General features: G+C 38.6%; 42 protein-coding genes and 1 pseudogene (1 of these 43 only partly in view). 13 read left to right on the top strand and 30 right to left on the bottom strand.

The window, feature by feature from the left end:
• From J7E57_RS06100 to J7E57_RS06075, 6 genes are all read right to left on the bottom strand, one after another.
• Nucleotides 1–247, bottom strand: the start of a protein-coding gene (locus J7E57_RS06100) for an alkaline phosphatase (protein ID WP_215126061.1). The gene continues 1616 nt to the left of window position 1, outside the view; the window shows 247 of its 1863 coding nt (coding positions 1–247); its start codon is at nt 245–247; its stop codon lies beyond the left edge, outside the window.
• Nucleotides 241–1764, bottom strand: coding sequence for a RagB/SusD family nutrient uptake outer membrane protein (locus J7E57_RS06095; RefSeq protein WP_215126060.1), 1524 nt, complete (start codon nt 1762–1764; stop codon nt 241–243). Before J7E57_RS06095 ends, J7E57_RS06100 begins: the two co-directional genes overlap by 7 nt.
• Before the next feature lie 13 nt (nt 1765–1777).
• Nucleotides 1778–4954 (bottom strand): SusC/RagA family TonB-linked outer membrane protein, encoded by a 3177-nt coding sequence (locus tag J7E57_RS06090; RefSeq protein WP_251029816.1) that lies wholly within the window; start codon nt 4952–4954, stop codon nt 1778–1780.
• Nucleotides 4955–5241: 287 nt separating this feature from the next.
• Nucleotides 5242–6186 (bottom strand): FecR family protein, encoded by a 945-nt coding sequence (locus J7E57_RS06085; RefSeq protein WP_215126058.1) that lies wholly within the window; start codon nt 6184–6186, stop codon nt 5242–5244.
• Between the two features lie 63 nt (nt 6187–6249).
• Complete coding sequence (locus J7E57_RS06080) at nt 6250–6813, bottom strand: RNA polymerase sigma factor (protein ID WP_215126057.1); 564 nt, start codon at nt 6811–6813, stop codon at nt 6250–6252.
• A gap of 488 nt (nt 6814–7301) precedes the next feature.
• Entirely contained in the window at nt 7302–8306 is a 1005-nt protein-coding gene (locus tag J7E57_RS06075; RefSeq protein WP_215126056.1) for an LLM class flavin-dependent oxidoreductase, read from the bottom strand.
• 454 nt (nt 8307–8760) lie between these two features.
• On the opposite strand from J7E57_RS06075, the gene J7E57_RS06070 reads away from it, so the two are divergent.
• The 3 genes from J7E57_RS06070 (at nt 8761) to J7E57_RS06060 (ending at nt 11245) form a co-directional block, all read left to right on the top strand.
• On the top strand, nt 8761–9486 hold the full coding sequence (locus tag J7E57_RS06070) for a LytR/AlgR family response regulator transcription factor (protein ID WP_215126055.1): 726 nt from the start codon (nt 8761–8763) through the stop codon (nt 9484–9486).
• 232 nt (nt 9487–9718) lie between these two features.
• Nucleotides 9719–10858: a sensor histidine kinase gene (locus tag J7E57_RS06065; protein WP_215126054.1), complete on the top strand. Its 1140-nt coding sequence runs from the start codon at nt 9719–9721 to the stop codon at nt 10856–10858.
• Between the two features lie 177 nt (nt 10859–11035).
• Nucleotides 11036–11245, top strand: a complete 210-nt coding sequence (locus J7E57_RS06060; protein WP_215126053.1) for a cold shock domain-containing protein — start codon at nt 11036–11038, stop codon at nt 11243–11245.
• Nucleotides 11246–11756: 511 nt separating this feature from the next.
• Here J7E57_RS06060 and J7E57_RS06055 read toward each other — a convergent pair.
• On the bottom strand, nt 11757–12245 hold the full coding sequence (locus J7E57_RS06055) for a hypothetical protein (RefSeq protein ID WP_215126052.1): 489 nt from the start codon (nt 12243–12245) through the stop codon (nt 11757–11759).
• 263 nt (nt 12246–12508) lie between these two features.
• On the opposite strand from J7E57_RS06055, the gene J7E57_RS06050 reads away from it, so the two are divergent.
• A complete protein-coding gene (locus J7E57_RS06050) occupies nt 12509–13135 on the top strand; it encodes a hypothetical protein (protein ID WP_215126051.1) in 627 nt (208 codons plus the stop codon).
• Between the two features lie 40 nt (nt 13136–13175).
• On the opposite strand, the gene J7E57_RS06045 is transcribed toward J7E57_RS06050, so the two are convergent.
• Nucleotides 13176–14063, bottom strand: coding sequence for a sugar phosphate isomerase/epimerase family protein (locus J7E57_RS06045; protein WP_215126050.1), 888 nt, complete (start codon nt 14061–14063; stop codon nt 13176–13178).
• A 443-nt stretch (nt 14064–14506) separates the two neighbouring features.
• Nucleotides 14507–15877, bottom strand: coding sequence for a YeiH family protein (locus J7E57_RS06040; protein WP_215126049.1), 1371 nt, complete (start codon nt 15875–15877; stop codon nt 14507–14509).
• 315 nt (nt 15878–16192) lie between these two features.
• Between J7E57_RS06040 and J7E57_RS06035 the strand changes: the two genes are divergently transcribed.
• On the top strand, nt 16193–16588 hold the full coding sequence (locus tag J7E57_RS06035) for a DoxX family protein (RefSeq protein ID WP_215126048.1): 396 nt from the start codon (nt 16193–16195) through the stop codon (nt 16586–16588).
• 1343 nt (nt 16589–17931) lie between these two features.
• Here J7E57_RS06035 and J7E57_RS06030 read toward each other — a convergent pair.
• The 4 genes from J7E57_RS06030 to J7E57_RS06015 all read right to left on the bottom strand — a co-directional run bounded on the left by J7E57_RS06030 (nt 17932) and on the right by J7E57_RS06015 (nt 20877).
• Nucleotides 17932–18105 carry a hypothetical protein gene (locus J7E57_RS06030; protein ID WP_215126047.1) on the bottom strand — a complete coding sequence of 58 codons (174 nt, stop codon included), beginning with the start codon at nt 18103–18105 and terminating at the stop codon, nt 17932–17934.
• A gap of 14 nt (nt 18106–18119) precedes the next feature.
• Entirely contained in the window at nt 18120–18902 is a 783-nt protein-coding gene (locus J7E57_RS06025; protein ID WP_215126046.1) for a DUF1223 domain-containing protein, read from the bottom strand.
• 213 nt (nt 18903–19115) lie between these two features.
• Nucleotides 19116–19877, bottom strand: a complete 762-nt coding sequence (locus J7E57_RS06020) for a LytR/AlgR family response regulator transcription factor (RefSeq protein ID WP_215126045.1) — start codon at nt 19875–19877, stop codon at nt 19116–19118.
• Nucleotides 19858–20877, bottom strand: coding sequence for a sensor histidine kinase (locus J7E57_RS06015; protein ID WP_215126044.1), 1020 nt, complete (start codon nt 20875–20877; stop codon nt 19858–19860). The genes J7E57_RS06020 and J7E57_RS06015 overlap by 20 nt, the downstream gene beginning before the upstream one ends.
• Nucleotides 20878–21349: 472 nt before the next feature.
• Here J7E57_RS06015 and J7E57_RS06010 point away from each other — a divergent pair, with 472 nt between their 5' ends.
• Together J7E57_RS06010 and J7E57_RS06005 are read left to right on the top strand one after the other, a co-directional pair.
• Complete coding sequence (locus tag J7E57_RS06010; RefSeq protein WP_215126043.1) at nt 21350–22399, top strand: alpha/beta fold hydrolase; 1050 nt, start codon at nt 21350–21352, stop codon at nt 22397–22399.
• A gap of 55 nt (nt 22400–22454) precedes the next feature.
• Nucleotides 22455–22913, top strand: a complete 459-nt coding sequence (locus J7E57_RS06005) for an organic hydroperoxide resistance protein (protein WP_215126042.1) — start codon at nt 22455–22457, stop codon at nt 22911–22913.
• A 74-nt stretch (nt 22914–22987) separates the two neighbouring features.
• Here J7E57_RS06005 and J7E57_RS06000 read toward each other — a convergent pair whose 3' ends face one another.
• A complete protein-coding gene (locus J7E57_RS06000; RefSeq protein ID WP_215126041.1) occupies nt 22988–23455 on the bottom strand; it encodes an Lrp/AsnC family transcriptional regulator in 468 nt (155 codons plus the stop codon).
• Between the two features lie 586 nt (nt 23456–24041).
• On the opposite strand from J7E57_RS06000, the gene J7E57_RS05995 reads away from it, so the two are divergent.
• The 4 genes from J7E57_RS05995 to J7E57_RS05980 are packed head-to-tail and all read left to right on the top strand — an operon-like array spanning nt 24042 to nt 29132.
• The gene (locus tag J7E57_RS05995) at nt 24042–26555 is read left to right on the top strand and encodes an XrtN system VIT domain-containing protein (protein ID WP_215126040.1); all 2514 of its coding nucleotides are present in this window, start codon (nt 24042–24044) and stop codon (nt 26553–26555) included.
• On the top strand, nt 26549–27886 hold the full coding sequence (xrtN, locus tag J7E57_RS05990; protein ID WP_215126039.1) for an exosortase N: 1338 nt from the start codon (nt 26549–26551) through the stop codon (nt 27884–27886). Before J7E57_RS05995 ends, xrtN begins: the two co-directional genes overlap by 7 nt.
• Nucleotides 27883–28389, top strand: a complete 507-nt coding sequence (locus J7E57_RS05985; RefSeq protein ID WP_215126038.1) for a hypothetical protein — start codon at nt 27883–27885, stop codon at nt 28387–28389. Before xrtN ends, J7E57_RS05985 begins: the two co-directional genes overlap by 4 nt.
• Complete coding sequence (locus J7E57_RS05980; protein ID WP_251029815.1) at nt 28377–29132, top strand: oxygenase MpaB family protein; 756 nt, start codon at nt 28377–28379, stop codon at nt 29130–29132. The genes J7E57_RS05985 and J7E57_RS05980 overlap by 13 nt, the downstream gene beginning before the upstream one ends.
• Before the next feature lie 382 nt (nt 29133–29514).
• Here the strand turns inward: J7E57_RS05980 and J7E57_RS05975 are convergent, their stop codons facing one another.
• The 10 genes from J7E57_RS05975 to J7E57_RS05930 all read right to left on the bottom strand — a co-directional run bounded on the left by J7E57_RS05975 (nt 29515) and on the right by J7E57_RS05930 (nt 49243).
• Nucleotides 29515–31242, bottom strand: a complete 1728-nt coding sequence (locus J7E57_RS05975) for a RagB/SusD family nutrient uptake outer membrane protein (protein WP_215126037.1) — start codon at nt 31240–31242, stop codon at nt 29515–29517.
• A gap of 23 nt (nt 31243–31265) precedes the next feature.
• Entirely contained in the window at nt 31266–34499 is a 3234-nt protein-coding gene (locus J7E57_RS05970; protein WP_215126036.1) for a SusC/RagA family TonB-linked outer membrane protein, read from the bottom strand.
• A gap of 29 nt (nt 34500–34528) precedes the next feature.
• On the bottom strand, nt 34529–35962 hold the full coding sequence (locus tag J7E57_RS05965; protein ID WP_215126035.1) for a fasciclin domain-containing protein: 1434 nt from the start codon (nt 35960–35962) through the stop codon (nt 34529–34531).
• Nucleotides 35963–35994: 32 nt separating this feature from the next.
• Nucleotides 35995–37809 carry a fasciclin domain-containing protein gene (locus J7E57_RS05960; protein ID WP_215126034.1) on the bottom strand — a complete coding sequence of 605 codons (1815 nt, stop codon included), beginning with the start codon at nt 37807–37809 and terminating at the stop codon, nt 35995–35997.
• Between the two features lie 10 nt (nt 37810–37819).
• Complete coding sequence (locus tag J7E57_RS05955) at nt 37820–39286, bottom strand: RagB/SusD family nutrient uptake outer membrane protein (RefSeq protein ID WP_251029814.1); 1467 nt, start codon at nt 39284–39286, stop codon at nt 37820–37822.
• A gap of 10 nt (nt 39287–39296) precedes the next feature.
• Nucleotides 39297–42569 carry a SusC/RagA family TonB-linked outer membrane protein gene (locus tag J7E57_RS05950; RefSeq protein WP_215126033.1) on the bottom strand — a complete coding sequence of 1091 codons (3273 nt, stop codon included), beginning with the start codon at nt 42567–42569 and terminating at the stop codon, nt 39297–39299.
• 6 nt (nt 42570–42575) lie between these two features.
• The gene (locus tag J7E57_RS05945) at nt 42576–44801 is read right to left on the bottom strand and encodes a fasciclin domain-containing protein (RefSeq protein WP_215126032.1); all 2226 of its coding nucleotides are present in this window, start codon (nt 44799–44801) and stop codon (nt 42576–42578) included.
• A 438-nt stretch (nt 44802–45239) separates the two neighbouring features.
• Nucleotides 45240–46595, bottom strand: coding sequence for a hypothetical protein (locus tag J7E57_RS05940; RefSeq protein WP_215126031.1), 1356 nt, complete (start codon nt 46593–46595; stop codon nt 45240–45242).
• 27 nt (nt 46596–46622) lie between these two features.
• Nucleotides 46623–48005, bottom strand: a complete 1383-nt coding sequence (locus tag J7E57_RS05935; RefSeq protein WP_215126030.1) for a glycoside hydrolase family 105 protein — start codon at nt 48003–48005, stop codon at nt 46623–46625.
• Nucleotides 48006–48202: 197 nt separating this feature from the next.
• On the bottom strand, nt 48203–49243 hold the full coding sequence (locus J7E57_RS05930; protein ID WP_215126029.1) for an adenylate/guanylate cyclase domain-containing protein: 1041 nt from the start codon (nt 49241–49243) through the stop codon (nt 48203–48205).
• A gap of 328 nt (nt 49244–49571) precedes the next feature.
• Between J7E57_RS05930 and J7E57_RS05925 the strand changes: the two genes are divergently transcribed.
• A complete protein-coding gene (locus J7E57_RS05925; RefSeq protein WP_215126028.1) occupies nt 49572–50180 on the top strand; it encodes a GIN domain-containing protein in 609 nt (202 codons plus the stop codon).
• A 427-nt stretch (nt 50181–50607) separates the two neighbouring features.
• On the opposite strand, the gene J7E57_RS05920 is transcribed toward J7E57_RS05925, so the two are convergent.
• The 3 genes and pseudogenes from J7E57_RS05920 to J7E57_RS05905 form a co-directional block, all read right to left on the bottom strand.
• On the bottom strand, nt 50608–52242 hold the full coding sequence (locus J7E57_RS05920; protein ID WP_215126027.1) for an ABC-F family ATP-binding cassette domain-containing protein: 1635 nt from the start codon (nt 52240–52242) through the stop codon (nt 50608–50610).
• Between the two features lie 151 nt (nt 52243–52393).
• On the bottom strand, nt 52394–53239 hold the full coding sequence (locus J7E57_RS05915; RefSeq protein ID WP_215126026.1) for a FimB/Mfa2 family fimbrial subunit: 846 nt from the start codon (nt 53237–53239) through the stop codon (nt 52394–52396).
• 355 nt (nt 53240–53594) lie between these two features.
• Nucleotides 53595–54478 (bottom strand): annotated as a pseudogene (locus J7E57_RS05905) (bestrophin family protein).
• Between the two features lie 460 nt (nt 54479–54938).
• Between J7E57_RS05905 and J7E57_RS05900 the strand changes: the two are divergent.
• Nucleotides 54939–55394 (top strand): hypothetical protein, encoded by a 456-nt coding sequence (locus J7E57_RS05900; protein WP_215126023.1) that lies wholly within the window; start codon nt 54939–54941, stop codon nt 55392–55394.
• A 104-nt stretch (nt 55395–55498) separates the two neighbouring features.
• Here J7E57_RS05900 and J7E57_RS05895 read toward each other — a convergent pair whose 3' ends face one another.
• The 3 genes from J7E57_RS05895 to J7E57_RS05885 form a co-directional block, all read right to left on the bottom strand.
• A complete protein-coding gene (locus tag J7E57_RS05895; protein ID WP_215126022.1) occupies nt 55499–55765 on the bottom strand; it encodes a helix-turn-helix domain-containing protein in 267 nt (88 codons plus the stop codon).
• A gap of 289 nt (nt 55766–56054) precedes the next feature.
• A complete protein-coding gene (locus tag J7E57_RS05890; protein WP_215126021.1) occupies nt 56055–57203 on the bottom strand; it encodes a hypothetical protein in 1149 nt (382 codons plus the stop codon).
• A gap of 38 nt (nt 57204–57241) precedes the next feature.
• Complete coding sequence (locus tag J7E57_RS05885; protein ID WP_215126020.1) at nt 57242–57388, bottom strand: hypothetical protein; 147 nt, start codon at nt 57386–57388, stop codon at nt 57242–57244.
• Between the last annotated feature and the right edge of the window lie 283 nt (nt 57389–57671).

Genomic DNA, 57671 nt, shown 5'->3' with positions numbered 1-57671 from the left:
ATTTTTTCAATGTTTTGCCTGAGGTGATTTCGCTGCTTTTGTGGGCAACAAACAATTCTCCGTTACGGTAAAACACATCTGCCTCTATAGATCCCATGCCAGCATAATAGGCCTCCAACAAAGGAATCTGCTGCTTATAATCATTATGGCTGTGTCCATTAGCGGCATTCAGTTTCTGCTGAGCAGAAACTGAATGTACACCTAAACCCAATAATAAAAAGAGGATCAGTTTATTCGGTTTTACCATCCTGGATTTTGTTTAATTACACCTGCACTGTTATCAATTTCTCTCTGTGGTACGGCCCAAACATCATGTACCTGTGGATTGAAAGTTCTTGCAGGCCAAATTACGCTCCCATCAAAATCGTGTAATGGTTTGGCATAAGTTACCTGAGCATCACCCCATCTTACTAAATCGCGGTGACGGTCGGCCCATTCTCCTGCAAGTTCGTTACGGCGTTCGCGTTTAAGGTCGTCGATAGTCATTCCTGTTTTGGCACCTAAACCTGCGCGTAACCTGATTTTGTTCAGTTCGGCATCGCCTGCCCCTGCACCGCTAAGGTTAATTGCGGCTTCAGCTTTGACCAGTAACACTTCAGCATAACGCATTAAAGGCACATTTAAATCTGTTGTGCCATTATCCCCGTTCGGATTAACATGCACTGGAATTGGATTTGCATATGAAAACGGCTCCATATATTTTTTAAACTGGTAGTTTGAAGTCGCTCCTCCATCTTTGGTAAAGCTGCGCTCAGCACCGAAGAACATAAATTTATCGCCAGGTTTTAAAATGGTGGCTTCACGGCGCTGATCGCCAGTTTCGTAAGAATCGTAAAGCTCTTTGGTTGGCAGGTAATAACCCCATCCGTTATAAATTCCCCAGGCTTTATTGGTTAACATTACGCCAGGGAGCTTGCTGCCCCAACCTGTTCCACCACCACTTGGTGTACACACCACCGACCAAATGTATTCTTTTGACCAGTTGTTGGCTGCTTTAAATACATCTGCAAAACCGGTGTTCACTAAATCGTGCTGACCTGAAGTGATGACCATATCAGCATATTTAGCAGCATTAGCATAATCTTTTTTGTACAGGTACACTTTAGAGAGGTATGCCCAGGCAGCCGTTTTATGTGCTTTACCGTAATCTGCTGGTTTCATTGCCGAAAACAGGGGAAGGTTATCGGCTGCTTTTAATAAAAGTGAAATAATATAATCGTAGTTTTCATTTACATTTTTTGCACGGGCAATAGGCTGAGAGGGATCGCTTTCTGGCGTTACGATCGGTACTCCTGCTTTATCGTTACCGTAATTGGCGGCCAACTGGAAGTAAACCAGTCCGGCGTTAAAATAAGCATCACCAATAATCTGTTTTTTCAAGGTCTCATCCATTGCGATGGCCGGCACATTGTTAATAATATCGTTAGCCCGTTTGATAATGGCATAACGCATACTCCACTGGGTTTCGGTATAACCTCCGCCAACATAGGTACGGTTAAAATTTTTGATATTATCGGCCTCTGGCTTGTTACGTCCGGTAACCATATCATCGCTGGCATTGATAAACCAGAACATCCCACGACCATAAAAGTCTTCTGCATTGTAATTTTCATACATGCCAGCTTCTGCTTTTATGGCATCTTCTTTGGTTTTCCAGAAATTTTGTGCCGATGGAGATCCTTCAGGTACAATATCAAGCTCTTTTGTACATGAAGAGAAAAAAGCAAGGGCGGCAAATGCCATATATTTTAAATTCGTTTTCATTGTTGTTTTGTGATTATAGATTTACGCTTAAACCAAGGATAAAGCTTCTGGCCTGAGGATAACGACCAACATCCACTCCATTGTTGTCCATTCCGATTTCGGGATCAAAGCCTGAGTATTTGGTAATGGTAAAAAGATTGTTTGCCGTAGCATAAACCCTTACCGCACCTGTTTTTAATTTATTGGCGATTGATTTTGGTAAACTGTAACCCAGGGTAACGTTACGGATGCGCAGGTAAGAACCATCTTCGATATAAAAATCGGAAGCATTAAAGTTCCCATTGGCATCACTTGTTGAAACAATCGGCACTTTACCACCGGGATTCTCTGGCGACCAGGCATCTAGGATACCCACCAGTTTATTGTAAGATGGCCCACTAGCACTATAAGTAGTACGCTTTACCGCATTAAACAATTTATTCCCCTGTACGCCTTGCGCAAAAATATTAAAGTCGAAATTTTTATAGCTTGCGTTAAAGCTTAATCCATATGAGAAATCAGGATAAGCACTTCCTGCAAAATAACGGTCTTTGCTATCAATTGATCCATCACCATTGATATCTACAAATTTAAAATCACCTGCTTTCGCATTCGGTTGAATCTTAGTCCCCTTGGTATTTTTATAATTATCAGCTTCTGCCTGGCTCTGAAAAATGCCGTCGGTTTTTAACACGTAGTAACTGTACAAAGGTTGGCCAACCCGAATGGTAAGCGGCGCAAGTTCATTCCGAAAGTTGGTACCCACAGCAATGTTTTCCAATCCCGGTGCCAGTTCCTGTACTTTGTTGTTAATTTTGGTTAAAGTAGCGTTTACGGTATAAGTAAATGCTGCATTTTTATCGCTATTATAAGTTAAACCCAGTTCTATACCTTTATCTTTTACAATACCAGCATTTATGGTCTGCGTATTTAAACCTGCTGTCCCTGGTAGCGACCTGGTTAAGATCATCTTATTGGTTTCTTTGATAAAATAATCAGCATTAAGGCTTAATCTGTTGAGAACTGTCATATCAAGACCAAAGTTCGTTTGCTTTGATTCTGCCCATGTTAAATCTTTATTGGCTAAAACATTCTGTACATAACCATTCTGTAAAGTTGGTGTTTGCCCGAAATAACTTTGAGTAGCACTTAACAATGGATTTACAGCAGAGGCATTAAGCGATCCTAAATTACCCAATATGCCGTAACTGCCCCTTAGTTTCAGTTCATTTAACCAGGTTGCATCTTTAAGAAAATCTTCTTTGCTTACCACCCAACCGAGGGAAGCTGACCCGTAGTTTTTCGTTCTGTTATTTTTACTTAACAGCGATGATCCATCACGACGGCCGATTAGCGACAATAAATATTTCTCTTTGTAATTATAATTGGCCCTTAAAAATAATGAAGAAAGTGCCTGTTCATACATCGCGCTAACCGACGGCTGAATAACTGTTGCGTTAACCAGGTATCTGTATTGAGGCGATTCGTCGTCAAAACCTGCTCCTGAAGCTGACAAGCTGTTGCTTTTAGTTTTCTGGAAAGAATAACCACCGGTAAGATCTAGTTGGTGATTACCAAAGGTTGCTTTATAACTTAAAACCTGCTCAGCAAGAAAATCATTGGCACGGCTGCTGCTTTCCTGTAAACTATTGCTCAATACTGGTTTTCCTACCTCTGGCCTTTTTGGCGTAAAGCTTTTAAATGCAGCATCGGTTTTAGTGATGCTTAAGTTAGATCTGAAAGTTAAGCCCTTTGCTAATTTAATATTGGCATAAGGATTAACCACAAGCATATTTACAGGATTGTTTATATCAATACGTTGCAAATCGGCAACTGGATTAACAATATCACCATAATCGCCAGCATACTGTCCGCCTGGTAAACCAGCAAAACTGCCGTCGGCATTATATGGCGTTCCGTTGGTTGGATAATAGATAGCCGAAAGTAAGGCACCAGTATAATCGCTGCTGGTATTTGCACCATTACCATTGGTACTGCTATACGAAAGGTTTTCGCCAACTTTTAACCAATTGGTTACTTCGTGCTCAGTATTGATCCTGAAGTTATAGCGCTTAGTTTTGGTATTTAACACAGTGCCTTCTGTATTACGGTAATTGAAACTTAGGTAATAATTAGATTTTTCGCTACCACCGTTTATTGCGGCATTGTAATCCTGTAACAATCCATCTCTAAAAACCTCGTCCATCCAGTTGGTGCGTGTAATCTGTCCATCAGGATATTTCGAAATATCAAAAGCTGGTAATATGGTTGTACCGCCGTTTTTGGCAGCAGTTGCGGCCACCTGCGCGCGTTGCTGAGCATTTAATGGCTCTAATTTCTTCCATGCGCTTTGTTGCCCAAGTTTGGCATCGAAACTAATCTGCATTTTACCGCTCTTTCCTTTTTTAGTTGTGACCAATACCACACCGCCTGATGCCCTGGCGCCGTAAATTGCCGCGGATGCATCTTTTAATACCGAAATAGATTCGATATCGTTAGGATTAAGCTGTGGTGTACCTGAAAATATAGACCCATCGATCACATACAATACATTTTCTCCGTTAATCCCTCCTGCACCGCGGATATTAATACGTGGAGCAGAAGTTGGATCACCACCCTCGTTAGTTACAATTACACCTGGTGATTTTCCAGCCAATACCTCTCCTACACTATTTAATGAGCGCGAAGAAAGTTTATCTAGCCCAACAATGCTGATTGCGCCTGTTAAGGTTTCTTTCTTCTGTGTTCCATAACCCACTACCACCACATCGGCAAGCATCGAACGTTCTTCGCTCAACACCATATTAATGATTTGGTTTTCACCCACTTTTACTTCTTTGGTACGGTAACCGATCATAGAGAATGATAACACCGCATCGGCACCTACTTCAACGCGGTAAGCACCGTTGCCATCGGTTATGGTTCCACTTTGTGTGCCCAGTACCTTTACCGAAACACCTGGTAATGACATCCCGGTCGAATCTTTTACCACTCCCGTAATAACCCGATCGGGTTTGTTAAAAACAGCATTGTTTAAAATTACATATTCGCCTTTTTCTAAAACCTGTAATCCAAGCCTATCCAATAGTGACCTTACGGGCTCTGTGGTAAAATTGCCGCTTACAAACGTATTTTTCTGCTGTAACTGATCGGGGTTATAAACAAAGCTAAGCCCGGTGTGCGACTCAATTTCTTTGATAATTTCGGTCATCTTACGGCCTTTATTAATCGTAATACTGACTGTAGTATTCTCTAACTTTTGTGCCATACCAGCCGAGGCCAGCATTGAGCTGCAAAATATGCAGAGAATTGAAAATGTTAAACATGAGTATTTCATGATCTTATAAAGAGCTGATGTCCTCTTAGCGGAGGTTGGTTTCATTTGTTTGATTTGTTTTTTTTAAAGCTTTTAATTACGCTGGCCCTTTGGCCGGAAAGAAAGATTACGGTGGCCAGTCTAACTGGCACCGCTAAGTATTTCTATATTACCTGCTCATCTCATCTGTATATATTAAATGTTTTATGATTTTTTGATCCGTTGAATTTTAGGTGGTGCAGGCTGCAGATGATATCCAAAATCTCTTCAGGCGATTGTTTGCTACTGAAAGAAGCAGTGGTTTTAAGTTTGGCCAAAGCACTGTCATTCAGCAAAATTTTAATGCTGTAGGCATATTGGAGTTTGCTGATTACCTGTTCTAAACTTGCTCCGTCAAAAGCAAGTTCGATATAGGTCGCAGATTTATTTTTGCCAATGTCAGCTCGACCGGCAGTTTTATCATAGATTAAAAACTCATCTTTAATCAATGTGCCCAGATTTACCTTTTTGTTGCTTACGGCAACCTTTCCGGTAATTACGGCAACTTCGATGTGTTTGCTGGCCTGATACGACTTAACCTTGAAAGAGGTGCCCAACACCCGAATGTCGACCCCAGATGCAGTATGTACCGTAAACGGTCTTTTTTCCTGATGGGTAATATCAAAAAAAGCTTCGCCCTCTTTTAATGCAATCTGGCGGTTGTTTGAAGCGAATGCTTTAGGATAACAGAGTTTTGCAGACGGACCTAACAAAACCACCGAACCATCTGATAAGGTAATGTGCTTCCGTTCTGTACTTCCGGTAACTACGGTAACCTGATTTTCGAGCTTCACTGGGATATTGAGTTTCCAAATGCTTATTCCCAGTGTAATGATGATGAGTACGGCGGCAGCAATCCTGATAAAAGGCTGTAATCTGAATACTTTGCCATGTTCTGGCTTTTGGTGCATAGCGGCCTGAAGGTGAACAAGCATTTGCTCCCCTATCGCTACTTTACGATCGGCTGCCAATTCAATATTTTCCTGATTGAGCGTGGCATACCACTCTTCAACTTTTTTTTGCTCTTGCGGACTTGCCTGCTTATTGAGATATTTCTGCAGCAGTTCCTTTGCCTGTTCTTCTGTCATTTAAATACATGTCAGTTGAAAAGCAGATCGGTACTAACCAAAAATGTTATCTATAAATTAACTTTATGTTAAGCCGATTAAAGCCGCAATGAGCAGGATATAGGAAAGGCTTTTTTTGAGCAATTTTAGCGCTGCAGAAATCTGGTTTTTTACTGTCTGAACCGAAACATCAAGTTCTAAAGCTATTTCTTTGATGGATTTTTCCTGTTTTCGGCTCATCGAGAATACCAATTGCATTTTTACGGGCAAAAGTGCAATGGCGGCATCAACTTCTAAATGAAGCTCTTTTAAAATCAGTTTATCATCAGCTGCTGCAATATGCTGCTCATCCATTAGTGCTTTAAGTGCAGTTTGGTGATATTCTTTAATGCTGCCTGACCTGAAATAATTAATCACCTTATATTTTACAGCACCATAAAGATAGGCACCGAGGCTTCCTGTTAGGCTAATTGCTGTTCGGTTCTCCCAGAGGGATATGAAAATTTCCTGTGTAATATCCTGTGCCAATGCCTCATCACCCGTTTTTTTAAAGGCCGCATCAAAAACATTCTCCCAGTAGGTCTGGTAGATTTCCTCCATAGCCCGGTGGTCGCCAAGTTGTAAAGATGAAAATAATGAATTGTCCAAAGGGATGCCGCTTTATAAAACGCAAAGCTAAGAAGCCAATATTCCCTTAGTATTAATAAATCTTAAAGAGTAGATGACGAATGATGGGAAATGTAAGATGGAAAATGGATAGCATTTCTGCTCGCATCTTCGATATCTTCAATAAAACAATCGTCATCTCGACTGGGACGCAGTGGAATGGAGAGATCTATCTCAATAGATTTAGCTTCGCTAAGCCTTCGGCTCCACGGCGTTGCACTCCGCTACCATTGACAGACTCCAATAGAATAGTCGTCATCTCGAATGTAGCGCAGCGAAATGGAGAGATCTTTGTACCAAGTTATTGAAATTAAATTTAAAAGATTTCTCCACTGCGGTCGAAATGACGATATTTCAAGACTATTCACCTGCTTTACCCATCTGTCATTCATTTTGATTTTTATGAAATAAATTATCCCTCGAAATGACGAACCATGAAGGAAGACATATCCGCAATGACTCCTAATCACTTACCCAAACAACCCGGCAAAAATTCTATTCGAATGCAATTTTGCCTGATGATCGTAAATATGCGAGGTGCTCATGATCTCGTTTACGCCATATTTTGCAACAAAAGCTTCTAAATTCCCGCTAATGGTTTCGGCACTACCAATAAAAGAATAATACAACATTTGTTCTACAGCTTCTTTTTCCAACTGATCCCAATATTGATTGATATCATCAACTGCAGGCTTTAACAATTCTCTTTTACCTGTAATTACACCCAGGAACATCCGCTTTACCGAGCTTGATAAACGTTCAGCTTCTGCATCGGTATCGGCAGCAACCACATTTACGCAGGCCATTACATAAGGTTCCTGTAAAAATGGGGAGGGCTTAAAGTTATTTCTATAAATTGCGATGGCTTGTTCGAAATAAGCTGGTGCAAAATGACTGGCAAAAGCATAAGGGAGGCCTTTTTCTGCTGCTAAGCGTGCGCTATCTGTGCTCGAACCTAAAATCCAGATCGGAATATCCAATCCTTCTCCCGGAATGGCCCTTACACTCGAACGATTATTATTCGCAGAGAAAAACTGCTGTAGTTTCTCAATATCCCTGGGGAAACTATGAACAGCACTAAAATTTTCGCCACGGATGGCCATTGCCGTAACCTGGTCGGTTCCGGGTGCCCTGCCCAAGCCCAGATCGATACGGTTGGGATAAAGAGAGGCCAAAGTGCCAAATTGTTCGGCAACAATTAAAGGTGCATGATTGGGTAGCATAATGCCTCCAGAGCCTACGCGGATGCTATCGGTGCCACCAGCAATATAACCAATAAGCACAGCTGTTGCCGAACTGGCAACACCAGCCATGTTATGGTGTTCAGCAAACCAGTAACGTGTATAACCTAAAGTTTCAGACTGTTTAGCTAAATCGAGGCTTGTTTTAAAGGTATCTGCAGCAGTAAAACCATCTAACACGGTTGCAAGATCGAGAACGGAATAACGTATATTTTTCAATAAGTGATCAGCCATAAATTAATAGGAATAAAATCTATGCTGCAAAAATATCCTTAATAAAACCAAGTCTGGTTTATCTGAATATATATGACGTTTAACCAACACTAATCAGCACAAGTGGGTATTATGCAAGGAATCTGTGCAAAGTGAAAACCCGGTCAGACAGCAGAGACTACACGGATGTAGAAGTATATATCTTATTGTAACAAAACGTACAAATCTGCGCTCTTAGCTTGATTAAAACTTGTAATTCGATTAGCAAAGCCATTAAAGGAGGAGTATATTTCTTTACCGGTATTCTAGAATATTTTTATGGATTATAGCTATTGCCTGCATCTTTTAAACTTAATTGACACATTTTTGCGTTAAATTAGTAAATAAGAAAAGACTTTAGATTAATCCGTACAGATAGTACCCTTTTCGGTATGAAAAGGCGTAATTTCGTTATAAGAGAAACAGATTTTTGAAGATGATTAAGTGTATAGCCATAGACGACCAGTTCAGTTCCTTAGCGGGGCTACAAAAATATATTGAGGATACCCCGAACATGCGACTCGTGCAGCAATATACTGATCCAGTTACTGCTTTAAGAGAGCTAGCCAACTCAGAAACAGTCGATGTAATTTTTATGGATGTGGAAATGCCCCAGATTTCCGGCCTGGAACTGGCTAAGGCCATCCGCTTTAGAACCAGAAAGCTCATCTTCACCACTTCACACCAGGAATACGCCTTTGATGCTTTTGAAGCTGCAGGAGATGCTTATTTGCTTAAACCATATAGTTACGCCAAATTTGCCACTACCATTACCCGTCTTTTTGGACAGGAAATGACAGGTGGGGCCAATGAAGATTACTTTCTGGTTAAAAACAAAGAAGAAGAACACCGTGCGGTAATGGTTAAATATGAAGATATTATTGCTTTTGAAAGTTTCCACAATTACATTAAAATACATACTGTAGAAAAAGTAATTATTGCTTATTTGAGCCTAAAAGATGTTCGGGAACAGCTTAGCCTTAAGAAAGGTTTTATACAGTTACACCGCGGTTATATTGTTGCTATTGATAAGATTTTATATGTAGATGGTAATCGGATTACTATGAATAACCACATAAATTTTACCGTTGGAGATATATATTATAATGAATTTAGAAACTTTATTTCTGAAAGGTTAATCATTAGCAGCCGTAAAAAATAACGGCTACTAATGAAATACTTGCTGAATTTAAATTACACATATGCCTGTAGTGATTACAACGGTAGTTGGTTCGGAAGTACTTATTGGTTCATTTATTTTTCCATTATATTTTTTTTTAAATACAAAAAGTGTTCTTTTAGCTAGTTTTTGAGTTTTCATATCTTTTTTTCGAAAACTAGCTGCGATAGCACGCTATAACTTTAATCGTTACACAAATAGTAAATAAGTCTTTATGAATAGTTTAAAATGGAGCAACAGTATGTTGCGAAATTGGCTGTATACTTACCGGATACACATAATTGCATGGACTGTATTTATCATTTGGGAAACGCTGATGGTGCTTTATTTTGCAGGTATCTTAGGAACGTTCGGCAACTACGCTATTCACTACTTGATTAATATGACCTTATTTTACACCTATCCTTTACTGATAGAAAAAGCCATAGAGTTCCCTAGCGGAGCGGTATGGAAGGTTCCTCTGGTAGTTATCCTCGCAATCTTGGCCTATTTGGGCATAGTTACCGTAGTTGATATTCTATTAAATACTTATACCAATATTTTACCGGGGAAATTGCCAAGTTTTAGGATCAGAATATCCAGGGTACTTTATAGGGGTTCGTTTTTCCTTCTTTTTTCTACAGGTTACTATTTCTTAAAGCGGTTCATCAAAGAAAAAGCAGAAAAATCCCGTATCGAAAAACAGCGTTTTCAAATGCTTATTGATAAGGAAAAAATGGATAAGGAATTAGCTATGTCTAAGAATGCTTTCATGAAAGCACAGATTAATCCACATCTGCTCTTTAATACTTTTGAGTTTATACACCAGAAACTAAGCACCTACTCTCCAGAAGACGCCAAGGTAATACTTTATCTTTCAGATATGATGCGTTTTGCTGCCAATACCCAACATAATGAAGGCTACGTATATTTAAGTGAAGAGATTGCACAATGCGAAAACCTGATTGGTTTGCACCGCATTACGCAAGGTGCAATTTATATTGAGCTTGCTAGCGGCCCTGATCTTGATGAAATCAAATTAATTCCGCTTGTTTTGCTTACTATTTTAGAAAACATGTTTAAACACGGGAATCTCAATAACATAGAAAATAAGGCCACTATAGATGTTTATACCTTTGATGACAAACTGCGTATCGAAAGCCGAAATTTACCCAGATTAGTACAAAGCAAGGTAGGCTTTGGTTCAGGAATGGACAATATCCGTAACCGATTAAAATACGCTTATCACCAAAATGCTGAAATAACCGCAGGAATTGACGAAGAAGGCTTCTATATTTTAAGCATAAGTATTTCCCTAAATGCATTAATAATAGAATCAGAAGATAAAAAAGCTGAACAAACTATCCCTCTTTAGCAATTAAATTGGCCCAATAAGAAACCCTTCTACATTTTCACCATCAAGAAATATTATCGATTTTCTCAACTTAATGTAACAAAATTATTACTATATTAAACCATCCTAATTGACGTTCTAATATTTAAATAAATCTTCATTGAAGAATTAAGGGTAAATCTTAACAAAACAGAAAAAATGAGAAAGGGTACAATATGCTATGTAGATCAAAATAGTGGACATGGCATTATTAAAGATGAAAATGAACAGAAAATTCAATTCTTTTTAATGGAACTCCAGGAAGAAATCAGGCTTAATGATGAAATTTCTTTTGAAATAGAGCTTACAGCAAGAGGACTTGCTGCAACAAAAATACATTTAGTTAACACTGCAGAATTAACATCTTAATAGCACCTCAATTAAACTTTGAGGCCAATACTAAATCGAATAAAGGAAATTAATACTGATTTAAACCTAATTGGCTATCGTTGTACTAATAACCTGAACTCGATTAATAACTAACATGCCTTTAAATATCTACTGTAGATATTCTCAACTCACTGTCATCACCCTGACCTATAGCGTAACGGAAAGCTACGCAGTAAACCGAGCCTTAGGCGAGCTCACCGAAGGTAATTTATTTCAGGGTCTATCGAGCAGGAAGGATGCTGGCCACGTAGTAGCTACAAGACAATTGAAAACACTATTTCTACTTTTAAAACAAGTTCAGCATGACGATCGCGTTAGGGAAATGAAGCTAAAAACTGATCACAACGTGTAAATATTAATCGAACTAAGGTTAATAATATGCTCAATAAATCGAAAAGATGCTGTAGCAAATAAGTTCACAGGGGAATTTATATATGATATTTTAAATTGAAGTTTAACATGGAGCAGAATCCCTGCTTCCAATATAAGACTACCATTTCTGAATAGGATGATAACTGGATTTTTCTTCCTTGCGACTAAGTTTCTTTATAAAATCTTCACCAAAATCGTGGCTGTAAACTTTAAAATTGATTGCCCACTCATCCTTTATCATGGCAGGTACAAATTTTTCAAACATTTTTTCAAATGATCTGAAATTTACAAAGGGCTTGCAGACTACCATATATTCAGCATCTGAATTCACTATAATTTCCTCAATAAGCTTTGGCCATCTCAATTTAATCTCGATAGGCAAATTTTGATATTGCTGACAATCAATAAACCGTCCGATGTTTTGTATAAGCTCTTCAGATAAGGAACCGCCTAGCAATGTTTTCCACTTTCCATCTTCTTTTGTTATCCTTTCCAATACCTGTTTATGGTCAAGAACAGTCCACAGCTCACCTCTCGAAAGCTGGATAAGCTGAAAATGCATGATATCGCCATTAGGCAGATTAAAGAAAAAGTCGAGTTCGATCATCAATAATGAGGTAATGCTATGTATCGCGAACCCAAAAGTATAGAACTATTTCTTAAGCACAGAATTAAAAACTTAATTGCGAACTCTTCTCCATAAAAATTCAATCTGCTAAGCGAAAGAATTGCATATGTTTTTTAATCATTAAATACCTGTTAAATAAAAAATTGATTTTTATCATCAAAAAAAATCAAAAATAGCTTAAAAACGTAATATTAAACATACAAAAAATTTAATTTTAGCAATTATACATATATCTTTGCGGCATGAAAAGTACCAAATTGTCCGCTCTAGTATTCCTTGTAATCACTTCATTATCTTGCTTATCAATTCATGTTCTTGCTCAAAACAAGCCAACAAAACCAGCTGATATTTTCGAGAATGTAGATAGATTGAACGGAAACGATATGATTGAACGTTTAGCTGCTCAGCGCAGTGCATATAATAAAAACCGTTCGAAAAATAGCCTTCCAAAGGCAGAGTACATCATCAACAGGAATAACTTAACCCTCGTTAGCTTTAATGGCTTAGATTATTATATAAAAAACAATAGGGTAATAGGCATACAAGGACTAAATCTTTCGGACGAAGTATTGAACCAGATTACAGACAAATTGGTTCTTTTAGACAGCATCCAGTTTAATCAAAGTGAGCGGTCGAATACCGAACATTTTAATCCAAATGTTGATTTTCAGAAGATCAGGAATATCGACCGTCAATTTATGCTTACACTTAAAATGTTATCGAGCACTGTAAGAGACATAGCTGCACTTACTAAAAGTGAAAATCCATCTTTAACCGTTGAGACCAACGTTGCAAAAATGCGTTTACCAAATATTGATAAGGCTGCAGAAAAATCAAATGTGCAATCGCTGGTATTATTGTCGAAATAACAGCATTTATATATCTTATTTCAGTAGAAAAGAACAATAATTAATCTGCTTTCTTTTCCGAATACACTTCTGCAATCTGAGCAGAAAGATATTTGAAAGCAAGCGGCATTTCTACAGCAGCATTTTTGATACTTCCTTCCATAAAGATGAAACCTTTATAGTTTATTTTGTGCAAGGCTCTTAAATAAGGCTTAAAATCGTCGCCCATAACACCTGGCAACGACCTGTTTTGTTTTTCGGCAACTTCAGAAAATGCAATTAATGTTCCGGCCTCAATAATTTCATTTGGGGACTCTCCTTCACGCATCATGTGAAATATATCAGCATTAAGCCTGAAATTTGGATGATCAATCTCCCTTACAATTTCTGCAGCTGACTTTAACGAGGTGATGAAGTTAGTTTCGGTGGTTTCTAGATTTTCCAGCAAAATTGTAACCTTATATTTCCCGGCAATTTGCGCTAGTTTTTTGCCCAGGCTAATAAAATCTGATTTTGCCTTAACGACATTATAATCAGCCGGAATGCTCCTTGCACCAGAGCTGCCCAAAACAATAAACTTGATCCCCGCTTGTTGAGCTCTTGAAAGAACAGTTTCGGTATAAGTTAAAACCTTCGCTTCATCTACCTCTGGGCCAGCTATTTTTATACTCGCCGGATAGAAAAGGTTACAGGTTAATACTTTACATTTTGCAGCTTTAATCTTTATCACGTTGGCACGAAACTGATCATCTGTTAATGCAGGTGAAAGCACCTTCGGAACAGATTCGCCAATCATTTTAAAACCAGAGGCATAAGCTAAACTGTCCTGTGCTAAGCCAGATACAATCCCTAAACGCGGATATACCTGTTTATCAGAAATAAAACCACAAAAACCGGTGTAAACCAGGCAGATAAAAAAAGCCAGATAGCTAAATTTTGTACTTCTCATATTGTTATTTAAACGATTTGGTCAAAAATGAAGTCTCAAGCTCCCCTTCTTCTCCTAATTAACTGAACAACTTGCTGGTGAGTGTCTAAGAATTCTCCCTTAAAGATAGTATAAAATCTAATCATTAAGTTTTGTATCAGCAAAATCACAGATTCCTAAGAAAAAAGAATAAATGGAAGCTCCTTTCGATCAAATACAAAAATAACTTCTGCCATTGGGCAGTTTTTAAATCCAGTTCGTCAACAATCTAGCTATGTTGGTATAATAGCGGCATTTCTACTGCAACGTTTTTGGGGTAAAGGCGTCTTGCGCATTAAGATTATTCATTTTTGCATCTGTTTTTAAAGCATTCATGAGCTCAATCGTTCGGTTATCTTCGTTCCTCGCAATGACGACTTTACCATAGGAATCTGTGAACGATAGCGTAAAACCCAATTCCTCACCTATTTAAAATCAGGTATAGGAAATAGATATCCGCCAAATAAAATATACGACCATAAGAGGGTCCAGAATATGTTAAATATTTGTGCTGTAACAAATGTAAATGCGGGTTTACCGCCCTGAAGTTTTACCAGTGATGAAAATTTAGCTTCCATACCGATTGAAATAAAAGCGATTGCAAACCACACTGTACGTAAGCCGTTTAAGGTCGGTCCAACACTTTTTGCAGTTGTGGGAGATAACAGGAAAGAAAACACTAAAGATGCCGCAACAAAACCCAGTACAAATTTCGGGAATCGCTCCCACACAATTTTCAACCCCGGGCGTTCTGCTTTGAAGGGTATACCATCTTCACTTTTAGGTTTTTTATAGGCCCACCATATAGCTATAAAAAAAGCAGCAACACCAATAAAAACATTTTGCGAAAACTTGGCAATAACACCTGCTTTAACGGCTATTGGCCCAACCAAATCGCCTGCAGCAGTTACGGTTGCCGTTGTATCTAAGGTACCACCCAGCCATGCTCCACCAATCACCTCAGGTATATGAAAATACTTTACCGCCCAAGGCAGAATAATCATCATCGGGATAGCCATAATCAATACCAAAGTAGTTACATAAGATAATTTACGTTTATCACCATTAATAGCGCCTGCAGCAACAATTGCTGCAGAAACACCACAAATAGATACGGCTGAGGCTAATATTACACCAAATTCATCATCTACTTTTAACTTGCGGCTTAACCACATCGAAAAAAACCAAACTACAGTAACAACAATAATGGCCTGTATTATACCGGGTAAACCAGCTTTGATCAGATCGGCCGATAAAATAGTGGTTCCTAATATCACCAAACCTGTTTTAATATAAAACTCAGACCGTACTGCTTCTTTTAGCCAAGATGGCAACTTGATCAGGTTGCCCAATGCGATACCGATAAGCAGTGCAAATACCACATATTCTAACCCAAAATAGGATACACTTTTATTGCCTCCGATAATAAAAGAAACGATAGCTAAAAAATAGATGAGCGCAAAACCGCCAGCAAACCGCGCAACACTGCCTCCAGATAAACCTATCGCTACCGAAGCTAAGGCCAGAAAAACTGCCCCCATTTCAACAATTAACAATAAATTGGGTGCTGATAATATTTTACCGAAAAGGTCTTCACTGGTTGCCCATTTAAATGCAGGTAAACTTATTACAGTACCATTGTTAGTTAAACAAAGTACGGTGGCAATAATAATCGTTCCCAATATAACAGCCCACCAATCTTCGGTGAGTGATTGTAAAAATGTTTTCTTATCTGGGCTTATCCCAGCATCTATTAAGGCTCCAGTAGTATCGGCTGCGTTGTTTCGATTCGACATAGTTGATTAATTATGGTGTTAATTTGATTTCAATTCTAAAAATATTAGTGGATAACGATCAATAAACCGTAAACGAATACCCAATATCGAAACTAAAGTAAATATTCAGGAGGATTTTATCCGTAACAAATATCTGACTTTGATCTACACATTTATTAGTAGGCCTTTTTAAGTTAAAATGCATCACAAACTAATCTTTTAAAACAAATTCATTCAATTGTCTAATTCAGGATTTAATTTGTCTGGTTCAGATCCATTCAACTGGTTTTTGGAATGTTTATGCAACATTTTTGGGCAACTTAAAAAAAAAATATTATGACACTTAAAACAACAAAAACCATTTATTGGATCGGCGCCTCACTAACTTCGTTATGGTTTGGCACCAGCGGAGTTTGTGAACTCACAAAAACCCCTATTGTTTGGGACATTACATTACAACTGGGATATCCGGCATACTTTATTTATGTACTTGGTGTTGCTAAATTAGCCGGAATCGCAGTTCTACTAATCCCCAACAAATTGTTAAGGTTAAAAGAATGGGTATTTGCAGGGATATTCTTTGATATCATTTTTGCATTCTGCTCAAAACTAATTGTGATCGGTCCGCTAGCCACTACCGATGCCATTATAGCCTTTGGTATCGTTACAATAACCTACCTGATGTTCCAAAAACTTTATCCTACCCAATATTCAAATTTAACTACCGTTTAATAATTGAATAAATTCTGACATAAAAGGGGCGCTTAGCGCCTTTTTTATGATATAAACCTGAATTCGATTAATAATATATCTTAAAAGTATATTACAGGTATTTTTTAAGAGTGCCGTCACCCTGAACCGAGCCTTAGCGAGCTCACCGAAGGTAATTTATTTCAGGGTCTTATAATAGTGGGAAAGATGCCGACCACGTAGTAGCTACAAGACAATTGAAAAAACTATTTCTACTTGTAAAACAAGTTCAGCATGACGATCGGATTAAGTAAAGGAGCTATCAAATCAATCATTATGATTGCAATATTAATCGAACTCAGGTTATTATCAAATATTTTTTCTTTTTTAGGAAATGAAAGGCAGCATTTCATAGGTGCGGTAGCCCCGCCGTTCGCTATTGGCGGATGAAAGATTTGAGTTTCCTGCACCAGCCCAGGTTAAATAAACCTGATTGCCGGGTAGAGCTTCCGATCCTTCATCGGAACTCGAACCAAAAGCGGGGCTGTAATGGCCAAGAGCCACAAACCGTTCATTTCCTATTACTAACTATTTTTTATTTTTTGGAAATGAAAGGGCAGCATTTCATGGGGGCTGTAGCCCCGCCATTCACTATAGCTCCGATAGAAAAAATCGGAGGCTATCGCTACTGTCGGGTTTAGTTAACAAAGGTCTGTCTACCATACCTCATTTTTATTATTTGTGGATGAAAAACGCTATTTCCTGCACCAGCCCAGGTTAAATAAACCCATATTGTCGGGAAGAGCCTCCGTTCCTTCATCGAAACTCGAACCAAAAGCGGGGCTGTAATGGCCAAGAGCCACAAACTGCTCATTTCCTAGTACTAACTATTTTTTCTTTTTTAGGAAACGAAAGAGCAGCATTCCATGGATGCTGTAGCCCCGCCATTGGCTATAGCTCCGATAGAAAAAATCGGAGGCTACCGCTACTGTCGGGTTTAGTTAACAATGGTTTGTTTACAATAGCCTATTTTTATTATTGCTGGATGAAAGATTATGGTTGCCTGCACCAGCCCAGGTTAAATAAACCCGATTGCCGGGAAGAGCTTCCGATCCTTTACCGATAAATCGGCACTAAATTAGCATCGGAACTCGAATCAAAAGCAGGACTGTAATGGCCAAGAACCACAACCATTCATTTCCAAATAACCTGAATTCGATTTTTACAATCATAAAAGCTAATCATCCAAGGCTGTGAACACGCTGTTACGTGCTATATTTGTGGCTAAAGCACAGTGCGCATTGTCTCTAAATAAAAAAGTCGCCAAATATATGGCGACCTCCTAACTAATAAACATTGCTTATGAATTTGCAACTAGATTTATGTTATACAATTGGCTCATTCTCCAGTCTTTTCTGTTTTTTCTTTCCGATGCTTTGCACCATTTCACATTGCTGTGGATTTTTTTCAAATGGAGGGCTAACCAGAAAAAGTGTCGACATTAAGCTTGCCAATCCAACTAATAAACTGTTGGTTGTAGTATTTTGATGATTTTCCATGGTGATGAGTATGATTAAAAAGTTGTTGATGCATTTACTACTGAAATTGCGCCTGTTGTTTTATGCTGAACCATTCCGATTACTTCCCATTTTTCGGCACTGCTGCCTTTAGGGATATTTAATACTGCGGTTCCAGATTTTGCATCCTTAAGAGATAGTGTTAAGGTTTTACGTACAATTTGGACATGAGATAATTTAAGTCCTGCATTCTCCCCACGCTGTACATCGGTGTTGCCGCTCTTTTGTACCAGAGCAAAAAGGAGATCGTCGCTAGCCTGAGTATCTTTGGTTTCGTAATTTATTTTCAGTACATCCCCATCCCTTTTCGTATCGAAGGCTAAACTGGCTGTATACTTTTTATTCAAAAGCTGTTTATTAATGGCATTTCTCACGTCGTTTTCATTAGATCCTATAAATTCCTGAGCGCCGTTAATAACCAATTGAGGGGTATAAACCTGTACGTTTAACCAAGCACTATATTTTTTTTGCCTTTTTGTATTTTCCGGACTTCCGAAAACATCCTTCCAACCTAAATTATCAAAATAATCGACATGATATCCAAGCACATACACCGGTTTTCCATTAGACTCTTTCTCTATTTTAGCCAACAGTTCTTCTGCTGGCGGACAGCTCGAACATCCTTCAGACGTAAATAATTCCAAAACGGCAAAGCCTTTTCCATTAACGGGCTGCTCCACTTTTTTTTCTTGTGCAGATCCTACCCAAATAAATGCGCTAAGTGCTATTACTGCCACAATGACCGCATTTACGATCGCTATTCTTTTTAGTGTTTTCATAATTTCTATTCTTTTTTTATCAAAAATAAGTGGATAGTATGTCTGAAATTAGGTGGAAATAGCCGAACCGGACAAATTGGTGGAAGAGCTAGACAGGAAGCCGATAAATAAGACAAATTAGCTACGAGCACGCCTTAAAGCAAAAAAGGCCAGAAACGGATATCCGTTTCTGGCCAAGCTTGTTACTAATAACAGATAAATATTGATTTTTCTTTACCTATCTTCCATCCAGGAAAGAAAAGCAGGTGTTTTTTCCTTATTAATCAGCAACTTATCTGGAGTTTCAATCACCAGTTTAACAAACAATTTTCTTAAGAAATAATGTTCTATTTCTTTAATGGCTTTAAAGTTCACTAAATATTGGCGGTTAACCCTGAAGAACTGTTTAGATGATACCAATGCTGTAATCTGATCAAGAGATTGACTTAATGCAAACTCTTGTTTATCGAAGCACATAATGGTTGAAGCATCATTTCTGATGTAAAAGAAAGCAATATTCTCAGTTTTAACAGTGGTATATTTCTGGTTTTTAAACACTAAAAAGCTCTCTTTCCCGGCGGGGCTGCTCAATTTTGTCAATAAATTGCTTAAATCGGGAATTACTTTTTGCTGAAAAAAATTCTGAAGGCCGTCTACCTTTTGGAAAGCCTCCTGAATATCTGTTTTGGAAAATGGTTTTAATACATAATCTACTCCATTACGCTTAAAAGCTTCTAAGGAGTACTCATCGAAGGCCGTGCAGAACACAATAGGACTGTTTACTTTAACCTGTTTAAATATTTCAAAACATAATCCATCTGCCAATTGAATATCCATAAATATCAAATCGGGCTGTGGCTGTTCTGATAACGCTTTTACCGATCCTTCGATGCTCTGGTACTGCCCTACTATTTTCACGTCGGGCCTCAGGCTCAAAATTATATTCTCGAGTGATTTAGCTGTTTTCAGCTCATCCTCAATGATGATGATGTTCATGAATTGATGGGAGTTTAATTTTAAAAATTTGGCCATCGTTAATAATTTCGATTGGCTTTTCGAGAAGATGCTGGTAGCGCAACGTGATATTTTTTAGTCCAACCCCCAACGAGTTGTTATCGGCAGTTTTTAAACGGATAGGGTTTTCCAAAACAATTTGCCCATCTTCGGCATACAAGCTGATGCGCAAAGGTTTATCCAGCGAAACTACATTATGCTTGATACAGTTTTCGATTAACAGTTGCAGTGTAAAGGGAGGAATTAGGGTCTGCAATATTTCTTCATTTAAAGTAGAAGTAAAACTAAAACCACCATCAAATCTTGCCTGTTGTAAAAATAGATAGGCATTGAGTATTTCCATTTCTTCCGAAACGTGAATCAGGTCTAATTTACGGCTCTCGAGGGTATATCGATAAAAATTAGAAAGCTTAAGGATAAAATCGACAGCCTCTCCATCGCCGATTTCTACCATAGCCTTTAGTGTATTGAGGCTATTAAAAAGAAAATGAGGATTAACCTGCTGCTTTAGCAATTCGTACTGAGCGCCCAAACTATCACTTTTGATTTTCTCCAATTCCATATTCACCTGTTGATTTTCGTAATTTTGTTGTAACAGATGAAGGAACATATAAAAAATTAAATTGATCAATATTCCCCTTACTTCAACCATCAACATCACCGGACCGAAATTAATGTGCGAAAGGATCAATTGCTGAATCCACGCTAGGCAAAGCATAACACCAATACCAATTAAAAGGCTTTTAAATAACCTGGAGTAGGAAATCCCCTGTTTGTTTGGCCTACTGCTCTTTCGCGATAGCATGTAAATATTCAAATACCACATCAACAAAGCAAATACCGAGGTAATACCAGCATTAACTGCCGCTTCGGCTGCATTAAAATGATGTTCTGCTATTTGCGGAACAGAAGATAAAACTCCAAGAAAAATGGAACTTACCCAGATAATGGCAGGCGAAATCTTTAAAGGGTTTTTGGTCATATCAGTTTTTAGCCTGGCTAATTAGGTGGGTTGGGATAATCAAAAATAATATTTTTTTAAATATGATGGCTGCACCACATATATCTCTTCTTTTTTCACCTAAAGTAACCACGCAAGTCTTATAGTTAAACAATTTTAAACCTGAACCAGACGGATTCGGCGCTTAAGTAGACAATGTCAGGTTTAAATCAGCACAAGAATTGTGTTTTTATTTCGGTAAGATCCGTGTTTCGTTAAAATAATTAACAAACGCATAAAAGGCTAACAATAGAAAATGTATCAACACGATAGCCGGCGCAAAATGATACCCATTCCTTTGAATTCAATTATAGTCTTACTCAGGGCTAACAATGTATAAGTCAAAACCTAATTTGTCTATTTCATCTCGAAAACACTAATCTCCCCTTTCCATCCGCATTAATTTTGACATACCTAACGGAGTAAAACATTAATTATCAACAAATTTTAGCAAATGGAAAATCAAAATAATTATAGCCGCCGGCGCTTTTTAAGCTTAGCAGCATTAACCGTGGCCGCTGCAGAACTCGGTGGGTTAAACCTTTTGAACGCCAAAGGAATTACAAAAAATAAATCCAGCAATAATAAAATCAATGGCAATATATCCTTCGATAGGATAAAACAGATTCATGCCGGTGTATTAAACATGGGTTATGCAGAGAGCGGACCTGCAGATGGGGAACCAGTTATACTGTTACATGGATGGCCTTATACAATTCACAGTTATACCGATGTGGCCGCCCTGCTTTCTGCAGAAGGATATCGGGTAATCGTTCCGCACCTCCGCGGCCATGGCAGTACGCAGTTTCTTTCGGCAAAAACACCGAGAAATGGACAACAATCGGCCATTGCCACTGATATTATTGCTTTGATGGATGCCTTAAAAATAGATAAAGCAGTAATTGGTGGCTTTGATTGGGGAGCAAGAACGGCAAATATTATGGCTGTATTATGGCCTGAGCGCTGTAAAGCAATGGTTTCGGTAAGCGGATACCTTATTGGAAGCCAAGAGGTAAACCAAAAACCATTGTTACCAAAAGCTGAGTTATCATGGTGGTATCAGTTCTACTTTGCAACTGAACGTGGCCGTTTAGGATATGAAGCTAACCGAAAAGATTTTGCTAAACTGATCTGGCAAACCGCTTCTCCAGAATGGAAATTCACTGATGCCGTTTTCGAAAAGTCGGGAGTTGAATTGGACAATCCAGATCATGTGGCCATTGTAATTCATAACTACAGGTGGAGATTGGGGCTGGCAGATGGGGAAGCACAATATGAAAAATATGAAAAAATACTAGCCACATTTCCGGCAATAACGATTCCAAGCATTACACTCGAAGGTGATGCAAATGGTGCACCGCATGGCAACCCAGATAATTATGCAGCTAAGTTTAAAGGTAAATACGTGCACTATAATCTTAGTGGAGGCATTGGGCACAATCTTCCTCAGGAAGCACCTAAGGCATTTGCAGATGCCATTATCCAGGCAGCAATGATGGCGTAAAAAAAACTAAAATATTCTGCTAATAATTTTAACAATCATAATAAATTTTAAAAAAATGGAAAATCAAAATGTAATCGAATCAGCAAATACGTTAAATGTAGTGATCAACAAAGTGCTTTATACAGGAAAAGTACATGTAAATGGCGGTCGTGAGGGCTTCGCAAAAAGTAGCGATGGAGCGTTTGACACCGCACTATCATCTCCTGGCAGTGCAGGAAAAGGAACTAACCCTGAGCAATTATTTGCTGCAGGCTGGGCTGCATGTTTTATTGGTGCAATGAAACACAATGCTCCCCAACTTAAAATTGTACTTCCTGCTGATACTGCAATTGATGCAGAAGTTGATCTGGCTTTGGCCGATAGTGGTTTTAATCTTCAGGCAAGATTAAATGTGGTTTTACCTGGGCTTACCTACGAAGAAGCAAAAACAGTGGTTGAAGCTGCTCACCAAACCTGTCCATACTCTAAAGCTACCCGTGGTAATATCAATGTCCGGATCAACGTAGCGATATAAACTACTATAAATCAAAAAAAGCACTCCAGATTAAAATTGGGGTGCTTTTTTGATTTATTAATTTAATAATCTTGCTATACAGGAAAAGCAGTTTCGCGTTTAGCCTGCGTAATTACAAGCGAGCTATTAAGGGTACCTATATTATCCAAACGGCCGAATTTATTGATTAGAAAATCGTTATAACCGATCATATTCCTTGCAACAACTTTTAACATAAAATCAAAGCCTCCTGTTGTATGGTAACATTCCAGTACTTCATCGAGTTTGCTTACCTCCTCCTGAAATAACCGGAAGGCATTAACAGAATGATTGGTAAGCTGAACCTGTAAATAGGATATCATACAGTTCTCAAATTTATTAGGATCGATTAATGCTACTACCGAAGCGATAAATCCTAAACGTTCTAAGCGTTTTACACGTTCCTGAATTGGCGATTTTGACAAATGCAGCATAGCAGCCAGTTCCTTATAGGTTAGCCTTGCATCTTTTTGTAATAGTGTTAAAATATCTCTGTCTGTTTGGTCAGGGCTGTATAATTCCATTATAGTGATTAGTCTATTTATTTCTTTTCTAGGCTTAGTTTATAATGAATATCCAAATATATAAATACTCTCCGTTAAACCCTTAAGCGGAGCACAAAAAAAAGAACAAAATTTTGGCGAAAAGTATAATTAAAACTACCAACAGAATTAAATTCCGAAAAAGCCTATTCAACAGGACATTTTCCGTATTTATCAGGCACCTTCGTTTTAATTGTCAATGCGACAGATATTTGTTTAACGAATGAAACAACCGCTAACAGCAGTGCGTTGATTTAGTTTAGTTAATGATAACAAGAGCGCCAGCGCGATGCTGGCTCTTTTGCTTTTAAACTCATACGATTAGCTGGTGCAAAGCCATGGTAAATAACCGCCTTTTTCCCAATTTTAAGCCTGGCTGATCTCCAATTTCCCAACCCCAAAACAAGAGCCGAAAATGTCCACTCGCAAAAATCTTCAATATTTTTTTTGGAATATTCAGTTTTTAGTTTTTACTTTGAAATACAAAGCACTTTACGAAACAGCAATAAAGCTGTTTTTTTTCTCGACAAAAACTTTGAAATACAAAGCACTTTAAAAACCAAAAAACATGAATCAATTAAATAAATTACGTTCACAGGATCCTCTATATTTTAGCGGATTAATTATGGTAGCCATTTCTGCAATCATTTTTGGACTAACCATCAATATCGAACAGGAAAATAGCACAGGTGTATTTTTTGTTAACTACGCCCTATCTGCAATTTATCAAATCTGCTTACTTGTACATCTTTTCTCGAATTATAAATGGCATTGGGGGCAAGGAAAATTACATCATACGGTTTTATTACTCATTCTATTATTCATTAGCGCATTTAGTTTAAACCGCGAAATGAATGTATTTGATAGCTCAGTAACATGGTGTTCAATATGGATTATCCTGTCGGTTATTACATTAATCCTTGCCTCGAACTTTAAATTGGTCCTTTTACAAAAAATCAGGTATATCCTCTTCTTTTTTGTCGGGCTGGCCTTAATACTTTTCATTTATTATTCCATGTATCTATTTCCGCTCTATGTTATTAGTTTGATTGGCTTAGTGGCTTTAGGCATCTCTATTCATACTTATATTCCATTATTTTTAACGATTGTTACCATTTCCCTTATTACAAAGGCTACACGCATTGATAGAAAATTGTGGTATCCAATCGTTGCAGGTTGCTTATTACCTCTTATCATATTAACCTTTTTCTCTTTAAAATGGCAACAAACCAGTGAAAAAATAAACTCAATAATCAACAGAAATAGTTTAAATGATTCGAAATTGCCTGCCTGGGTTGAAGTGAGCCAGCAACTTGAACCAACTTTTGTTACCGAACGTTTATTAAAAACAGGATTCGTGTATCACGAAGCGGATATAGACAATCTTTTTTGGGGAAGGATGCCTAACATTTCATTCGAGGAGAAACAACAACATGACCCATTGGTCGTGATTGCCACGTTATTGTTTAAAAAAACTAACCTCGACGAAAAAGAAAGAATCAATATTTTAAAATCATTACATCGGGCCAGGCATCAGGTGCAAGAGCGTTTATGGGAGGGCGACCACCTCGAAACTATGAGTATAATCAATAACATCAAATTATTTCCGGCATATCGATTGGCTTATACTGAAAAAACGGTAATGATTAAGAACAATGCTAAATTCTCCTGGAGCAGTCAGGAAGCTATTTATACTTTTAATCTCTCACCGGGTTCGGTAGTTTCTTCATTATCGTTATGGATAGCGGGAAAAGAAGAAAAATCGAGGTTGACTACAAAAGCTAAAGCAGATTCTGCTTATAATACCATTGTAGGTGTAGAACAACGTGATCCTTCTGTAATTCATTGGCAAGAGGGCAACACCATTACAGTACGGGTATTTCCTTGCACGCCTAAAGAAAATCGCAAGTTTAAGATTGGTGTAACCAGTCCGCTGCGTAAAGAAGGAAAGCAGCTGATCTATCAACCAATGTTTTTTGAGGGGCCGGTTGCCAACAACGTTTTAGAGACCACTCAACTCACTTATTCAGGCAATATAACAGGATTAAGACTGCCCAAAGCTTTTAAAGAAACGGATCGGAATGTTTATTTAGCTAACGAAAAACAACAATTGAACGCAAGCATTTCATGTTTGGCACCTCCATTATCAACGGAAGCATTTTCTTTTGCTGGCAGCAGTTATCAACTCGTTAATTACAATAAAAAATATAACTCATTTAGTCCTGATCGCATATATCTGGATATTAACCGTAGCTGGAGTAAAACAGAATTCGATTCGGTTTGCACAATGGCGCAAGAAAAACCTGTTTATGTTTTCGACCGTACAATGATCAAACTTACGCCGCAAAACCGCGAAGAGCTATTTAACAAGCTTTCTGGTTATACTTTTAGCTTGTTTCCTGTCCAGGAAATAAGCGCTCCCGAAAAAACATTATTTGTATCGAAGGGAGGTGCACAAACCCCTAACCTAAGCGACCTGGCAGATAGCGATTTTAGTAAAGAGCTTGTAAATTACCTAAAAACGCCAAAACAGATCTATTTTTTTAACCTGGGATTGTTAGAAAGTCCATATCTGAAAGCATTAAAAGAACTTCGGGTATTTAACTATGCATCTGGAAGTATGGAAGACCTGGATAAATTACTGACCAATCATTTATTTATTCAAAATCAAGAAAATGAACAAACTGTTGTAATTGAAAATGCGGCTTTAATGATCAAAAAAGTAGACGATGTACAGACTCAAAATGCACCTGATCATCTGTTACGCTTATTTGCCTATAATGATATCATGAAAAAAGTAGGCCCAGATTTTTTCTCAAAGAATTACATCAAACCTGATTTAGTTGCAGAGGCAGAACAAGCTTTCATTGTATCACCTGTATCAAGCTTAATCGTACTCGAAACGCAAAAAGATTATGATCGTTTTAATATTGAGGAGAACAAAAACAGTTTAAAAAATGCTTCAATGAAATCATCGGGCGCCGTGCCAGAGCCACACGAGTGGGCACTCTTTGCCCTGTGCATGATCTTTGTTAGCTATATGTTGTTTAAAAGGAAAGAAAAACAGACTATAATATGTTAGTTATCGATCTCAAAAAACCAGTCCTTCCCTTTGTGCTTGCGGGAATAAGTTTCGTGTATCTTATTATATTTTTATGGTTTCTACCTGGCTTTTTAAACTGGGGTATAAATTTATATGCAGGTCTGTTACTTGCGCCATTTATCTGTGATCTTAACCGTGGTCAATTCTCATTAAGGTACTTAATCCCTGCTGTTATAACAATTGTTTTAGCTATTTGTATACCAGTTAAGACCTTGTTTTTTATTGCATTGTTATTTGCTACATTATTATTAATAGAAAATAGCCTGGGTAAGTTAAGCGAAGCCTTTTTGTTTTTACTTTTTCTCCTTTCTCCGGTATTTAAATATCTGATCTCTATTGTAGATTTCCCCATCCGCTTATGGCTTACGACTAAGGTAACTGAGCTTCTTAATACAATAGGCGTGCATGCCACTGCCCTCGGGAATATTATTGAACTCGAAAAACATAGTTTTGCGGTAGATCCGGCTTGTGCAGGCTTAAATATGCTTGTTATTTCGCTCATCATCTGTTTATTCTTATTGGTATATCACCAAAAACAGACCGATAAACAGCTGCCATTTATACTGGTTGGCGGGCTGTTTTTCCTAACTATCGGATTAAACATCTGCAGCAATTTTTTCAGGATCTTGTTACTGGTACTTTTCAAAAGTATGCCTGGTACCGTTTTTCATAATGCGATTGGGCTAATCTGCTTATCTATTTATGTTATCCTACCATTAATATTTATTTCTAAAGTTATCATCAGACGCTTTTCCAGGGTCAAACAGATTTCTATTCAAAGCAGGTCAGGAAGTTATAATATCAGGTTTCCGTTATTACATATTACCTTAATGGCTTTGCTAATTTTTATCGCTCGGAATATTGTAAAAGCCGATCAATTGACGCCTATAAACAATCAAATTCAATTAGCCGGCTTCAAGAAGAAACAATTGGAAACAGGAATATCCAAGTTCGAAAATAACGAAGCCTTAATTTATATCAAGCCTGCTGCATTTTATGTTCCCGGGCACGACCCTAAACTATGTTGGACAGGCAGTGGTTATGATTTTAATAATATTAAAAAAGAAAAAGTAGCTAATACTGAAATTTACACCGCCATCCTCAGTAAAGGAACTGATCGGATTTATGCTGCCTGGTGGTTTGATAATGGCACGGTCAAGAGTATTGATCAGTTATTTTGGAGATGGACTGGAGCAATGGGATCGAAGCTTTTTTATCTGGTGAATGTAAATGCGAACAATCGTAAAGACCTTCACCACCAAGTGGTGCAATTACTTGAAAATCAATATTATTTAACCGGTAAGCCATGACTACGGAAGAAAAAAAATTAAGGCGAAGTTCCAAAATATACGTCTGCACAATCATTGTCGGATTGACAATAAGCGGATTAACCGCTTTTCCGTTAGAGACCGAAATGGCCTATCTGGTTAAATACAGTACAATTTTACCAAGTTGTCTTCAAAACTGGATTGAAGCAGTTTATCAGGGACTTAAAGTGACCAACTTACGTTATGCTTTTTTAAGTTATGGCACCGATTGGCTGGCTTTTGCACACATCATGCTGGCCGTGCTTTTTATCGGCCCATTAAAAGATCCTATCAAAAACAAATGGGTAATCGAATTTGGTATCATCTGTTGTGTCTCGATTATTCCATTGGCCTTAATTGCCGGAAACATCCGCCACATTCCAGTATTTTGGCAAATGATAGACTGTTCTTTTGGTATCATCGGCGTTATCCCGCTGATACTATGCCGCATCAACATCAAAAAAATTGAAATATTAGAAGAGCATTATGGATTATGGACTTTGTAAACAAACATTCTATCGTAAGGAAAATATGGGGCAACACAGATGTTGTGCTTTTTATTTTTGCCGGCGCCGCAGCAGAATTTAGTCTGAATAAAGCTGTTGATTGGTTGTATTTTACCGGCAAACTGCCTAAAGATCCACTGGGAAGATTATTTTCTACTGTTGCCTACGCGCAAAAAATCGTGTTTTCCACTTTAACTGAAGCCAATGCAGCGATAGATCAGATTACCATGATCCATCAGCATGTTGAAGCCGGGAGAAGTGCTAAAATTCCAGATTGGGCCTATAGAGACGTATTATTCATGCTGATTGACTATTCTATCCGTGCTTTCGAAGTGCTGGAAAGAAAACTTACTTTAACAGAAAAGGAAGAAATATTTACTACTTTCTATCAAGTTGGATGCCGCATGAAAATAAATGGACTTCCTGGTAATTTTGCGGCCTGGCAAATGATGCATGAACAACAGCTACAGGAAAATTTAATTTATAGTTGCTTTTCTCATGATCTTTTTGATCAGTACAAAAAACACCTGGGTGCGCTGAGGTATTTATTAATGCGAAAAATACAAGCACTCATCGTCCCACTTAAAGTGAAAGAATTGCTTAAACTGGGGGAAGGAAAACCCATTAAACCAATACTTATTTTATACAAAATAAGCAGGAAACTGAGGGTGAACAAACCGTTAAGAAACTTAATTCTTCCTGCAGCATACAAGGCACAGATTTTGGACCTAGAAGCTTTTTAATAATAATAACAGGTTGCATCCATAAATATAGTTTTGTCATCCTGAGGGGTAATTTATTTTATAAAAATCAATATAAATGACAGAAGGGTTTTTATCGTATTGTAAACGGCGAGGAATCGTCATTGCGAGAAGGCTTTTTCAGCCGACGAAGCAATCTTACAACGATCGCTACTAGCGTGCGCATTAAGATTGCTTCGTTCCTCGCAATGACGACCTTTCTTAAGAGATCTGTCAATGGTAGCCTGTCGAAGGGCCTCTTATGGAGTTGCTATCTTAAGTACTCTTTAAGGTGTTTCGACAAGCTCTCCGTAGGAGTCCTTTGGACAACATGACAGCATTTGAGGTGAAATCGCCATTATGATGCAACCTCTTATTTATTTTTCTATTTCCAATCAAACGGCAAGTACCAGTTAGCCGGATCCATTAATTTTTGCCTGGCAAGGCTTGCATTAGGGTTACCTGCTTTTAACAGCTTTTGGTAAATGCGATCTGCTAAAAAGGCTGGGTTATTCTGTCTTCGGGCAATACGGACCAAATCAGGCCAGCGGTTACCTTCAAAAGCAAGCTCCAATGCGGCCTCATCAATTAATTTGCCTTCCAAACCAAGCATATCTGTCTGGTAACTCACATCGATAGCATTTAACACTGCCCTACCCCTAATGCCACAGTTACGGTACCAGGTACCCGAAACATCGTTATTTTTTCTGGCATCGAAATAATATGGTGAAGTTTGTGGATAAGGCGTTATCATGGTATTTAACTCGGCTACCGAAACTGGTGCCTGGGCGCCAGCTGTAAACGTACCTACATAATAAGTATTTCTGATTCCCGTGTTTAACAATGCCCAGCCTAACTTGGTCTGTCCATCTCTATTGGCAGCTTCCGAAAAACGCAGGTGTAATAGTGATGCACGATAAATGCCCCATTTCCCACCGTTATCGGTTAATTTGGTAATTTCTTCGCCCATGGCCGAAGCATTGAACGATAATTTGCTCCTCGGATCGAAAGGAACACCGCTAGTAGTAACCTGGCTATTCCACAAGTCTTTTATAGCCTGCGAAGGTTTTATCTGATAGCTTTTAAGCGGCGAACACAAATCAATCATTGGGTTTACAGGTTTAAAGGCGGTATTATAAGGCATTGCCCATAACCACTCGGTGCTCCATGGACTCGAGGTGGTTGGCAAGGCAAAAATAGCACGCCAGCCGGCATCTAAACTATTGATTAAACTGGTAGGATCTTGCCCGCTTCTGCTAAACAGAACGGCTAAATTGGCATACGCCACATCACCAGAGTTATTGATTTTGTAAAAGTTAAATCTAAAGTTATCATTTGCATTGCCATTTTCGGCGTTCATCAGCTTGGCATAATTTTCGGCTGCTTTAATATAATTGCCTTTCCATAAGTAAAGATCGCCTAATAGAAAGGCTTTGGAAGCAAACAATTTTTGGGTACTATTAGCATCAATGGTAACCAGTAAGGATGTTCCTGTTGGATAAGCATAAGCTTCCTTATATGGCAAGCTCTCGTTAAAGGCAATTAATTTATCCAAGAGCTGATCAAACGGTGTTTTTGGGTAATTGGCCAGGTTTTTCAAATCATCTACCGTTTCTATCGCATCGGTAATATATGGTACACTACCATATTGAATACCTAAATGCAGATAAATCCAGCTCCTCAACGTGGCAATATCTGAATAGCGTTTGTTGTAATCATCAACACTCATCCGGCGATCATCGACCATCATTTTAAAGTTTTTAAGCACATCGTTACAATTCACAATCACCTGATAATATGGTCTTGGATCAACATATTGATTGTTTTTTGTTTCGGTATGTGATGATAACTCCTGCAGATCGGTACTTGATTTGGAGGTAACATCCATTAAATCTCCACGCAGTTCGTTCTGCAGGATATACAGTTTTTCCAGGCCCAAAAACTGGCCGTAAATACCGATAACCGCCGCATCTGCATCAGATACTGTTTTAAAAGCATTTACACTATCCAATTTATCTTCGGTTGGTATGTCAAGCATTTTTTTGCAAGACCACGAACCTGCCGATAAAATACCCAACAGCAAAAGGGATGCAATTTTTTTATTTATGTTCATTTTCATGAGTATATCTTTCTTAATTATAATCCAACTCTAACACCTAGCTGAAACGACCTGAATTGCGGCTCAAGGGTGGTATCTACGCCCTGGCTAAATAAACTTCCTGAGTTACTAAATTCCGGATCATAGCCTAAATAATTGGTTACAGTAAACAGGTTGTTAGCCGTAGCATAAATTTTTGCGTACTTAATGGCTTTCAGTTTTAAGGGTACATTATAGGTTACATTAATGGTTCGCAAACGTAAATAAGAGCCATCTTCTATCCAGCGGTCAGAAAAACGGGCATTCCCTACCGGATCACCATAAGTAGCTTTTGGTACCGACGTAACTTGTCCATCACCTTTCCACCTGTTGCCAATATTTGGTGTTTGGTTGTAATAAGTACTTCCAGATTCTAGCTGTGCCCTCGTATAATTGTAAACGTCGTTACCGCTGACAAAAGTGATTAAAGCATCTAAACTCCAGTTTTTGTAAGTGAAGGTATTGTTAAAGTTTCCAAATAAATTCGGATTAGGATTACCAATAACGGTGCGGTCGGCATCGTCAATAATCTTATCGCCATTGCTATCGGTAAACTTTACATCACCCCCTGTAAATGGTACAAGTGCTCCCAAACTGTTGCGGCTAGATAAACCTGAGGCAGTGGCCTCTGCATTGGTTGCAAAAACACCATTGGTTTTATAACCGTAAAACTGATTGGACGACTGACCAACCTGGCTGATGTAAGCACCACCTACATAACTGGTTATAACTGAATTTCCATCAGGTAAACTGGTAATTTTATTGGTTGATGTACCGATGGTTAAACCCGCATCCCATTTTAATTTTTCATTCAGAATCCGGCCGTTTAAGGCTAAATCTAAACCATTTGTCTGCATGCCACCATTGTTGTTGATAAAAGAAGCAGTACCCGTAACAACACTTAGCAATTGATAGCTTAGCATATTTTTAGTGCTGTTTCTCCAATAATCTAAGCTGATGCTTAGGCGCTCACTAAAAAAGGAACCATCTATACCGGTATTAAACTTGCGTACGGTTTCCCATTGTAGATTGGGATTAGCAAAATTTCCGGTTACGATACCCCTGATGCCCAATACATTTTGAGAGGTATAATATTTTCTGGCGGTATAATTCCCAACATCATCATTTCCAACTAAACCATAGCTCATTCTTAATTTCAAAAGGTCAACACGGTGTAAGTTGCGCATAAATTTCTCTGAAGAGATTACCCAGGCAGCACCAACAGCGGGTAAAACGGCATAACGGCTTCCATTAATCCTCAAACCATCATCGAAGTTTAAGAAACCCTGATCGGCCTTTGCACCAAAGCGCGAAGATCCATCAACAGCCATTGAGAAATTAACCAGGTATTTATCGGCATAGCTATAATTGGCAGACAGGTAATTGTTCAGCGTACGCCATTTCCCAATATCACCACCAAATGTTCTAAAAGCGGCATTACTGTTACCAATGCTAATCAATTCATCTGTTGCAGAGTTAAAACCCAAAGCATAGTCCTGCTCGCTTTCGCTCTGCGAATATCGGGTACCTACAATTGCATGTAATTTACTATATGAGCCAAAAGATTGATCGTAAGTTAAGCGCAGATCGTTAAACACATTAAAAAACCTCCCTACCTGAGTACCCAAACGGCTATCGCCTACATAATTGGAAAGCGTATCGTTGGTTACTCCTTTTCTTGGAATAAAAAGCGTTTCCTGTGTTTTATCGTAAGTTACACCACTTAGGTTAGATAGTTTAAAGTTTTTATTGAAAGTAAAATCGAAATTGATGTTTCCATAAAATCGATAAGCCTTTTTTAAATTTTGTCCTTTCTCGATTAAAGCTCGTGGATTACTCACCTGTAAAGTATCGTAATCCGCTAAATTTGGTGAAACGGCCCCAGTCGAATTTATTTCATTTCTGGCCATAAAAGGCGATTTAACCAAAGCTAGAAACAGTGGGTTGGTTATCGGAGCAATTCCCTGGTCTTTTAAACGCTGTTCGGTATAGGTAAATGATAAACTGGTGCTTCCCTGCAGTTTTTTAGTCAGGTTTAAATCACTATTAAAGCGCGTACTGTATTTTAAATTATCAGTGCTATCAATTACGCCCCTATCTCTGGCATAAGCAGCAGAAAGTGCATACTTCGCAATATTATCGCCACCGGTTACCTTTAAAAAATAGTTCTGATCGAAACTGCTTTTTAATACTTCATTCTGCCAATTCGTTTCGTTGTGGTATTTAAAATAATCGGGATTGGTTGGACTGTCGTTCATATAAGGTTTTGCGGCAATGGCACTATTGCTTAACCCCTGACTTTTTAAAATATCAGAAAGATATAACCTATAATCAGAAGCCCCCATTACAGGTAAGTTTTTAGGCTTGAAATTGAAACCTGCGTAACCAGAAAAATCGATATTGGTAGCCAGATCGTGTGCACGGTTGGTGGTAATTAACACCACCCCATTTGCCGCTTTCACTCCATAAGTAGCTGCCAAAGCCGCGTCTTTAATGATGCTGATATTTTCAATATCCCGAACATCGATAAATTGAAGCGGATTGTTAACATGACCTTTAATTAGCGAAGTACCGTAATTATTGGCATCGAAAATCATACCATCAACCACATATAAAGGCTGATTTGTAGCATACAGAGAGTTAAACCCTCTAATGAGCACATCGGCACCTACACCAGGCGTTCCTGAGCGCCTGGTAACTTTAACTCCTGCTGCCCTGCCCTGAACGTAACTCATTACACTTTCAGAATTACTGGCCCAGTTGCCTTGCAAACTCACATTACTGATAGCGGGTATTGCCCGTGCCTGTGAAACCGTACCTATCGGCGTAACTACCTCGTTGTAAACCGAGGCAAATGATAACGGGTAAAGTTTGGTTCTGATTTCTTTGTCTTTATAAACTGGTAGCACCTTGGTTTGGAAACCATTACCCGAAATAATAATGCTGGCCTTATAATCGGGTACCACTACAGTAAACCTTCCTTTTTCGTCGGTAATGGCGGCATTAAAACCAGTAACCGTGATATTAATGCCCACTAAAGGCTTATTGGTATTTCCATCGAGCACAACACCCCTTATTTTTTCACCCTTAACTGCGCGGGCCTTTACTTTTACGGTAGTGGTATCTGTTTCGGTTTTCATCGAATCTACTTCCTGTGCCTGTGCAGCTAAGCCAAACACCAGTAAGCAAAGCAATATGCCCCAAACTTTTTTTATCGTTGTAAAATTATACATAGTATTTTTTTTGAAAGCAAGATTCATAATTAAGGTAAAACTGGTTCGAAGCGTAGATAATCCAATATGAGCGTACTCACATTTACATTCGTACTGTTTGCGGCGGTTAACCTCACCTGAAAATTGCCAAACTGTGCCGGAGTGTATTCTCCTAAGTAGGTTTCGTTATAGGTTAAGGGATTTACCAGATGGGTATAAAACAAAGTATAACTTACTGTGGCAGGGTTAAAAAAGAAGTAACGCTGTGTAAACGCCGCCACCTGTGGGTCGCCAGGCAAACCAGAAATGGCCCTTGCGTAAACTTTATATTTTACTACCGGTAAATTGGCTTTAGTATAAAACACACCAAATTCGGCATACTTATGGTCATAAACCTCAATATCGTTAAAGGTTTTCCCTAAATTATCAAGCTTTGTGCGGTATAAAAGTGTACGTGCAGCACTAACGAATTGTGGTTTTTCACCTTCGATTTTAAATTCTGGTATTTTATCTTTTAAACGGAAAGGCAGCGCATTTACAACATGCACCATCCCGTTACTGGCCCGGTACGAACGGATAATATTAGCCTTATTGACTGGCACTTTTACGCCTTGTAAAGAAATCAGTGTATCTGGCAACTTTTCAATCGGGTAAACGCCTTTAACGGTTAAATCTTTTACCAAGAAGTAGGAAGCATTCAAATTCGGATTTACACTTGGATAATAGGTTGAAAGTTTTGCCGATTCGGCTGTAAAAGCAGCATCCTGTAATATAAAATAAGTGTATTGCTGGCTTTCGTCTCTCAAATCGGCTACATTTACCCAGTAAGTATTTCTGGATATCATTGGTGGATTGGGGGCAAAAATTGGATTCCCCAATGCATTATAGCCAATAACAGTAGCGTTTGCGGTATCGATAACGGTAATCGACAGATTATTAATGTAGTTCTTTTGCAAAGCACCATCAGTACTGTTGAGCATATAATCCCAAATATTCTGTTTGGTTGGAACAGCCTGATCTACGGTATACAATACCCCATTTTTTACGAACTGGCCAGCAGCAGAAACAGTGCCATCTTCAAATTTAGTGCTGGTAAAAACACCAAACTTATTATTAAGCAGTTTCAACCTTGTGGTATCGCCCTCTTTGTTTAATGGGAAAGTAGATAGTGCAATATGGTTGGCTACAAAATCTTTTAATTTTGCAGGATCAGAAACAATTGCTGCATCTAAACTGGCTAAAGCCTGATTGGTTGGTGCCCAAACCGTATAATTTTGCGCACCCGCAAGCACCTTATCATAACCCGTAGTTTTAACATAACCGTTAAAAACACTTAGGTTAGACTGGGCATCGAGCTTTTGTGCAAGATCTAAACTGTTATCTACATTGGTAAGCTCATTATGAAGTTCCAGGTTATCTTTACAGGAATATAAAACTGCACTGATACTGAGCAGGGCAACATATATGATATATTTTCTAGTCATTATTTATATTATTAGTTCTATAGCTCAATTAGTTATGGGCGTTTATAAATCAGGCCCGACGGACTAAATCTTGGATAGTTCTGATCATCATCAATCGGAATAAAGTGAATCATATCCATATTCATAATTCCGGATCCATTGCCACGTAGTGTAGTAAACCTAACCCAGTGTTTATCAGTTGTTTTAATATCTACTACCCCGGCCAATTTCCCGACCATAACCGACCATAAATTATTCTGTGCGATAGGTTGTAAACCATTTACACCGTTACTTACTTCGGCAGTTGTGGCCATATAGCGTTTAAAACCGTTGGTTAACATTAATCCATCTGCAGAAGGCAAAGCAGCATTGGCGGTAGGCACACCAGAACTGGTTAATGTTTGTGCAAAATCGACCAGGTTTGGCAATAACTGCTCTTGTGTTGTACCCACATCTACCCCAACCTGTGTAAGCGGGCCGGAGCCATTGTAGGTATAACATATCCACACTTTGTATTTACCTTTTACCAGCATAGGTGTTCTGATTTCCATCCAGATAGAACGTAAAGTATTACTGGTGGTGGGGTTAAACTGAATTACATCTCTGTTGGCATAACTCCGTCCATCAGACGCACCTATTGGTGTTGACGACACGGCATAAACAGGACCAATTGTGCCTGCTCTGTAAGCATCGAGCCTGATGCCTGCGGTAATCAATTTTCCATTTTGTAAAAGCTGAATGGTTTGTCCAGGGGCCCGCCAGGCCGCTAATAATTTTAATTCTGGCTGATCGCCTATATCGAAGAAAACGCCCGTAGGTACCCTTGGTTTAATTTTGTAAAAACCTTTCGATTCGTGTAAAACCCCATTCGAAGTCGTAACATTACTAAAAGTTCTGTTTACTTCTACTCCTGGCTCAATCACCCCATTAAATTCATCATCATTTAATAAAATTTTGGTTCCCGCTAATTTGGTGGTTACAATTTCGCTTGGCACCAACGTTGACAATGAGGGCGAAGAAACAATATCTGGGGTATAACTTGCTCCTGTTGAAATATGGTAAGCTACATACATCCACAAACTATCAGTATGACTTTTCGGATTACCTGTTTTTGAAAGTTTGGCTTTTAAGGCCGCGTAATTACTAAAACCTGCAGCTTGTATTGCCGAATCGGATTCGAGAATTACCGTTTGAAAACGACGGGTAGTATCAGGAATTACAGATTGTACATAATTTAATGAGTCGTAAAAACCAGTTTCTTTTAAGGCCTGGGTAAAGATGCTATACCTGATATTGCCTTCGATAGTGGAAGCCAGTGTTTTAGTTGAAGGGATTAACACATGATCGATAACATGGATGATCCCATTCCCAACCCGAACATTAGATTGGGTAATGAGTGCCTGTTTGTTGATGATAAAACTACTCACACCATCTTTAAAAGTAACACCAGTTTGCAAATACTGACCATAAAGGGTGATCTGCGTTAACTTACCATCGGTAAATTTGCCTGTAGCAACGGTATCTGGCAAAACGTGGAAACGAACAACGTCTTTCAGTTCTGCAGCTGATAATTGGTCGACTGCTGTTTTATTTAAACTTTTCAACCAATCGTTAACTGCATTATTATCAGGAGTAAATATGGTGTATTTACCATATGCTGCTAAGTAACCTTTTGTACCCGATCTTTCTAAGATTTGGGTAAACAGAGAAAATTTTTCTGGATTTTTCTCCAAAAATCCGGTAATGTTTACATCATCAGTAGTACTCAATGTTAAACTTTCTCTTTTGCAGGCATTAATCACGAAGATTATAAATGCACTGAGTATAACCAAATAGGTAATGTTGCGGATGTCTAATTTCACTTTCATATCACTTATTCTATTTAGTGTAAAATGGATTTTGTACGAGATTAGGATCTGTAAATAACTCACTTTGATAAATCGGCAAGTAATGGCTATTGGGATCTCTAAATTTGGTAATGGCCGATTGTTGAAGCGTAGGCGATACTGTTTTGGCTGCAAGATCTAACAAAATATCAATACGGCTATAGTTATTGCGTTTGGCGTGACGTAAAAGATCGAACCATCTTTTGCCTTCAAAAGCAAATTCTCTGGCACGTTCGGCCAAAATATAATCGCACAAAGCTTCAGTTTCTGAAGGGTCTACAGCAACTTTCGTAGCATTTACAGCATTACGTCTTAATCTCAGTTCATCAACCAATGCCAAAGCTTCTACACCACCTCCGGTTAAGGCCAAAGCTTCGGCTTTAATCATCATGATATCGGAATAACGGTATGCTTGCCATTTTACGTAAGAAGGATTTTCCGTGCCATATTTTTGAATGGTAAAAGCCGCATTATAATAAGAGCCAGGTCTGATATCATAGTTATTATCCGGATCAACATCATCTGGAATAAAGATTTCGGTACTCAAAAACGGGGAACCGATAAAACGTCGTCTGGTATTTACCAGTAAAGTATAAAACGGGTTTTCAATCGCCTGGTCAAATTCAAATATGGTTTCGATGGATGAACCTTTAAAAAACACATTATTGTACCAGCCAGAACCTGCACCAACCAGGGCAAATCTTTGCGAACTGATGATTTTATTACATTCGGTAATACAGTTCGGATAATCTTCCATCCACAGGTACACATCGGCTAACAAAGCATTTACGGTAAATTTGGTTACCCTACCCTTATCAAACCTTGTGCTACCATAAGTGGTAACCGCTCCTTGTTCTGCTTTTTTTAAGTCGGCAACAATCTGTTTTAAAATATCGGCCTGTTTGGTTTTCGGCAGATCCTGTAAATCGGTATCTTTTACAGTAGCAGTTAATTTTAAGGGTACATCTCTAAAGGTACGCAACAGGTAAAAATACATAAGACTTCTTAGCGTAAGCGCTTCTGCCACATAACCGTTCAATGCTGCATCGGTAAAAGTGGGATCGGTAGCTTTAACGCCAGGTGCAAAATCGAGTACCGTATTGCAATAGTTAATGGTACGATAAAAGGCTGCCCATCTTGCTGTTGTATTATCCTGGGTAATATTTACATTAATAATATCCGTTTCTTCTGTTGTAATACTAGGCCCGCCTGCAATCATATCGGCCCTAAGCTCACCATACATAAACATGTACTCCAATAAAGATTTATCACCAATACCCGGAGGAGGCGCCAGTAATGAGGTATAACAACCAGAAACTGCTGCTAAAACATCTTCTTTCGTTTTCCAGAATTCCTGTCTGGTAATTCCATCTCTAGGTTGCAGATCGAGCCATTTGTTGCAAGAGCTGTTCATCACCAGCATCATGATTAAACAAGTGCTATATAAAATATTTTTCATCAGTTTTGAATTAAAAGTTAGCAGTTAAACCGAAAGTAATTGTCTTAATTGGCGGCGTGGTAGAATTATCTATCACCGTGTTCGACCCATTTAACTTAATTGGCACCTCAGGGTCCTGACCAGTATATTTAGTAAATGTTAAGATATTCTGAACGGTAAGATTGGTGGTGAGCGATTTCATGCCCAATCTCTTCATAAAGGTTTTGCCAAAATCGTACTTTAAAACCACCGAGCTCAATCTTAAAAATGATCCGTCTTCAATGTATCGGTCAGAGCCTAAAAAGTTGTAGCCCGTACCGTACATGGCTCTCGGCATATCGGTCACATCACCCTCTTTTTTCCACCTGCGCAATACCGCTGTACTTTGATTATTAAAACCGTACATATTGGTGGTGTTAATCTTAGTACCGTTAATAATATCGTATCCGGTACGGAAAGTAAAGTTAAAACCTAAGCGAAGGTTTCCGTTGATGGTTAGGTTAGATCCAAATCCCCCTGTTAGTTTCGGGTTGCCATTACCCAGGTACACAATATCTTTATAATCGATGTTCCCGTCATGGTTAATATCTTCATACATGGCATCGCCCGGTTGGAAAACATAATCAATAGAAGGATAAGCAAAACGCATGTAAATTTTATCGCCGTTCGGCCCAACAATCTGGTTTCCATTCTCATCCAATGCAACTGTTGCGTTTTTATCAGGATATACACCTTTAAATTTGAAGCCATAAAACGACCCGAAAGGATTATTTTCCTGCACAAATACTTTGTACACATTGTTACTGGTTACCCTACCTTTGTTTTCTCGAGGGTATAAAGGCGAAACCTCCCGGATTACGTTTTCGTTGTGTGCAATATTGAAAGCAAGATCTAGTCTTATCTTTTTCTTTTTGATGACAGTAGCATTCAGGTTTACTTCCCAGCCCTGGTTATCCATCGTACCCACATTCATATCAACACCGCCATATCCGTTATAACTCGGTACCTGTAAACCTGGATAAAACAGATCGGTAGTACGTTTACGGTATAAATCGAAGTCAATATTTAAATTTTTAAAGAGGTTTAAGGTAATACCGAGATTGGATTGAGTAACCGTTTCCCACCTTAAATCGGTTAATTCCATATTGGTAGAATACACACCGGCATTATTCAGGTAACTAAAACCGTAATTCTGATAAATATTGAAGTAAGAATAATCGTTACGCGGAACGTTACCACTTTTACCATAACTGGCCCTTAAACTAAAATCATCTACATATTTGGCCTTTTTCATAAAAGGTTCGCCAGATATCCGCCAACGGCCAGAAACTGAAGGGAAAATGCCATATCGGTTAGCAGCACCAAACCTGGAGTTACCATCGCCCCTAATGCTACCATTAATGATATAACGGTCTAAAAATTTGTATTGAACGTTAGCCAATAAACCAACTGACCTGGTTTGTCCTAAAGATGATGATGCAGAACCTGTGTAATTGGTACGGCTATCAACAGAAGGATCGGATAAATACGATGATGCCGTATTGGTTGAAAACAGGTATTGACCAGTTCTGCGGCTATCTTCACTATCGAAGCGTAAAAAACCTATGATATCGTGTCTGTCGTTCAATTTCGGTGTATAGGCCAATGTCATACTGGTGTTCATGGTGAATGAATCGCCATCAGCATCTGAAGCCGTATTGACTACCGATTCGGTATAAGGGCGGCCTGTTGCAATCTGTGGAAGGAAGGTTTTTACTTTGGTGTTATTAATATTTACCATAAAACTTCCATTCAGGCGTAACACACTTGGCAAAATTTCGTACTGTAAACTAAATTTTGGTGTAATCCGTTCACCCAATTGGTGGTTAGTACCTGCTGATGCCATCGCCAAAGGGTTAAAAGTTCCGGTTACCTTTCTAGTATCGAAGTTATATAAGAATAAGCCTTGTGCGGTTGCCGCAGGACTGAAAAAGTTTGAAGTTAAATTCCCATACTCATCGTACTCGTAAATGCTCTGGTTAGGCATTTTGGTATAAGCTACATCTCTAACATTCTGCGTAAAAAGCCCATTCTGGTCGATATGTGTATAAGAAATATCAGAACTGAACCTGATTTTGTTCGACACCATATAATCTAAATTCACCCTTGCCGAAACACGGTTTAAATCTGTGCCAATGGTAGTACCTGTTTGGTTAAAATAATTTACCGAAGCACGGCATCTGGCTTTTTCACCACCACCCGAAATAGATAGGTTATGATCTTGAAGGTAACCTACCCTCGTAATGGCTGATAACCAATCGGTATTGTTGCTGTAATTATAGTAATTATAAGGATCGTTCGGATCATATTGAAATTGCTTTGCAAATTCTGAAGTAGAAAACTGACGGCCCGCATTATAATATTCTTCCAAAACGAGTGAAGAATACTGGTTACCATCCAACATCGGGATCGGACTTGGCTGTTTAGAATACGAACCTTTAAAATTATAGGAAATAGCTGGCGGACCAATTGAACCTCTTTTTGTGGTAATGATCAATACACCGTTTGCGGCTCTCGATCCCCAAACGGCTGTAGCCGCAGCATCTTTTAGCACACTAATTTCTTTAATATCAGATGGGGCAATATTTAATAGCTGACCATAATTGTTCTCATCAGAGGTGGCAAAGTTAAAATCAGAAGGAATGGTAATGTCGTAAGGCATACCATCCAATACAATTAGCGGATCGGTAGCGCCATTAATGGAAGATGTACCGCGGATACGGATCTGCATCGGCGCGCCCGGATCGCCTGTACTGGCGGTAATGTCAACCCCTGCCATGCGGCCTTGCAAAGCCTGATCGATTGATGCCGATTGGAGGTCTTCGAGTTCTTTGGCATCAATGGTAACCGTAGCCGAAGTCTGATCGCGTTTATCGATCGTCATTCCACTTCCATTGTTCGTTTTGGCTCTCGAAACAATCTGAACTTCATCCATCTGATTTTCAGAAGGTTCCAATTGGAAATTGATTACTGCCTTATCGATATTAACAGGTGCTGAAGACCTATAACCAATATATGAAACCGATATCCTATAGGTTTTATCTGCTACAGGTAAAGAATAGTTTCCATCAATATCTGTCGAAACACCTTTAATTACCCTTTTGTCTTTATCAACAATTACAACAGATGCACCAATAATGGGCTGCTTATCTTTTTTATCAATTACCTTACCCTTTACATAGTTAATTTGTTGTGCATAGGTTAGGGACGATACCAACAAACAGCATAGTAAAATAAAAAAACTATAATTATATCTTTTAGTCATCTCGGTTTAGAATTGATATTTTAAATAAGAATTGATTTGGTGAATCACCGTTCTGTTAGATAACACGTTGCTCCTATCGGTTGTACCCAACAAAACATTCACAGAAGTATTGGTTACGTCTCTTAGCGTGAGCGTATTGGTGGTATTGGTAAATACAGTAACCTTGGCTGCATCTCCCGAATCGTTTTTAAGCAAACTTTCAAAAGAACCTGTTTTCTGTCCGTCGCTTGCTACTGTGCTTTTAATAATATGGTATTGGATAAATTTGGCCACCTTGCTAATATCTCCGGCGTCTGTTGGCGCATAATTTGGCGTTCCGTTGGCTAGTTTCGGCAATAATCCTGCGGTTACCGCAGCTTGTATAGCCGCGTTTGTAGGAATGAAAACGGTGTATGAAGTGCCGTCGGTAACCCCTTGAATTGCGCCTGTAGCAGCTGTATAAAGCGTTACGTTATTTTTAAGGTATTGAAAGAAAGAATAATAAGGATCGGTTGTTAGCGTACCATATTTTTCAATATGCTTGCTTACCGGAAGTACAGTATACATCAGTACTTTGGCAGCATAGGCATCAGCTCCATTAACAGCTGTGGCAACCGAATCGATCTTAATACTTTTATCGGCAACTGCGGGTAAATCTTCTGTACCAGCTGAAGAGAAAAAACCGTTGTTGTACTTAATGTATTCACCACCCGAAGTTTCTAAAATACCAGCTGTTGTGGCAAAATTTGGTACAGCACGGTCGCCCAGTGGGATAATATGCGTTTGCAAGAGTCGTCTCAAAATATTGAGGTCGCCCCTAATTGGCGACGAAGGATAAAAGGGATCGTATGAAAATCCTAAACTTACCAATGTGGCATCGGGAATTGGAATAACAATGTATTTTAAAGAGGCTGTTTTAATCGGAATAGCATAACCCAATACATCTAGCGCCTGTTTCATAATGTAATAGGTAGGATCTAAATTTACCTTCCCATATACGGTTGAAAATACATTGGCATTTTGGGCAGCGTTTACGCCATAAAACAATCCATTACTTAAAAACTGCTTGTCTACAACGTTTGCAGGCGTAAGTTTAGTGGCTTCGCCCAAAAAGCTGTTAACCGTATTAAACTTGCTTGGCCATACGGTAGTTCTATACAAATGTGAGTTGATAAAATCCCTGATGATATCGGATCTTAAAGAAAACAGTTCGTTCAGCTGTGCTTTATAGTTTCCGGGCTGTAACCTGTTTTTTGCATAATATTTTAACAGCACTTTTGCGTAGGCCTCAACCGCGTCATCGGTTGGTGCAAAAATGGTATACATGCCAATCTGTGCATCGTTGGCATCATCTTTTAAGTAATTTTCGTTGTTAGGCGAAAAACCAAGCAATATGCTATAGTTTTTAACGTAAACATTATCACTTTTACCCGTTAACACCTGATAACGGTGGGTAATATCAGTATTCACATTATAGCTTACATATTTATCCAAAAGGGACTTGAAAGCACCATACTGTGTTTTAGTGCCAATATACTGATCAATACTTTGTGGCGGGGTAAGCACTTTATCTACGATGTGGATTACGCCATTTTCGGCTACAATATCTTGTTCGATAATTTTTCCAGGCCCAACATTTTTTCCTGTATACTCGGTATTGGGATAAAAATAATTATAATCTAAAGCACTAATGCCTGCAAAAGAGACGAAGGGGGCAAGAAAATAGGGCAGGTTTTTATTGTTAAAATCGGTTGGCAAATAAGTTCCGTTTCGGTTACCCGCAATTACCTTTATCGCTTTACCATCATTGTCTACGCCATCGTAAACAAAATCGTAATAAACGGTACGTCGCCTAAAACCAACATTTTTAACGAAACCTTTTGCCGTTAAATTATCGCTTAAACGTTCTACTTTCTCTCCATCATAGGTCATTGAATAACGTACAATTGCCGAAGCCAGCGTTGCATTTATCTCGGTTAAGTTGTTTTCGGACATATAAGTAGCAAAAGCCGCATCCGTTGGTGCAAAAACCGTCCACGAACCAGCTTTGCTTAAGGTTTCTTTATAGCCCGATTTATCTATACAATCTAAAAATCTGGTAAAATTCCCTTTGGCCTGAAGTTGTTGATAAATCGGATCGGCTAATGTTTCAGGACGGCCATAGAACTCATCAAATTCTTTTTTCCGGCAAGCGCTGAGAATGAATATAACCGCCAAATTAACGATTAAAAATTTCTGTAAAATTTTACTCATAGCAATTTCATTGGATAAACGGCCATTAAAATACTGGGCAATAAAAAGCTATGGATCTAAATCAATTAGAAATTAAAAAATGCAAAAACTGACTTAAAGGGTGAGTAGATTTTTACTGCATAGAATCGTATTAACGTTCGTTAATTAAATAGTTGGTTAAAAAGTTATTTGGTTAGTGAATTATTTCTTAAATATATAAAGGCAGAACAAAATTCCCATCCTGTACTATCCTGTCTTCTTACTATAAAATATTATCATAAAAAGATAATATCGATCTTCAGCATACCTAAATCGTTTTAAGCAAGTCTTAATGCCTTTAAAAAAAATTAAACAACAGCATTAATGATCAAAAAAAACATTAACAGTACAACAAATAATACAAAATACGAGGGCTAATCCTGCAATTCGCAGTGGCACGTAATGTTGTTTGGTTTGAAGTTATTTGATATTCATCCATCCTTCTGGGATAGCAATCACACAGATATTCATGGATCGGTTGTCTTCAGATAACATCGCTGACTGGATTTCGATTTTTTTACCATCGGGGCTCATGGTAGGATGCGGATGATCTGCAGCTGTTTGCTTATGCCCTGCCGAGAGCAGTTTCATTTCATGTGTTTTCCTATTAATCAGATAAATGCTCCTCGAAAAATCGTCGCCAACTGTCCACTTGCCATCTGGCGAACCGCTTACATGCCAAAGCCCACTACCCGTTGGCGTTTGTCCTTCAATTCTCATTTCCCTTGTTCTTAAATTTACAATGGCCAGCCCGGTAGGTTTTTCGCGGGTACCTGATGGTCCCCAGGCATTTTCTTGTCCGGGATTGGCACCGTTCACATCAGTTTGTGGGGCAGATACAGTTCCAGGTATAGGCCTATGCCCCATAATGGCCATGGCTACCTCATCTCGCGAAATTATCGCTTCGTGGGTAACCCATTCATAATCGGTCTCTGGATATAGTGGCCGTAAGCCTGTTCCATCAGCCAATACGGTCCAGGTTCGCTGTGGCGATTTCCCTCCGGTTTCCCAGCAAAAAACAATTTCGCCGGCAAGCCAGGGATTGGTCTGTATATGCCCTATCTGAAAAGGAACGGAAATTACATATTTGATTTCGCCGGTATGGATATTCATCCCTGCTATACCCGATGGGCCAGCGCCCATTTTCCGCGGTCCAAAGTTTGGTTCCAGTTTAATTCCTGCTGCAAGATGTTTAGCCGCTTCTTCTTTACCCACCCTGAAATAAGCCCAGTCTTCGTCACCATCGAGGGCCATATCGCCACCCGCACCAATTTCTTCGGGGGTGGTTCCACAAGCACGCTCATAAGCCGATACAGGTTTCGTTTTACCAGATTTACTATCTGCAAATACCTTAGCCAGATCTACCTCTATAATTTTTACTGCGCCTCCTACGCGTTTGCCCGAATCAATATTCCGCATAAAATATAGTTTCATCGATTTTCTGGCCACATTCAACATTCCGGTGTAGCCACCTTCGGTAACCTGAACAAGATCTCCCGTTTGCTCATTTACCGCCATTGCTTCCCCTTTAACCCTGCCCGATCGGAATATCAGCCATCGTCCATCAGCAGTCCATTGGTTATGTGTCTGATAAATCTTCGAATCTCCTGCAGGCCTGCTGGTTAAAAAAGTAAGTACAACACCCGTAACGGGATCTTTAACAATTTTTCTTTCTGAAGGAAAACGTTTTCCTATCTGTGCGTAGCCAGCGTGATGGTTAAATACTAAAATGCAGGTAAAAACGGCAATAATAAATGAACAGGATGTATATTTCATCTTTATTTTGGTTAAATGCGGTGTTGATTATTTATACATCTGTACCGAACTATCGTTTATTACGAAAGGGTGCTCTTGTAACAAACGATAAGCTTCTGCTCCTGCTAAAAGCACCGGGCCATAACTATGTGCAGCAAAAACATTTACAGGCCTATAATAGTAAAACGCAGGATCGAAACCCATGCCTGTACCCACACATGTACCTTCTACCTGACCGTTTGCATTTATTTTAGTACTCACGGCATTCCAGGCCAACAGCGCCATAGGGCCATAAGCTTTGGCATCAAGCCAGCCTTTGTTTACTGCACGGGCAATGCAATAACTATAAATAGCGGTTGCTGATGTTTCCAAATAAGAATCGTTACGATCTAAAAGCTGATGCCAAAAACCTGTTCCATCCTGCAAAGCTGCCAAACCTTTTACATGTGCTTTTAACATTTGCAAGATATAGGGTCTACCTGGATGGTTTACAGGCAAGGCATCCAGCAGTTCTATTTTGGTCATAAGTGCCCAGCCATTTGCCCTCGCCCAATGAAACTGCGGATGGGGATCCATATCCTGAACCCAACCATGCATATACAATCCTTTTTCTGGATTAAACATCCGTTCGGCAAACAATCTGTATTGTTTCACTGCTTCGTCAAAATATTTCGTATCACCAGTTAGTGCGCCCATCTGGGCAATTGCAGGTAGGCTCATGTAGAGATCATCAAGCCATAACGTATTGGGTTGCGGCCTGTTCCTGGCCAATGTACCATCTTTCAAACGGAACTCTTTGGTCATGATGTAATTTAAATAATGATCGATAACCGGGCGGAGATCGGCTTTCACTTCTCCTGTTCGCTGCGCCTTAATCATTGCAGCAGCAATAGAACCTGCATCATCCAGCGCATGTGGATCTATTACCGAACGAACCGGTGTTACTGCCCCTTTATTTGTTTTTAAGTATTTTTGATAAGCAGAAACAACATTTGCCAAAAAACTAATCCGCTTAACGGTATAATCTTTAAATTTTTGATCTCCTGTTGCAGTAGCAACCTCCAGCATACCAGTATAAGTAACACCCCATTCGTAACTCGTTAAACGATAGTCTCCAGGTTTAAATATCGAAGCGGAATCTGCTTTCTTTAAATCCGAAACCACTTTTCCTGAAACCTTATCTATCAGTTCGAAAGGGGTCGTTTTATCCAGGTAGTTAAAAACGCGATCCAGCGATACTTTAATATCTGCCATTTTTGTTTCACCATAAGGTGTAACATAGGCTGGTTTTAACAGATGTAGCGGCGAGGTAACATCATTCCCTTTATGTTCTATATATTGAGCAAAAGCTGGTACTCCGGCGCATACCGCAGAACAAAGGAATAATATTTTAGATCCCGAAGTTTTAATCAGATTGGTAAAAACAAACATAATAGATGGCTCAAGCTATATCATTGCTCCTAAATGGGAACAAAACATATAGGGGTTTATAAATGGTTAATCAAGCCAATCTATCACAATTAAAAAAAAGAAGCAACCTGCTCTGTCCTGCTTCTTTAGTAAAGAAATTATTACAGTATTTATAGCGCTGTAGTTAAGAAGATTTACAACTTTAAACTTAGCGTGTATTAAACAGGCTGTACAGCTACGAGCTGCATTTCTTTTTCCTTTCCGCGGAGCTTAATTGCACCTAACATTTGCGTGGTATAACGATCTGTTAACTGTAGTTCTTCAATTAGCGCTATCGATACCAGCATCTCCTGGTTAAACTCCTTGCACATATTCTGAATTCTTGAAGTGGTATTCAGTACATCTCCAGAATAGGTAATATCGCGTTTTATAATCCCTACTTCGCCTGCTATAATCTTTCCGCAATGAATACCTGCTTTAAAAGCAGGTATTAAACCATACTTTCCAATGTACTTATCCCTCAGAAGTAACAGATGCGCTTTGATATCAAAAAAACAATTGATGCATTTATTGTTTCTTAATCCTTCATTATAACGCCAGGCAATTACCACTTCATCACCTACATATTGGTATATTTCTCCCCTATTTTCTAAAATAGGATTGGTAATATCGATAAAGATGTCTTTTAATAATTCGTGGTATTTTTTATCTCCGAGGCTTTCGGCGATGGAGGTTGATGAATTTAAGTCGAGAAACATAAATATCCTTGATTCTTCTTTAGGTGTATTGTACTTTCCACTGATAATATCCCAGAAAATACCTTGCCCAAACTTACTGTTTATCTGCAGCAGCAACTGCGTTATGGAAACCACAAAGGCCCACACCAATCCGTTTTTTAAAAATCTTTTCGAATCCCCCAGTTCATAGAGGCTCAGTATCTCGTTTACAATCAAAATAACGCCTAAAAACGACCCAGCTACAATTAAGAGGGTATAACCATAAGGCTTATCGTTATATTTTACATTTACAAAGAATACGAGCAAACTTCCTCCTAGCAGTGCCCCAAACAAGCCAATAACTGCATTTAGTACAATTGAAGAAAATAAGGTATAGCCTGGTGCAGGCCCTAAAGAATTTCGGGTGTGCAGCACAAGGTCTTCAAAAATGGCAATTACCATCCCAGCCATCGTCCAAACCAGGATAATGACCAATAACTGCTGAAGTTTCTGCTGTGTTTGCCGATTAATTTTTACTGACATCGTGATTTCTATTCAAAACGACTGATTCAATATACTTTAACTTTTACTAAAATAATGAATATAATCTTACATGTGCCCTAATAAACAATTGAAATAGCAATTACCTGTTAATACGTAAAAACTGTTCGCTGCCGCACAACTACTGTTCGGAAATGAACATACCTAAACGGGTAATAAGCAAAAACAACCCTTACAAAGCGGTTAAGGTGACATTTGCTTTTTGGCACCCGCTTGGTTACCACGAAACTGAATAATGTTGGTACAAGCTGGTTTTAAATAGTGCACCACCATAAGCTTAATAAATTTTAACATTTAAATAAAAAACACAATGAAAACTTCAATTAAAACGCTAATCGTTACTGCATTAGCAGTAATTACTTTAACGGCTGCCCTTCCAAACAACTTAAGGGCTACAGAAAAAAACACGACGATGCTTTACAAGCTTCAAAACTTTAGAAGGATTGTGATAAAGGGAAATGTAGAAGTGATGTTGGTACAGCGGCCCGCGATTGGAATATCTTTTGCAGATGATAACACTGGAAATGTGAAAGTTATCCAGCAGGGCGAGGTGCTACGCATTACCAGCCTCGATAAAGAGAAGTGTAAACTTGTTATTTATGTAAATGATATTTACCGCATTGAGGCTGATCAAAATGCTGTTGTAAAAACAGAAGCAAAGCTCAGCACTAAATTTCTTCAGATCATTCTTAAGGGAAATGCCTTTGCCGACATCAACACCAGTAGTGAGGGCCTATATACTGAAATTCTCGACAATAGTACATTAAAACTCAAAGGCAATACCAATCGCCATACGCTGGTTATGGGCAAAGCACCAAATTTGACTATCGATCGTTTTGCTGCCACCCAAACAGATGTTAGTCAGATAGAAAACACAACAGAAAAAATTGTTGCCCTTGTTCCGTCCTCAGTTCAATAAAGTTTTACCATCTATAATATAAACAAGAACAGAAGTAGGTATTCACTTAAAACAAAAGAGATTGTATCATAAAGGCGATTTCACCTCTGATGCTGTCATGTTGTCCAAAGGACTCCTACGGAGAGCTTGTCGAAACACCTTAAAGAGTATTTAACAGGTCCTTTGACAAGCTATCAATGACAGATTATGATAAAAAGGGTCCTCATTGCGAGGCACGAAGCAATCTTAATGCGTTCGCTACTAGCGGTAGTTGTAAGATTGCTTCGTCGGCTGAAAAAGCCTTCTCGCAATGACGATTTCGCGCAACCTATCACTGCAAAAAAATCCTCTGTCATCTATATTGATTTTTATCCAATAAATTAACCCTCAGGATGGCAAATCTATATTTATGATACAACCTCTTCAAAATTCAGTGTTGGAAACGCGTTTAACTTTGCTCAATTTCCTTCAGGCTATTCATTTTCTTATAAGCTAAGAATCCTTTTATATCTTCAAAGTGTTCACGAACGCGTTTATTACCAAATTCAAATACTTTTTGTACCAATCCATCTAAGAAATCCCGGTCATGCGATACCAAAATCAAAGTACCATCAAAATCTTTCAACGCATCTTTAATAATATCTTTGGTCTTCATATCCAAATGGTTGGTTGGCTCATCCAAGATCAATACATTTACGGGTTCTAACAACAATTTAATCATGGCCAAACGGGTTTTCTCGCCACCAGAAAGTACCTTAACCTTTTTTGTGGTATCATCGCCACTGAACATAAAGGCGCCTAAAAGGTCTTTGATTTTTATTGAGCCGTCGCTTAACGGAATTTGATCAATGGTTTCGAATACCGTTAGGTTTTCATCCAGTAATGCAGCCTGATTTTGCGCAAAATAGCCAATCTTAGCATTGTGCCCTACTTTTAAACTGCCTTCGAAATCAATCTCACCCATAATGGCTTTAATCATTGTCGATTTACCTTCGCCGTTTTTACCGACAAAAGCTACTTTTTCTCCTCGTTCGATCACCATAGATGCTTTTTCAAAAACAACATGATCGCCATAAGTTTTAGTTAGCTCTTCTACCATTACTGGATACTGGCCTGAACGGGGCGACGGTGGAAATTTTAATCGCAACGCCGAAGTATCTACTTCATCGATTTCAATTACTTCGAGTTTCTCAAGCATTTTCACACGCGATTGCACCTGTAAGGTTTTAGAATAAGTTCCCCTAAAGCGATTGATAAATTCCTGGTTATCCGCAATAAAACGTTGTTGTTCTTCGTAAGCTTTCAACTGGTGTACACGACGCTCAGCACGCAGTTGAAGATAATGGGTGTATTTGGCCTTATAATCGTATATCCTGCCCATCGTTACCTCAATGGTGCGATTGGTAATATTATCTACAAAGGTACGATCGTGAGAGATTACCATCACCGCCTTTGCCGAATTGATCAGAAAATCTTCCAACCATTGAATACTTTCGATATCCATGTGGTTAGTAGGCTCATCCAGTAAAATAAGATCAGGTTTCTTTAATAAAATTTTGGCCAACTCGATACGCATACGCCATCCACCCGAAAACTCAGAAGTTTGGCGGGTAAAGTCTTTACGCTCGAAACCCAAGCCTTTTAACACTTTCTCTACCTCTGCATCATAATTAGTTTCTTCGATAGAATAAAATTGTTCACTTAATTCAGATACCCGCTCGATAAGCTTCATATAATCGTCACTTTCGTAATCGGTACGGATAGTAAGTTGTTCATTCAGCTCATCAAGCTCTTTTTGCATCTGGTTTACTTCGGCAAAAGCTTTCATGGTCTCCTCAAAAACAGTAACATTATCATGAGTGAGCAAATGTTGTGGCAAATACGCAATCACAGCTTCTTTCGGACCTGTTACGCTCCCAGATGTAGGTTTAGCTACATCAGCAATGATTTTTAGAATGGTCGACTTGCCTGCACCATTTTTACCCATTAAGGCGATTTTATCGTTCTCGTTTATCGAAAAGGTTACATCGCTAAAAAGAGTGGTTCCGCCAAATGAAACTGAGATGTTATTTACATTAATCACGATTGGGAATATTAAATTCGCGGCAAAGATAAAGGAAAGCGGTTAAATTATCGCGAGAATTTTAAGCCATAAAAAAAGCCTCAGCGTTATACTAAGACCTTTTAAAATCTGGAATGGTTTTATTTACCAGCTTTACATTTCTATATACTAATTATTGCACAGTTATAGTATATTCTCCTGTCAGTACTTTAGCTTTAACCAGGGTTGTTTTATTTTTATATACCCGAATATCCTGAATGTAAAGCGGATGTAACCATACCCCTGATTCAATTGCCAGCGTTCCAGTCGTATTGAGTATATACAGGCTGATTTTACCATCCACAGCAGTATATTCAGGAAAACTGTAGTTCTTTACCCTGTGAAGTAATGAATCCGCTGAAACCTTAAAAGCAGTTTTCTCGTCATAGATTTCAGACACCTTGAAGTCTGGGGCATCATTCACTTCAAATTCGAGCTTGCCAACAATACGTTCCATAACCATCTCAACTGTTTGATTGTTGTTAATATTGACAGCTTTTCTGGATAAAAAGGTGTCACTAGTCTCATAATGCCTCCAATAGGGATCAGGGCCATCTTGTAAATATTCAATAGTAGCCTGTGTGTAGGGAAGGTATACGGGAACGGTATCAAGTTTATAAAACTGATTGATGCCAAACGCCGACTGTGACCCAACTGCTACAAAATTGTACTGTGCCGGATCAAGTTTAAATATCACCTTTCCGAAATCAGATTGAGATGCAAATTGTGTTAGCCGTTTCACTTCCGAACCTGTTTTGGCATTATAGGCAATCACGCTGAGCTGCGTAATATAATTCTGCAATGGTTCAGCTTGCATCCCCACATTTGGCTGCCCTACAGTGTGGTTGAGGCCAGAAAATTGAAAGGTAACCTCGTGTGTAGTACCTCCTGGCTGACCACCATGACCGTCCAAAATCTTCCGGCAGGAACATATCATAACGACCTGAACCAGAGTAAGTAGAAGAAATAACTTTTTCATAAGCTTTTTAATTAAAGTTATTGACTACCAATCAATTTTAAACTTTAATCAACGCATTGTGCATCATAATGTATACCCTTACACATGTTTTCTTTATATTAAAAGCACATTCTATCATTATTGGAAATATGGTTTACAGGAAAATATGTAATTAATCATACTAGACAAATATGTAGACAATGCTGTAGACATTGTACCTGACCTCTCGAATTTAACCTTCGATGAGCATGAATTGAACCATTTATGATAGGAGAAACAAGTTTATCTGCATGAGTAAGGAATAACACCAATTATTTAATAAATTATTTTTCCAGATTACAATGGCTGAATAATAGGATACAGGGGTGAATAATGATCAATCGATAATGCCATTTTTTGAGATGATGTTCCCAGAAATTTCTTCACCGTTCAATTCCATCAAAGTGGTTTCGATCGTCAGGCACATTGCGTTTAGGGCGAGGTCGTTCGATGCTGTGCCGAAAGGCTGCTCGATCTCATCTGCAATGGCCTCAAAAGCTACAAAAGTATAGGCAATAAAACTACGATAAACGGGGTAAGCCATTGGAGGCTATCAACCAGCCCGAAGGGCAACAAAAAACAGTACAAATAGACAGTATGGTGCAACAACACCCGATAACTATAAGGAATGGGTGTGGAAATAATAAGTTCACACCCACCAACAATCTCGGCCAGTTTATCAAGGTTTTCATCGAATCTCATCTGCTGTATAGTGTCAATTCGGCCAGCCATGTGCGTATTAGCTACCCATTCGCCCATCAGTTTCGTAATCATAACAGGTTTGTACTTTGCGGAGATAATAAAATTATACTGTGTTTCGTTAAGCCGTTCTTTGAGGTCCTGTTGCGGGTCTGTATCCCTTAGCTGATGTTTGAGGGCATAGGTAAAAGAGACGAGAAGATCAATAAAGTGTTGCGAAAGTGATCTGTCTATTGAGGGCTTCGGAAGCGTAAGTACCTGCCGGGCCAATGAACGTGTGCAATTCAATAGGGCTCCCCAGAGTTTCCGCGCTTCCCAAAACCTATCATAACTAACATTATTACGGAAACCGAGGAACAATGCGAGTACAAAACCAAATAAGGTTAAAGGTGTTGGATTTAAAGGGATTTTGAAGAAAAAGATTCTACCATTGAAGAATACAACACCAACTGACAAAACAAAAAGTAACGCGAGTCTGGGAGGGAGCTTTGGAAGAACAGAACCATGCCAAACAAACAGCATTTTGAACCAGTTTTCCTTATTTCTAATTATCATATTGTATTTTGGCTTTAAGCATCTTTATTTATAATGTGGTCCCGCCTGTCTATTTTCAGATTATAGCTGAACAGTCTGTTCCAGTTTTTTCACTCTTTCATATATCCCGGGGTCATGTTTTTTAATCCTGATCTTTACATATTTCGACGCAGGCATATTGCTTTCTTTCACTAGTTATCGACTTTGTAAGTAACCCGCCAAAAAAATTACCACTTTACGGATTACAATTGTTCGGCATTCGTATACGGAGCGGGCCAAGCCAGTGGTATTCCAATCCCAGACCCGACCACACAAATCGGATTAGGTGGACCAGGTGGGGCTGGTTTTGCCAAAACGCCCGCCGGAATGGCAAGTGCTTTGCGGGAACAAAAAGTAAAAAATCCTAATTTAGATGTCAACGAAACTGGAGGTAGGATACCAGAAAGCCATGGACCATATAAAATTCAATAAGACGAAAAGAAAGCACAAAGTTATTGTAATCGTGATTGTTTCAATCATTTTGATCAGCAATTTACCCCCAGTGACATACTTTCTTCAGGAAGAATATCATTATCAGAATAAAGATGGAAGTTTTCAATTTTCGGAACAGGGAGGACCTACACAAGGTTTTGATGTTGCCAAATACAAATTTGAAAGATTTAAAATTAAAAAATCGAATAACCCAAACAAAACATTATTTAGAATTTTTACTCTAAAACCCTGGAGATTTTGGGAATGGTGGCAGATGATTAGACATTTTGAAAGATTTAAACTACCTTATCATTCAAAGGTGGCTAACACTTTTAATACATTTTTCCTAAATGCGCAGGATGGGCTTACGCAACAAGGTATGTACATCCATTATTGTAAAGTTGAAGAACCTATTTCAACAGATATCAAATAAGTGATTTTCCTTAAAACTCACAATTAGATGCTATTGTTAGTATTATAATCAATATGGCTGGTTTTCTCATTTTTTTGATTCAAGCGCATCTATAATTTACCCAATCACTTAGCCTGTTGATCAAACCCATCGCTAAAAAACTCAGCAAGAGTGACATCCAACGCTGAAATTACTTTCAATAGAGATGAGAAATACAAATCTTCCCCATTTTCATAGCGCCAGAGCTGCGTACGGTTAAGATCATGTTTAAAGGCAAATTTTTCATAGTTCCGTTCGCCTTTAGCTTCCCTAAGGGAACGGATCCTCGCACCAACCAATTTCAAAACTTCCTTTATATTCTCGCTATCCTCTTCGTTTTTGGCTCTACTCATACTGTAAAGTAAATTAAAACGATGCACGAGAGGTACTCTTATAAAGAAACATCATATTAGATACAGCTTATAAGAAACAAAATTTATATCTTTATAACACCGCAGCCCTTTAAAAGGAATATGGAAATTGATGAATTATTACAGACCCCTATCAACAAACTTGGTTTCAGTACTAATTTTTGTAAGGCTTGTGATTCAATGCATTTTAGCACATTAAACGACATCACATCTATTTTGCCTGAACGGCTGATAAATAAAGAAGGGTTTAGCTATAGCTGGCTGGGGGAACTCAGCGCATACTTAGATAAGAAAGGACTGTTGCATTTATTGCAACAACCGTAGGAAAAAAATTACGGTTGATCCGCAGAACCATACGCTGTAACAGATCCCGCACGCGTGCGGCAGTATGCTGGTCAATACTATAAAATTCTTTACTGAGGCTTCCCGGAGAAATAACAGCCTGTCTTTTGCTTTGAAAATAACCAGCAAAACATTTGAAAATGGGCTGAAGGTTCTGAGTAGCAAAAACACTCTCTTCGTAAAGTAAACGGATCAGGCAGGACAAGTGCGCAACTGACATTTCCAATGGTATTTTAGGAATGGCTATTTCCCTTTTATTGCATAATAACTTTTCTGTTAACAGAATTTCCTCCGTTAACCAATCTACTATCATTGTTTTTATTGAGGGCCAAGAGGAATCATAGGTCCTGTTTTTCACCTCAGGAGATGAATTAATTATTGCTTTCTGTTCAACTAAATAATCAAGCCTCTCGTCTTTGTCGCCGAGATATTCAGAAGAATGGCGAATTTTATCCTGGAAGTAAACCAAAAAAGACAGATTATTGAAATTGGAACAAATAAGTAAATTAAGCAGCGTCGCTTCAATCTCCGTTGAGAAACCATTAAGTTCGGATAGTTGATTTGTGATATACTCGAAATAATGCAATGAACGAAAGGTAAATCTCACCGTCCCAATTTTTTCGGACATCAGTTCACACCACTTAGATAGGCATGCTATTAGAGAAGCATTTATGCTGCCTGAGTGCAGTATTTTTTGGATAGCACCCATATTTCCGGTAAGTTGAGAAACTAATCGTTGATGATAAGTCACAGGAGCAATTGCATCCTCTTTGAAATAACTAGAATAGTATTTTCGCTGATGGTTGATGAGCGCTAAAAGTTCATTCTGTGAAAGTAAATATTTTTCAGCATTTGGAAAGTTAGATAATGTTGTGGAAATAGTCGATATAATATCGAGATGGTAATGAAAATAACGCACCAGGCTGCTCTCCGGCATATTGGAAAATAATACTTCTTCCCATGCTTTATAAATTTGCCCAAACTGAGTTTCAAGATTAGTTTGGGCAGTTTTATTGCTGTGGGAGTATGATTGCTCAATTAATATTTCTTCTATATTCTTGAGTTCATTCTTAAGCATAGCGAGGAGTTTTCCTGGTGCGTTACTCAGTTTTTATTCTATTGGTTGAAAATGTGGGTACTCGAAACAACTGTGGTATTTACAGTTGTTGTGTCAGTGTCAGCCCCTTTATCCTTACGTTTAAAAGACCTGTAATGGGTAAGAAGCTGTGTGCTTTTTTGCGGAAGTTTTTTTGATTTCATCATAATTTTAATTTTTTATGTTAATTTAAGATTGTCAGCATTAATAGGATAATTTATTACAGATTCTAACGATGTCGGAGTTAAAACTATAGGAATGACAATAAATTTGATAAAAGAAAAATTGAGACTAATACCTCGAAAGTTGTTAGCTGTTCATATGATCTGCTGGATCTTTTTCATTACCTATGAGCTGGTATTTGTATACTATCATGTTGGATCTTTAGAGAGGCCATATATTTATATTGTATTTTACTCAATAAATTTAGCCCTGTTTTATGTATATATC

Origin of the sequence: Pedobacter sp. ISL-64 (assembly GCF_018613605.1) — a bacterium.
Taxonomy (GTDB): domain Bacteria; phylum Bacteroidota; class Bacteroidia; order Sphingobacteriales; family Sphingobacteriaceae; genus Pedobacter.
The sequence above is the reverse complement of the archived record's forward strand: the minus strand, read 5'-3'. Positions and strand labels throughout refer to the sequence as shown.

Coding starts and splice junctions, on each gene's coding strand:
- J7E57_RS06095 (WP_215126060.1), bottom strand. CDS start 1,764: ATGAAAACGAATTTAAAATATATGGCATTTGCCGCCCTTGCTTTTTTC.
- J7E57_RS06090 (WP_251029816.1), bottom strand. CDS start 4,954: ATGACCGAAATTATCAAAGAAATTGAGTCGCACACCGGGCTTAGCTTT.
- J7E57_RS06085 (WP_215126058.1), bottom strand. CDS start 6,186: ATGACAGAAGAACAGGCAAAGGAACTGCTGCAGAAATATCTCAATAAG.
- J7E57_RS06075 (WP_215126056.1), bottom strand. CDS start 8,306: ATGGCTGATCACTTATTGAAAAATATACGTTATTCCGTTCTCGATCTT.
- J7E57_RS06070 (WP_215126055.1), top strand. CDS start 8,761: ATGATTAAGTGTATAGCCATAGACGACCAGTTCAGTTCCTTAGCGGGG.
- J7E57_RS06065 (WP_215126054.1), top strand. CDS start 9,719: ATGAATAGTTTAAAATGGAGCAACAGTATGTTGCGAAATTGGCTGTAT.
- J7E57_RS06060 (WP_215126053.1), top strand. CDS start 11,036: ATGAGAAAGGGTACAATATGCTATGTAGATCAAAATAGTGGACATGGC.
- J7E57_RS06055 (WP_215126052.1), bottom strand. CDS start 12,245: ATGATCGAACTCGACTTTTTCTTTAATCTGCCTAATGGCGATATCATG.
- J7E57_RS06050 (WP_215126051.1), top strand. CDS start 12,509: ATGAAAAGTACCAAATTGTCCGCTCTAGTATTCCTTGTAATCACTTCA.
- J7E57_RS06045 (WP_215126050.1), bottom strand. CDS start 14,063: ATGAGAAGTACAAAATTTAGCTATCTGGCTTTTTTTATCTGCCTGGTT.
- J7E57_RS06040 (WP_215126049.1), bottom strand. CDS start 15,877: ATGTCGAATCGAAACAACGCAGCCGATACTACTGGAGCCTTAATAGAT.
- J7E57_RS06035 (WP_215126048.1), top strand. CDS start 16,193: ATGACACTTAAAACAACAAAAACCATTTATTGGATCGGCGCCTCACTA.
- J7E57_RS06030 (WP_215126047.1), bottom strand. CDS start 18,105: ATGGAAAATCATCAAAATACTACAACCAACAGTTTATTAGTTGGATTG.
- J7E57_RS06025 (WP_215126046.1), bottom strand. CDS start 18,902: ATGAAAACACTAAAAAGAATAGCGATCGTAAATGCGGTCATTGTGGCA.
- J7E57_RS06020 (WP_215126045.1), bottom strand. CDS start 19,877: ATGAACATCATCATCATTGAGGATGAGCTGAAAACAGCTAAATCACTC.
- J7E57_RS06015 (WP_215126044.1), bottom strand. CDS start 20,877: ATGACCAAAAACCCTTTAAAGATTTCGCCTGCCATTATCTGGGTAAGT.
- J7E57_RS06010 (WP_215126043.1), top strand. CDS start 21,350: ATGGAAAATCAAAATAATTATAGCCGCCGGCGCTTTTTAAGCTTAGCA.
- J7E57_RS06005 (WP_215126042.1), top strand. CDS start 22,455: ATGGAAAATCAAAATGTAATCGAATCAGCAAATACGTTAAATGTAGTG.
- J7E57_RS06000 (WP_215126041.1), bottom strand. CDS start 23,455: ATGGAATTATACAGCCCTGACCAAACAGACAGAGATATTTTAACACTA.
- J7E57_RS05995 (WP_215126040.1), top strand. CDS start 24,042: ATGAATCAATTAAATAAATTACGTTCACAGGATCCTCTATATTTTAGC.
- xrtN (WP_215126039.1), top strand. CDS start 26,549: ATGTTAGTTATCGATCTCAAAAAACCAGTCCTTCCCTTTGTGCTTGCG.
- J7E57_RS05985 (WP_215126038.1), top strand. CDS start 27,883: ATGACTACGGAAGAAAAAAAATTAAGGCGAAGTTCCAAAATATACGTC.
- J7E57_RS05980 (WP_251029815.1), top strand. CDS start 28,377: ATGGACTTTGTAAACAAACATTCTATCGTAAGGAAAATATGGGGCAAC.
- J7E57_RS05975 (WP_215126037.1), bottom strand. CDS start 31,242: ATGAACATAAATAAAAAAATTGCATCCCTTTTGCTGTTGGGTATTTTA.
- J7E57_RS05970 (WP_215126036.1), bottom strand. CDS start 34,499: ATGTATAATTTTACAACGATAAAAAAAGTTTGGGGCATATTGCTTTGC.
- J7E57_RS05965 (WP_215126035.1), bottom strand. CDS start 35,962: ATGACTAGAAAATATATCATATATGTTGCCCTGCTCAGTATCAGTGCA.
- J7E57_RS05960 (WP_215126034.1), bottom strand. CDS start 37,809: ATGAAAGTGAAATTAGACATCCGCAACATTACCTATTTGGTTATACTC.
- J7E57_RS05955 (WP_251029814.1), bottom strand. CDS start 39,286: ATGAAAAATATTTTATATAGCACTTGTTTAATCATGATGCTGGTGATG.
- J7E57_RS05950 (WP_215126033.1), bottom strand. CDS start 42,569: ATGACTAAAAGATATAATTATAGTTTTTTTATTTTACTATGCTGTTTG.
- J7E57_RS05945 (WP_215126032.1), bottom strand. CDS start 44,801: ATGAGTAAAATTTTACAGAAATTTTTAATCGTTAATTTGGCGGTTATA.
- J7E57_RS05940 (WP_215126031.1), bottom strand. CDS start 46,595: ATGAAATATACATCCTGTTCATTTATTATTGCCGTTTTTACCTGCATT.
- J7E57_RS05935 (WP_215126030.1), bottom strand. CDS start 48,005: ATGTTTGTTTTTACCAATCTGATTAAAACTTCGGGATCTAAAATATTA.
- J7E57_RS05930 (WP_215126029.1), bottom strand. CDS start 49,243: ATGTCAGTAAAAATTAATCGGCAAACACAGCAGAAACTTCAGCAGTTA.
- J7E57_RS05925 (WP_215126028.1), top strand. CDS start 49,572: ATGAAAACTTCAATTAAAACGCTAATCGTTACTGCATTAGCAGTAATT.
- J7E57_RS05915 (WP_215126026.1), bottom strand. CDS start 53,239: ATGAAAAAGTTATTTCTTCTACTTACTCTGGTTCAGGTCGTTATGATA.
- J7E57_RS05900 (WP_215126023.1), top strand. CDS start 54,939: ATGGACCATATAAAATTCAATAAGACGAAAAGAAAGCACAAAGTTATT.
- J7E57_RS05895 (WP_215126022.1), bottom strand. CDS start 55,765: ATGAGTAGAGCCAAAAACGAAGAGGATAGCGAGAATATAAAGGAAGTT.
- J7E57_RS05890 (WP_215126021.1), bottom strand. CDS start 57,203: ATGCTTAAGAATGAACTCAAGAATATAGAAGAAATATTAATTGAGCAA.
- J7E57_RS05885 (WP_215126020.1), bottom strand. CDS start 57,388: ATGATGAAATCAAAAAAACTTCCGCAAAAAAGCACACAGCTTCTTACC.